Genomic DNA, 57,671 nt, shown 5'->3' on the forward strand with positions numbered 1-57,671 from the left:
TTTCTAGTGGAAATGCGAGTAAATAATCTCGCTTTTTTATTTTAGGGATTGACCAAAAATTATATACAGTTCCCTCTATATTAACTCTTTTTGAGCTTACTTTGCGGAACGGGACCAGGTGTAACGAGTAAAAGTATTGCGCTGGTCGTATGTACTCATTAAGATATACAGTTTTTACATATCTCATTATCATCACCTTGAAAACATTATACGAACAATTGTTCTGGTTGTCCACAACAAGATACTTCACCTTATGATTATAAAATTAAAAAATTAACCACAGAATTTTCCACACTCCGCGGTTAATATGATGTTATTCGAAGCAGAGTAAAATATAAAAATCCTTATTTGACGGCATTTTACATCGTTATAATAGGTTAGGGAATAACTACCAAGAGTAAATAACAACCTTCATTTCCACCACAGACGACGGTCGTGGTGGTTTTTTATGCTTTCAAAAGATAAGTATGACGGCTTTTAGATATGTTTAGTAATGAGTTTACGTTTGTTTAGTTGCTTGTTAAAAAATGTTTTACCATGAAATTTTCGCAGTTGAATAAAAAATTCAAGTGTATCAAAGATTGACAGACAGGTCGTTTGAACGTTGCTTAATTAATTAGTTTGATATATTGCAACCATAGTAAAATAGAGACTATATTTTTGGTAAATGATTTGTTTGTGAAAAAGAAACGACTATTTAAGAGTGGTATTCTTTTTTTGTGGTTGAGCTCTAAAGTTCTTTTAATAAGTGATTTTTTTGAGCTAGGGTCGGTCCAGATAAAACATTAAGTATAGTTAGTAAAAGTTATAAATAAAAACGAACTATCTGTTTTTAGTTCAATATCAACAAATGAAAAAGAATACCAAGAATAGCCACTCCAGCACTAGTCAAAAAGTGGGATATAATCAGATTTTCTCTGACTATGTCCCACTTTCTTTCAATTATTGCATGGTGATTTTGGGTGTTGTATATTCGTTTGTAGCCCCTGGAAACCACCTATTTAAGCGAGTAGAAAGTTCATTTGCACGATCGAGACTTTCAATGTTTATCACATCTAAATAAAATTTCCCGTTACTTTGTTTTCCGTAGGACACTCTAGTAGATAAGAACTTTTGTGCATATTTTTCTCGTAAATTTTTTCTTAGTCTATTACTGATTGCTTGCCAATCTTTGGGCAGGTTGTCAATTTCAATCCAATCGTATTTACCATCAGCTTGTGTTACTTTTCTAACGTTGAATTCTTGATAATTTAATACCTGTCCTCTAGTAAGTCTTAAAGATTCAGACATCATGTAGCTTGTCCATTCATGTTTTATGCCCACAACTTTCATCATTAACCTATCAGGATACTCAATTAGAAACACATTTCCATTTGTTAACATATCCCACGTATTTTGGCGAGTAAACTCAGCCATACCTTTAGCCATCTGTTCATGTGGAATATCGTTTATCGTTACTTTTCTTAAATTTTTACCAGTTTCAATTGGATTATGATTATGGCGTTGATCCATGTAAGGTTCATTTGTAATGAATTTTATTTCATCATTGGGATCTTTTGTATTACTACCAATCCAGTTCTGAATTAAATTATACTTCTCTGTATTGATTCTAACAGCATAATTCATTGGAGAAGAACTGTATGCATTCACACCGACGATACGATTATTGGTGTTATAAATTGCACTACCACTTGAACCACCAGTATTATCCAAAGTATAATAAATTCTTGTAGCACTTAGATTGCCAATACTCCCTGATTCAGTTCGCATTTTATAATCATTAAAGTCACCATGATAGCCTGACAACGTTATAGACCCCATTGTGGATTTTGTTAATCCAAACCATCCAGTTGTAAGTCCAATATTTTTGTTTAATCTAATGATACCAATATCTGAGTCTGCATCTCTCGAGTTAACCCAACCAGATGTAGTACTTAATCCTACGGAGCTAATTTCTCCATAAGGTGCTCTATTATTTATTCCATCATAGCCAGGAAAAACAGAAACCTTTGTTGCCCAACCACCGTCATTTTTTGAGTAAATGACATGTCCAGCAGTAAGTAAAACATTTTGAGAAATTAGATTTCCGCTGCCTCGGTAAGTCAAACCATTTGGAAAAGTAGCTAACACAAGAGCTATCCTTCTGTAAGGGTTTCCTGTGGTATCTGAGACGACTGTTCTATTATCTGGTCCATGTATCAGATATGGATTGGCGTTTTTTTGATCATCTATTTCAAATTCCAAAGCGTTATCTGGAAGTGATGTAAAACTTTCCAGTAGCTCTTTTTTTCCATCGAAAGGTTCTAATTCGGTTGGTATTGATTTTAAAATAGTTTCATAAGGGAGAATAGAACCATCAGAATTTACGGTGTCTAAATCATGAGCAGAGACCTGCTGAGTGTTACTAATCATACCAATTCCTAATAATACTCCTAATGTTAATAATAAATTATTTTTCATAACAATCTCCTTTTTTAAAGTTAGTAATATATTATCATATATATGAAATGTTTTCCAACTTTAGTCATGTGATTATTGATATGAACATTGAAAAAGGGTGTGGGACAAAAGTAAAAATCACTTTTGTCCCACACCCTAAATACGAATAAATGGTGGAAGCAGATGCAATCCTTTCGGAAATAAGCTGAAACTCACAAAAATTTGAAGAGCAAATTTCGTGAATTTCTTCTTATTTCTCGGGATTAAACGCTTCTGTCCCATCCTCGTATTTTCCAGTTGAAAATCACAAGGCCTCAATAAACCGATTCGTTCGAAACAATCGTGCTTCCAAATTAGTTCCCAGCTCAATAGCTGCTTGTTGTCCTTTACCGCCAAACTTATATCGAATAGCATCTGCATTGGTTTTAGCTGCAATATAAGAAACACCAAAATTAGCCTGCATTGTATGAATCAAGCGAACATAAAGGGCACTTTCAGATATGCCAAACTGATTGGACAATTGGGATAAATTCCAGCCTTCCTTTAAAAAACGAAAGAAAACAACATCAGGTACAAGAATCGCGGAAGCACCAATATTTGCTTGGAATTCATGTAAAACTTCATTATAGGAATATTGTAGACTACGATCTGTATCAGTAAAAATAGTGTCACTTTCAGTCATATGGAACAAATAATGAGTAATTTCATGACTGATAGTGAAGTTTTTTCTTTTTTCACTCATGTTTTGATTATAGCCAATCGTTGTCTCTAAAGAGTCTTTAACGATCATACCAGAAATACGATCTCTTGCAACGCCATCGAATGGAAAACTGCGCATTGAAACTCCCTTAGATTTTACGAAATCCCACAGATAGGAACAGTCATAATTTTCATAACCGATATTATTTGCGACCATCAATGCCGAGATATAATCGTTTATTTTATCTGAAAAACTAAGATATTCATCAACTTGCTCTGTCATCCATTAATCACGCCTTGTCGTCTTGTTTTAGTTCTCGCTCACGTTCGATCTCAGATCTTCTAAAACGAAGAAAACGATCTACTTCATCTTTTAATTCATCTACTTCATTTTCAGATAACCCATCAGTATTCATCCGAAACATAATTTGGGAAGATAAATTCTCTTCCTGAGTAACATCTGTAATAGTAGGTATTTCAGATCTTCCTAATAAATAGTCCGTGGAAACATCAAAATAATCCGCTACTTTTTGAATATTTTCTATTTTAGGAGAAGAAGTATCCCAGCGACGAATTTGTCCGTTTGAAATACCTGTATTACGTTCGATTTCAGCAAAAGTAACTTTTTTCTTGTCAGCCAGTTCTTTAATTCTGTAAGTTAAACTCATGTTTTTCAACCTTTCATAAGCTTAATGAAAAAAACATTAGCTTTTAAGCTATTTTTAGTTGACAATTAGCTTTTAAGCTATTAAAATGTTCTTATAAGCTAATTTATCAGTAAATAGTTAGTCAAGCCATTCTAGTAGCCATTTCCAAATAAGGAGAAGCGGCAAAGGTAGAAGAGAGCTTATTTAACTATACTTTCATGATAGCGTAAATGCTAATTTTAGTCAACGATTTTATTATATATTAGCTAATTTACTAAAGAGAAGGTGTAAATAAAAAAAGAGTACCAGCTTACGATTAAAGAATGTACAAAAAAGGAGAGGATGTACAATGCTATTATTTCCAGAAATTGATCGAAAGAAAACAAAGAAAAAAGTCCATGATTTGTTAAATGCTTATCGTACTTTAGTTCGGATTGCAGGTGAAAAACATGCCCCTAAATTAACTACAGCCTATACATTTGAACTAAATAACGATGAAGCAGAAATTACCCGCAGGACAGGTCAGTTAGTTGATCGAAAACAGCTTGCTGAAATGGAACTGATTAAGATAGTAAATGCAATGAATCAATTGGATGCTTATGACCGACAATTATTATATGACAAATATATAGATCGCGATTTTACTACAAATATCGCAATTTATATGAAACATCATATGAGTGAAAGCAAGTTTTACAGAGAGTTAGATAAAGCCATGATTCGTTTTGCAGAAGCTTATGAAAGTGGACAATTATTGATAGAGAAGTGACATTTTTATGGGAGAAATTCGGCAGTTTCGTAACTTAAAAATAGAGTAGACTATAGTTGATCCAGTAGTTAAAGAGTGTTCAACAGAAAAAGAGAAAAGACATGTAGTTTAAACTAGCGGATTTATTATTAATCATTAAGCAATTAAGAAAAAAGAAAAAAGGTGGTAATTATGAAGATGTTTGCGTATTTAGATCGATTTTTAGTGGATGCAGATCATAAAGCAATCTATGTTTTAACATTGATTTGTGTAGCGATGATCATCGACTTTTTAAGTGGGAGCCTAGCTGCAAAAATCAACCCCAATATTGATTTTTTAAGTAAAGTTGGAATCAATGGAATTTTGCGAAAAGTGGCAAGTATGGTGTTATTGATGTTTTTTATTCCTTTAGCGCCGTTGATCCCCGGTGGAGCAGGAGTGGGACTGATTTATGTTCTGTATGTCGGTTATCTATTGATGGAATTGAAATCAATTCTTGAAAACTATAAAAAGATGGGAATTGGAACAGAACTCTTTGAAGAGTTTATAAAAAGTATCAAAAGTGGAAAAGAAGATGAATAGTGAACGTTGACTCATCTACTCTATAAAAAAAATGAAACTGATAGCAGAAGTTCCTGTCACAGTTTCATTTTTTTTAGTTATTTTCTTCTTGTTTTCAATGAACGAAATAAAGTTAAGCTTAACGCTGTAATGCACAAGATAAAAGAGCCCAAGAAGGTAATTCTCATCCCAAAAATAAAAATATCAGGTCGTTCACTGATGAATGTCGTTACACGTTGACCATAAAGGACACTCATTGCGTTGTATAAAATCGTGGTAGCTAAGGAGATCCCTAACACCATCCCTAGATTACGAGCAAAAGAGTTCATACTTCCAGCTACACCGAGATCTTCTTTAGCAACGCTGCTCATAACAGTTGTATTGTTAGGAGACTGGAACAATGCATTGCCTAACCCCATAATACCAGTTGCTAAAATATAGTACCAAAGTGGTGTTCCTTGATTTAAAAATATGTACATCAATGCGGTCACTGACAATAAGAATAATCCAGAAAACGTCAAAAGTTTCGTGCCGATTTTATCTGTTAAAAAACCACTGATTGGCGAACCTATCACCATTAGCAGAGGAAACACCATCATTAATAAACCCGCTTTACTGGCTGGTAAACCTCGAGCATTCTGTAAGTAAAAGGGGATTACAACATTAACAAAAAAGTTTGATGAAAAAATCAAAACAGCGGTGATCAAACTCATGGTAAACATGTTATTTTTAAAAATTGAAAACGTGATCAATGGTTGACTGACATGTTTTTCTACTTTAATAAAAGTAAGGAATGAAGCAAAAGCTAAAATAAATAAAAGGAAAGGCAAAAATGCATTGAAGCCAATTTCTTGACCGATAAAAATTGCTCCGAAAAAAGACATAATAAATACAGCAAATAAACTAAAGCCAACCATATCAACTTTTTTATCGCTTTTAATCCTATCTTTGGGTAAAAATTTTTCCCCAATCAAAATCGTAATGATTCCTACAGGAACATTGATCCAAAAAATATAAGGCCATGAGAACTGTGAAAGAATCAATCCACCAATCCCAGGTCCTGCAATTGAACCAAGGGAAACAAAAGCACCAATTGAGCCTAGCGCACGACCTCGTTCTTTAAAAGGAAAAACTTCTGTAATAATTCCTGAGTTTGTAGCCATTGTCATACTAGAGCCGATGCCTTGAATGATTCTGGCAAATAACAAAAATCCTAATGATTGATTAAACCCACATAGTAACGATCCAACCGTGAAGATGATTGTTCCAATACGATAAACTTTGATTTTGCCGAAACTATCTCCGATTTTGCCAAAAAGTAATAAACAAGCACAAACAATCATCAAATAAATGGAGACGATCCATTCTGACTGATTCATTGGTACATTCATATCTTTTGAAATCGTCGGTAATGCTATATTGACGATGCTGGCATCTAGTGTGGACATAAAAGTAAACATAGCTACGGAAACCAAAATCCACCAGCGATTTTTTTGAACAATAGGATTTTCTTGAAAACTAGTCACTGATTCCATATCTTCATCTCCTTAAAAGTGTAATTAGTCCGCTATCATCATACTCCTTTTTTTTTTAAAGTCAGTGTAAAAAATAAAATTAGCGAGAATCTCTTTTGACTAATCTTTACTTGTTTTTTTAAGTTGAGCATAAATACAAGCTAAATCAGTCATACTTATTTTTAACTTCTGTTACAATAAATTGAGAATAACTGTACTAAAATGTGTCATTTTTTGTTATACTTTTTAAGTAAAGTCAATCAATAGAATCGTTAAATCTGTCTTAGTATTGATTTTTAGTGAATTAAAACAGTTTATTTGTTTTGTAGATATTGTGATCAAGCTTAAACAGAGAAAAAATATAGATACTTAAGAACGTAGGTTGCTAGTCAGTTATACAAATCAATCCTTTCTAAAATAAGAAAGAAACGAAGGGTGAAACATGTTCCTTTTTTTACCTTATTTTTCAAAGAAACCATTGTTTTGTTACGCTTTTAAATCAAGGAGGATATTATGGCTACGAAACATGATCAAATATTAAAGTACATTGAAGGCTTACCAATCGGTGATCGTATCTCAGTTCGAAGCATCGCTAAAAATCTTGGTGTTAGTGAAGGAACAGCTTATCGAGCAATTAAAGATGCAGAAAACATCGGTTTGGTTTCAACGATTCAGCGAGTGGGGACGATTCGAATCGAACGAAAACTCAAAAAACATATTGAAAAACTGACATTTGGAGAAGTGGTTCGTATCATCGAAGGAGATGTGTTAGGCGGATCCGCAGGTTTAGATAAGGTTTTAAATAAGTTTGTGATCGGTGCGATGACAGAAAAAGCGATGACACGTTACATAACCCCAGGTTCATTGATGATTGTCGGAAACCGCCAAGGTGTTCAAAAGTTAGCTTTAGAAAATGGCGCTGCAGTACTGATTACCGGTGGTTTTGATACCGAAAGTGAAATAGCCGAACTAGCGGATGAATTGGAGATGCCAGTCTTAAGAACGACGTATGATACGTTTACAGTGGCAACGATGATCAATCGTGCGCTGAGTGATCAATTGATCAAAAAAGATATCATGTTGGTCAGTGACATCTATACCACATTAGAAAAAACAAATTATCTACTTTCTGCAAACACCATTGCTGATTACCAAAAACTATCTGAAAAAACACACCACTCACGTTTTCCAGTAGTCAATAAAAGTTTGCGCTTAGTTGGAATCGTTACAGCAAAAGATGTTCTAGGCAAATCAGAAACTTTGACGATGGATAAAGTGATGACCAAAGATCCTATCGTTGCCAAGAAAATGATGAGTGTAGCTAGTGTCAGTCATCAAATGATTTGGGATGGTTTGGAAGTAATGCCCGTTGTTGAAGATGATCTATCTCTAGTTGGTTTTGTCTCCAGGCAAGATGTCATGAAGGCAATGCAGTTGGTTCAACGACAGCCGCAAATTGCGGATACAATCTCTGATCAAATTTCAGGCGAAGTAATGCCGATAGAAGTAGATAGTAAAACAACAGATTCTCAGTTTAAATTTACGGTGGCACCTCAAATGGTCAATAGTGTTGGAACGATTTCGTTTGGGGTACTTAGTGAAATTATTGCAAATGTGACACAGCGTACGATGATCACCAATCAAAGAAGAAACGTCTTGATCGAACAAATGAGTTTGCATTATCTGCGTTTGATTCAATTAGAGAGTGAGCTCGATATTCGACCAAGAGTTTTAGAAATCGGTCGTCGTTCAGCTAAATTAGATATTGAAGTCTACTTGGAAAATGCGCTGGTGGCTAAAGCAATCGTTGTTTGTCAAGTAATGGAACGCACTTAGGAGGAGTTACAATGGATGTTATCAAAGAAATTTTAACAAAAATCAAAGCCTACCAAACCGTCATTATTCACCGTCATCAAAGACCCGATCCAGATGCAATCGGCTCACAAGTTGGTTTGGCAGAAATAGTAAGAGCTAGTTTTCCAGATAAAATGATTTACCAAGCTGGTGGACCTGTAGAAGGATTAGAATTTTTAGCTGAAATGGATGAGATATCCGATGAAATGTATCAAGGAGCATTGGTCATTGTGACGGATACTGCTAATTCACCTAGAATCAGTGACGATCGTTATAAATTAGGAGCAGAATTGATTAAAATCGATCACCATCCAAATGATGATCCATATGGCGATTTGGTTTGGGTCAATACCAAGGCAAGCAGCTGTAGTGAAATGATCACTGATTTTTACATGCTTAATCAAGACGAGTTAGTCATGAATGATAAAGCAGCTCGTTTATTATACGCTGGAATCATCGGAGATACGGGGAGATTTTTATATCCTTCTACGACACCGCATACTTTAGAAGTAGCAGCTGAACTGATGACGTATCGTTTTGATGCAGCTGAATTAAATCGTGAACTTGAACAAATTCCAATGAATGTTGCTAAACTGGCTGGGTATGTTTACCAAACGATTGAAGTAGATGAACATGGTGCTGCCAAAGTTATGCTACCTCAATCTTTACTGGATGAATATGGAATTGTAGATTCCGAAACTGCGGCAATCGTATCCTTACCAGGTGTGATTGACGAAGTAATCGCATGGGGAATTTTTGTTGAGCAGCCAGAAGGGTATTATCGAGTTCGTTTGCGCTCGAAAGGACCTGTGATCAATGAGCTAGCTAAAAAGCATCATGGTGGCGGACATCCCTTAGCTAGTGGCGCAAATGCAAAAAATCAAGAAGAAGTGAATGAAATCTACAGTGAGATGCAAGAATTGTGTGAGAAGTATAAAAAATAATCCGTGAAAACCTTTACAAATGGTAAGGCATCCGCTATACTAAAATTAGTTAAATAACGGATAGTGATTGTTTATGACAAGCTAAACCTAATTGTGCCAAATATATTTTATTTGGTATAGTTGGGTTTTTTCTTTTTGTCTGATCCAAAACATCCAGAAATTGTTTAACTAAAAATAAGGAATAGTCCGGAGGATAAAGTGTGATGAAATTGAAAAAAATGGTTGTTGGTGCAGTATTATTATTGATGGTTTTAGCTGGGTGTAGCAATGGAACCACCAAAGAGGAAGAAAAGAAAGCTGATACAAAAGAAAATTCAGAAGTAGTGATTTATCTAGCGCGTCATGGTAAAACGATGTTGAATACCGTTGATCGTTCTCAAGGTTGGATTGATGCTCCCTTGACACCAGCTGGCGTTGAGGTTGCGGAGCAATTAGGTAAAGGCTTATCAGATGTTAAATTTGACAAAGTAGTAACAAGCGATAGCGGACGAGCAATCGAAACAGCTGAATTAGTATTGAAAAATAACGGTCAAGAAAAATTAACGAAAGAAATGACAAAAGATAAACGTCTAAGAGAATATAATTTTGGTACGTATGAAGGTCTTATGAATGAAGAAATGTTAACAGCCGTAGCGAAAGAGCAAGGAAAAACATATGAGCAATACAATGAGTGGATGAAAGAAGTTGGTTTCTATAAAGGAATCATTGAATTTGCTGATGTATTATCAGAATTAGATAAGAAAAATGTTGAAGAAGGTGTGAATTGGCCAGCAGAAGATAGCAAGACAATTGTTGCTCGCTTAACTGATGGACTAGATGATCTTGTCAAAGATGCGGAAAAAGAAGGTGCACATAATGTATTAGTCGTTTCTCATGGCATGAGTATTATTACGTTATTAGGTGAATTAGATGCAGATGCGGATTTACCCGATGGAGGGTTGAAAAATGCGAGTGTGTCAAAAGTAACCTATAAAGACGGTAAATACACGATCGATAGCGTAAATGATCTTTCTTACGTTGAAAAAGGGAAAGAAAGTAAATAAATAAGATTAATTTTACTATTTGTAAACAGAATAATTCTTTTCTTTCGTTTAGAAGTACGCTAAAATGAAGTGATAACACTTTAAACGAGAACGATAACGAAGGAGAATTTAAATGGAAAATTTACCAAGTTGCCCTGAATGTGGCTCAACATATACTTATGAGGATCGTGGCATGATGATTTGTCCTGAATGTGCACATGAATGGTCACAAGCAGATGCTACAGAAGAGACAGCAGCTGTTATTAAGGATTCAAATGGCAATGTGTTAGCTGATGGTGATAACGTTACAGTTATCAAAGACTTAAAAGTCAAAGGAGCAAGTGGTGCAATTAAACAAGGAACGAAAGTCAAAGGCATTCGTTTAGTTGTTGATGCGGCAGATGGCCATAATATTGATTGTAAAGTTGATGGATTTGGTCCAATGAAGTTGAAATCAGAGTTCGTGAAGAAAAACTAAGAATAAAGTATTTATTTTATGCATGATTACCGAGTCGTTAGATTGTACATCTAATAACTCGGTTTTTTGTATGTTTTTGAAAAATAGTATGAATTTTCGCTTTTTTGTCTGATGTTGCTCAGATATCCATATAAGTGTTATGTTAAAAAATTAATTTGATTAGATAAATAAATAAGAAACGGCATTTTATGAAAAGAAAAATAACTTTTGTTTATAAGAAAACGAAATGTAAAACACATTAAAATTAAATAACATTTTTATGTAGATTTTGTTAAAATATTAATATAGAATTAAATTAAATAAAGCGAAATGCATAAGTTTTAAGTATGTGAGAGGAAAATACGAAACTATTTTAGTGTAGTTAATTATTTTTGTGAAATCAAAGTTATTTTAGCTTTGTAAAATTATAAAGGAGTTGCACAAAATGAAATGGAGAAGTAAATTTTGGGTTGGAATAGGTATGATAGGGGGAATACTTGGATTAGGCATTCATTCAGAAGCGAGTCCAGCGGACAATGAAATTGGTAGTTACAAACAACCAACTGGTCAGCAATTTGAGGCTCAAATTATTGGAGATGAATACCTAAGCTACACTTTAGCAAATAAGACAGGCGATTTGATTGAATTATCAAATGATGGATATTGGTATTATAGTTTGTTTGATGAAGAAACGAAACAAACAACACCCTCAAAGAATAAATACCTGATTGATGAGCGCCCTTCTGAGGCTTTAGGCAGTAAAGACATTGGAAAATTAAAACCAAAAAAATCGGAAGAAATAACAGCAAGAAGTGCAAAGACAATTCAAAAATGGAATAAAGAGCAGCCACTTTTAGTTGTTTTGGTTGAATTTAGCGATGTAAAACTGAACTATTCTGATGCTGATTGGGAAAAACGAGTGTTCTCACAAACAGAAAAAAGTTTATCTACTTACTACAAAGAAGCCACAAAAGAGCTAATTGATCTAAAACCCGTGAAAAAGAAGACTGGAAAACAAGACGGTATCGTTCGAATACAATTAGATAGAGAACATCCGAAAGCTGGGAACAAATTTGATTTAGCCAGACCTGCTTTAAAAGAAGCGATAGAGAAATTGAAGGATTATGTAGATATAACAGAATACGACCAAAATAAAAATGGAATGATTGAACAGAATGAAATGCATATAATGAGCATTTTTGCAGGTTACGAAGCGTCAAGTATAAAAATGACTGAAAGTGTTTGGGGGCATAAAGGAAGTTTTCAAGGACGACCAATTGGCTATCCGATAGTTGATGGGATTAAATTAAACAACTATACATTATTTGGCGAAACTATGGTCAAAAAAAATAGTAATCCTGCTAAGCAATATGAGTATCAGTCAGAATTAGGCTTGGTGGCACACGAGTTTGGGCATGATTTAAGACTACCTGATTTGTATAATTCTGAAAGAACGATTATTGAACATGATGGTAAATTTGTAGAGGTTTCCAATGGAGATGGATTAGGACAATATAGTTTGATGGCTAGTGGTTCATGGGGGTATCTTGAAGGTGAAGAAGCTGGGGCAACACCAACACATCTCGATGCCTATTCTAAAGTAATGTTAGGCGTTGTTGAACCTAAAGTTGTTGAGAAAGAACAAACCGTTACGGTCAATCATATTAGCACACCTGATTTTAACGTTTATCGTGTGAATACTGCGAATCCACAAGAATATTTTTTAATTGAAAATCGACAATTAGTAGGGTTTGATGCATCTTTGAAAAGTGTTATTTATTCTAAAGAACATGGCACTAAACCAATTGTTGCTTCAGGTGGAATTGGAGTTTATCATATCAATGAGGCGTTCTCAACCAATACATCGCCTACTTCTCAACTTGTGACTATGAAAGAGGCGGATGAAGGAATTTTAGGTTATTCAAAATTAAATGAAACTAGATATTATGCTACAAATAATTATGATGGTTTCTATTATAAGGGACAAGGTGGCCATGATAAGCCACAACAAAATACAATGTACAAAACAACAGTCCCATCAACTCAAGTAGCGAGTGGAGATTATGCATATTATAATATGGTTGTTGAGTCTAAACCAAGTGAAAACATGCGCGTTTCGTTTGTAGACGATCCAATTTCGGTTACAGGAGTTGTGATCACCCCTGAAAATAAAGAGTTGTTAGTGGGAGAAACCCAACAGTTAAAAGCGGAAGTTGCGCCTGCTAATGCAACGAATAAGAACGTAATTTGGAGTTCTTCGAATGAAGCGATAGCGACAGTTGATCAAAATGGGACCGTCACAGCGAAAGCCAAAGGTGAAGCGATAATCACAGTTGAGACAAAAGATGGTGGAAAAAGCGCTAGCTGTAAAATTGACGTTACCATAGAAAAAACACTTTCTGAGTGGTTTGAAGATCAGAATTTAGCTAAAATGGTTGGGTACAATTTAGATTTGATCCTTACAGATAAGATAACTGAAAAACGTTTAAACAAAGTAAAAAAATTAGATATGAGATATGATCGAGCTATTTCAGCTATTAGTGACTCAGATTACAAATATGACGCTCTTCCTTACTATCCAATTGGTTACAGCAAACGTATAAAAGATCTAAAAGGAATAGAACTATTTAACGGGTTGGAAGAATTGATCCTACCATATGATTTTTCATACGAAACGATTAACAATATCTCTTTAATTACCCAATTGCCAAAACTAAATAGTATAGGAGTTAGTGAAGTTGCTAATACTTTGTCAAAAGTTAATCTAGATTTATCTAAAATTACGACGCTGTATGCCGAATCCCTTGATGAGAAGGATACATCTTATCTAGAAAAAATGACGAACTTAAATGCAATTAAATACTATTCTTCAAATGGACAGGATCATAGTGACACTGGTTGGATTGAAGCATCAGTCATTTCTACCTTAGCAAAAAATACAAAATTAGAAAAAATTGATAGTTTCTATTTTACTGGAACGAAAGCACTGCAACAATTGCAAACAATTCCTAATCTAAAAGAACTAGTGATTTCTGTAAATGAATCCACTGAAGAAAGTGTTACGTATTTGAAGCAGTTGCCTAAAGTTGAGAAGTTAGCGATCAAAGAATGTGATTTGACTAGTTCTGAATCTTTAGATATTTTTAAAAACATGGGAAATCTATATGCTTTGTCTTTTGTGGCTTCGAATAAAAAAATAGATTTTTCCGTTTTATCACAGTTAGAAAATTTGAAAGAACTGACAGTATCAGCTAGTGATGCGAAGTGGGAGACGCTATCTAAGCTATCACACTTGAAGAAACTAACAATTAGGGATAACAACGTTATCAAAGATCTTACTTTTTTACAAACTATGAATACGTTAGAAAAATTAATAGTTGGAAGAGTAGATGATGCGAATAATTATTCAGCAGTGGGGGGATTAACAAACCTAACACAACTTTCTTTAACGATAGATAATTCAGAAGCTAAACTATTAGATGTAAGTGCATTAGCTAAACTTACAAAGCTGAGAGAACTAGAATTACATGGGATTTATTTCTATGATGAAGAAAAACCACAAGATAGTAGTTTTCTAAGGAAATTAACCAATCTTGAGAGACTAAATCTTGAATTTACACTTTTCAATGATATTGACACTATCCGTCTCATGAAGAATTTGAAGTATTTTAACTATGGCTATTGTATTCTTGATGAAAAACAAGTGTTGGAATTATTTGCTGATACAAGAGGTGTTTATTTGCGTCCAGGATATGATTCATCTTTAGAAGCTGAAAATCCAAATCTCTACTTTTTACACTAAAAAGCTAGGTGTTCGTTAATAAGCTTCTTTTATAGAAATGAAAAAACATCTGAAGATTAGCTGACATACTTCCAAATGTATGGGAGTTTTAAGGCTAGTCTTCGGATGTTTATTTTTTATGAGTAGATGTTTCACGAAAGGATTGTATCCTTTTGGTTCCTCTCCAAAGGTTAATAATGACTAAGATACCACCTAAAATAAATGGTGCCCACAATAACTCTGGAGAATAATGGAAATTAGCAAGTTGTTCGGATGACTCAGCATTGTCCAAACTCCAAAGACCTTGTAACACTTGAAAGCTAAATACCATCATAAAGCTTGCAATCAGTAAAAGAACAAATCCAATATAATGTAGCTTACTTTTTTTTCTGATTATAGCAAATACAATATATAAAAATAGTAGAAAGACAGGAACACCAAAAGCAAAGTAGGGATTTAACATAGAAAAGCCTCCGTATGTAAAAATTGAATTCTATAATTCTTTAAAATACTATAATTGATTGCTCGTTAGTTTCATCATACTGCAATTTTTTTAATTTGCAAAATATATTTTTTGTTAAAGTTATAGTTGTTAAAAATGACAAAGCTTTTATTTTCTACTACACTAAGAAAGAAGGAGTGATGTTAGATGTCAGCCTATGCTGCTCCAATCAAAACAGCGTTGATTGTTTTTCCTTTTTTAGCTTTTGCGATTTCGTTTATTCTTGTTATTCGTGAATATCGGAAATACGGTACTTTTTTGTTTAGACGAGCACTAATTTTATATTCATTTGTTTTTTATTTACTCTGCGCTTATTTTTTGGTTATTTTACCATTGCCACCGCGAGCAGAAGTAGCGCAATATACTAGCCAAATTTTAGAATTGCGGCCATTTTATTTTGTTAGTCGCTTTTTACAAGATACGGTATTGACTATCCATGATCCAAGTACGTTTATGCCAGCTTTAAGGCAAGGTGTGGTGTTGGAGCCAGTATTCAATGTTTTGTTGCTCGTGCCATTTGGAGTGTATCTACGCTATTACTACAAATTTTCATTAAAAAAAGTGGTTCTCGCAAGTTTTCTACTGTCGTTTTTCTTTGAGGTAACACAGTTGAGCGGATTATATTTTATTTACCCTAGACCGTATCGGTTAGCGGATGTGAATGATTTGATTAATAATACGCTTGGTGGGATTGTTGGCTATACGATAACACCGATGTTGACATTTTTATTTCCGACTAGAGATGAACTGGATGAAGTTGCGTATAAAAAAGGTCAGTCGGTCAGCTTATTTAGGCGCTTCGTCGCTTTTTTGATCGATTGGTTTGTGATTTCGATCGTTCAAATTATGGGGATGCTTCTACTAAATTTGATTCCAGAATATAAGCAATGGTTTATAGGAACTACTGGATTGGAAGAACGCCTTTGGTTTTTTGCTATGGTATTTTTAGTATTTATGTTGCTGCCGAAACTTACGAATGGAGAAACGCTTGGGAAGAAAGTTGTCAGGATTCGAGTGGTGGAAGAAGGCCGTGAAAAAATTCGTTTTAGAGCGTTAGTTATTCGCTATGGTTACTTGTATATTGTTTATGGTCTAATTAGTTTATATATGACCAATTCGGCTGACTTGCTTAATTCCAATAATCGCATGTTGCAGTTAGTGAGTTTTATGTTATTCCTGTTTTGTTCGTTTCTATTCGTACTATTTTTCATTAATGTTCTGTATGTATTGGTCAGAAAGAACCGTCGTTTATTTTATGAAAAAGCTAGTCGTACTTATACGATCAGCACGATAAAAGAGAAGAAAAATATAGAAAATCAATAAGGAATCGCAGTTTTTATGGTATAATGCATGAGGACTTACACAACAAGTTTGAAAGAGGTGAGGTAAATGAGTTCATTTAAACAATTTCAGTTCAACGATTTTATCATGGAAGCATTGACAGATAAAGGTTTTGAACAACCAACAGAAGTACAAGAAAAATTGATCCCTGTGATTAAAAAAGGCAAAAGTGTGATTGGTCAATCTCAAACAGGAAGTGGAAAGACCCATACATTTTTATTACCATTGATGAATAAAGTAAATCCTCAATTGGATGAAGTACAAATTTTGATTACGGCACCTAGTCGTGAGTTAGCGAATCAAATTTATCAAGAAGCGATCCAAATCGCAAAATTTAGTCAGCCAGAAATTCGTGTGACGAACTTTGTCGGTGGGACAGATAAGCAGCGTCAAATCGCTAAATTGAAAAATCAGCAACCTCATGTGGTGATCGGGACACCAGGTCGTATTTTAGACTTGATGAATGAGCAAGCATTAAAAGCACATACAGCGTTTGCTTTTGTTGTGGATGAAGCTGATATGACATTAGACATGGGCTTTTTAGAAGAGGTCGATCAAATTGCTGGGCGTTTGCCAGATAAGCTACAAATGTTAGTGTTCTCCGCAACAATTCCAGAAAAATTAAAACCTTTCCTGAAAAAGTATATGGAAAATCCCATTATTGAACATATCAAACCTAAAAATATTATCTCAGAGACGATTGATAATTGGTTGATTTCAACAAAAGGAAAAGATAAAAATCGTTTGATTTATCAATTACTGACAATTGGTCATCCTTATCTAGTAATTGTATTTGCGAATACGAAACAACGAGTGGATGAAATCAGTGACTACTTAAAAGATCAAGGATTAAAAGTCGCAAAAATCCATGGAGATATTTCTCCTAGAGAACGTAAACGTGTGATGCGTCAAGTACAAGATCTTGAATTTCAATATGTTGTGGCAACGGATTTAGCGGCTCGTGGTATTGATATTGAGGGTGTTTCTCATGTTATCAATGCGGAAGTGCCAAGTGATTTAGATTTCTTTATTCACCGTGTAGGTAGAACGGGTAGAAATGGGTTAGATGGGACAGCTATTACACTGTATTCTCCAGCGGATGAAGGAGCGATTTCTGAAGTTGAAGAGTTGGGAATCCATTTCCAACCAAAAGAAATCAAAAATGGCGAATTAGTGGACACATATGATCGTAATCGTCGTACGAAACGGGAAAAATCAAAAGATGCTTTAGAAGACCCTACGTTAATTGGTTTGGTTAAAAAGAAAAAGAAAAAAATCAAACCAGGCTACAAAAAGAAAATCGAATGGGCGATTTCAGCAAGCAATAAACAAAAACGTAAAGTTGAACGTCGTCAACAAACACGAACAGCTAAAAAATCTAAGAAGAATAGTTACAAATAAAATCAAGGTTAGGACAGATTTGTGTAACTCTGAGAAATAAACCAGAGTTACTTCTGCTCTCACCCTTTAATCAGATTCCTTGTGGCTGGGATGCGACTCATAGAGTCATGTTCCAGCCACGATTTTTTTGATCATTTCAACGCATAAAATACCATCTTCCACGTATTCCTTAGAGTTTACAGCATAATTTAATGCTTCATAAAAAGATAGTGCAGTTTTTTCTGCTGAAAGAATGCTGAGTGTACAACCATCTTTTACGGCTGTCTGTTCTAATAATAAAAGCAACTGTTTTCCAATGCCTTGATTTCGGTATTCCTTTCTTACACAAAAGCGATCAGGTTGGATTGTATGCTCATTTTTTTTCTGGTAGCGAATTGTAGCAATAGCTAAAGACTGCTCGTAAACAACAAAGTACTTGCGATCTTTAGTATCCAAAAAATCAAATTCGTCCTGCAAGGAAATTCCTTGTTCTAAAACAAACACATCATAGCGCAAAGAAAATGCTGCTGCTTGATGCCAAGGTTCGCAGCCAAAGTGAGTATGCATAGTATCCCTCCAGATAATTTTGTTAATGAAAGATTCATTCAGTGGTATACTTAATCATATCAGATAGTCTAGATATCATCTAGCCAAATAGACTAGTACTGAACATGTCTGTTCTAGTTGTAAAATACGAGGAGGGTTTGACTTGGACCTATTTGAACAATGTGAATGGTCGAATTGGAAGAATTTGAATGATAGTGAAAAAACGTCTTTATTGCAACAATTATTGATGTATTTTGTTCCACCGACGATAGAAGTCAGTACGATAGAATTAGTGAACTTTGAATTGTATGGCATCAAATGTCGCACTTTTGAATTAGAATTTGATGGTGAATTGTTTATTTTTATTCCTGGAAATAGTGAGGCGATTCTTGGCTGGGATTTGGGAGCGGAAGGCTTACGTGCGCATGAATTGTTAGGTTTTGATGTAGAAAGTCTAGATAAAAACACCTTTAAAACAACACTAACAAATGAAATCATTGATTCTGTGGCGGCTTTTAACGAAGCAGAAATGACGTATGATTTGACCTCTTTGGAAGGAATTTCTGATTACATAAATCAACATACGACCTGTTTACGAAAAGTCGCAATACCAGCGATGTTTGTTCAAAAATATGCATTACCTGCGGGAACTAATTTCTTGGGTATCTTTGATACAGTTACAGGAACGTTTGAAGGTGAGATCGAACAGTTTGCGCCATATGAAAGGCAAATCTGTGAAAAGCTTTTTCCAACATTGACGGCCGCTGAAAGTCTTAGCTGGTCTTTTCCTGAAACACTTTTGGAAAAAAACAAGTTTTATCTAGAATTTTTACCTGAATCTGATTACTATTTTGTCTATAACCATTCAGACTACACCCATGATGAATTAACATTAGCGCTAAAAAGAGAGGGATTTGGGTTATTGTCAGAAGATCAATGGGAATTTGCTGTTGGTGCAGGGACACGCCGCTTATTTCGATGGGGGAATGAATTGTTGATCCAAGAGAATGAATCCGGACGTCATGTCCAAAGTAAGATGAATGGGGCGAATATGTTTGGTTTAGTGATTGATACGCAAAAAAATCGCTATGAACTTACAGATGATCCGAAAAAATCAAAATTGATTAAATGTACAGAAACTAAAAATAGTTTAATTGAAGAAATGCTACCATTGTCCACTTATTTTAGCTCAGATCATGCTATTTTACCTGGGCAAAAGGTAAGTCCTTTAGATTATATGTATCGAAAAGTCATTCGAATTGAAAGTTAAATAGAAAACATTGACATTTTTTTGAAGATTCCTTATACTTTATAAGGAATATAAAGGATATGATTCGTTTTTTTAGTGCTTACAGAAAATTCTTCATAGCTGAGAGAAGAATAGGACAAAAATGTAATTGCTCCCTTTAAGTTGCTTTTGGTAGAAATACCAACGCTACTCAGCGTTAACGAGATTAAGAGGTAATGAATAGTTCAAGCGACTTCATTGCAAACAAGGTGGTACCGCGAATTTTCGTCCTTGTGTTGCAGTGAATGCCGCTTTTTTTGTTGCACAAGCTCAACTATTTTAGTGAAGAAAGTAGGAATAAAACAATGAAACAATTATCAAGCAGTCAAGTTCGTCAAATGTATTTAGACTTTTTCAAATCAAAAGGACATTCTATTGAACCAAGTGCCTCTTTAGTACCAGTTAATGATCCAACGTTATTATGGATCAATTCTGGTGTTGCGACATTGAAAAAATATTTTGATGGATCTGTGGTTCCAGAAAATCCAAGAATTACGAATGCTCAGAAATCAATTCGCACCAATGATATCGAAAATGTTGGGAAAACAGCTCGTCATCATACTATGTTTGAAATGTTAGGAAATTTTTCAATCGGTGATTATTTTAAAACAGAAGCAATTCATTGGGCGTGGGAATTTTTAACGTCTCCTGAATGGATGGCTTTTGATCCTGAAAAATTATACGTGACCGTTTATCCAAAAGATACAGAAGCAAAACGAATCTGGCATGAAGAAGTTGGTTTAACAATGGATCATATCATCGATATCGAAGACAACTTCTGGGATATCGGTGCAGGTCCTTGTGGTCCAGATTCAGAAATTTTCTATGATCGTGGTGAGTCATTCAACGATGTTGCCGAAGATGATCCAGAAAATTATCCTGGTGGAGAAAATGAGCGTTATCTAGAAATTTGGAATTTAGTATTTTCTGAATTTAATCATCAAGCTGATGATAGTTATGAACCGTTACCACATAAAAATATTGATACAGGTATGGGCTTAGAGCGGATGGTTTCTATCGTTCAAAATGCTCCAACAAATTTTGAAACTGATTTGTTTTTACCGATCATTCATGCAGTAGAAAAATTAAGTGGACAAGTGACGTATGGACAAACTCCGCAAACAGATATTTCATTTAAAGTGATTGCAGACCATATCCGAGCATTATCATTTGCAATTGGTGATGGCGCGTTACCTTCAAATGAAGGACGCGGTTATGTGTTACGCCGTTTATTACGACGTGCTGTTATGCATGGAAAAAAATTAGGCATCAATGAAGCATTTTTATATAAATTAGTGCCGGTTGTAGGGGAAGTAATGGTTAGTTACTATCCAGAAGTCTTACAACAAAAAGAGTTTATTGAAAAAGTTGTTCGTACAGAGGAAGAACGTTTCCACGAAACAATCAATGAAGGGTTAGACATTTTAAATGAGCTGATTGCTAAAGTGAAAGCTGATCATAACGATACATTAAATGGAAAAGATATCTTCAAATTATATGATACGTATGGTTTTCCTGTTGAATTAACAGAAGAAGTTGCCGAAGATTCTGGCTTAAAAGTTGATCATGCAGGTTTTGAAAAAGAAATGGAAGCCCAAAGAGAACGTGCTCGTTCTGCTCGTAGTAAAGCAACCTCAATGGGTGTTCAATCAGCTGTTTTGACTGACATTAAAGTTGAAAGCAAATTTGTCGGTTATAGTAACTTAAAAGCTTCAAGCAAGCTTTTGATCATTTTAAAAGACGAAGAAATTCTTAGTGAACTTTCAGAAGGAACAGCGCAATTAATTTTTGCTGAAACACCTTTTTATGCTGAGATGGGTGGACAAATTGCGGATAATGGAATTATTAAAGACCAAAATGGCGCGGTTGTGGCGCGTGTGGAAAATGTTTTAAAAGCACCAAATGGGCAATTTTTACACACTGTTCAAGTCACTGGAAAATTAGTTGAAGGTGCGCTTTACGAACTGCATGTAGACGAAACAATGCGTAACCGTATTTTGAAAAATCATACAGCGACACACTTACTGCACCGTGCATTGAAAGATATTTTAGGGGATCACGCAAATCAAGCTGGTTCATTAGTAGCACCAGGTCACTTGCGTTTTGACTTTACTCATTTTGGCCAAGTTACGCCTGAAGAGTTAGTTCAAATGGAGACAATCGTTAATGAAAAAATTTGGGAAGCAATCCCGGTTGAGACTGTTGAGACAGATATCGATACAGCCAAGAATATGGGCGCAATGGCTTTATTTGGTGAAAAATATGGAAAAGAAGTCCGTGTTGTCAATATCGGCGGGTATTCAATTGAACTTTGTGGTGGAACTCATGTAACAAATACAGAAGATATCGGTATTTTCAAAATCGTTTCTGAATCAGGAATCGGTGCAGGTGTGCGCCGAATCGAAGCTGTTACAAGTAAAGAAGCGTATGAGTTAATGAATGAAGAAGAAAAACAATTAAAAACAATTGCGGGAATTGTTAAATCACCTCAATTGAAAGAAGTTGTGTCAAAAACTGAGCAATTGCAACAACAATTGCGTGATCTACAGAAAGAAAATGAACAGCTTGCAGGGAAACTAGCAAACCAACAAGCAGGAGATATTTTTAAAGAGATTAAAGAAGTCGCTGGCACGACTTATATTGCAGCGCAAGTAAACGTAAAAGATATGAATCAGTTACGTCAACTAGCAGATCAATGGAAACAAAAAGAACTTTCTGATGTGTTGGTACTAGCAACAGCCCAAGATGAAAAAGTCAGCTTGTTAGCAGCAATGTCTAAATCAGCTAACGAAAAAGGGTTAAAAGCAGGCGACTTGATTAAAGCAATCGCTCCTAAAGTTGGTGGCGGCGGCGGTGGCCGTCCAGATATGGCACAAGCTGGAGGGAAAAATCCAGCTGGTATTGATGAGGCATTAAGTGAAGTAGAAAAATGGTTAGCGAAATAAATGAGAAAAGGTAGGTTCTAAAATAGGTTGGGGCGGAAGTGTTTAATTTCGAAGGCGTTGCTTTTGCTCCCACTGTTTATTGGGATTCCTTGTGGCTAGGATATGACTCATAGAGTTATATCCTAGCCACTTTTTTAGTGTACTTATTTTCAATAAAGTGACACGCAAAGTAAGCTCACATAATTATCTAAGCACTTTGGCCACCATCTATTACAATGGATGCTCCGTTAATGAATGAGGCATATTGACTACAAAGAAAAAGAATAGGTTGAGCAATTTCATGACTTTTCCCTGCTCTTTTTAATGGAATCATACTGTCGATGATTTGATCCATCGGGCCATTTTCAGGCATCATTTCGGTATGGATCAGACCAGGTAAAACACTGTTGACACGAATGCCACGTCCACCAAATTCTTTAGCCATCGAACGGGTCAATTGTAAAATTGCTCCTTTTGATGCACAATAAGTAGCAATACCAGGTCCACCATTTAATGCGCCAACTGAGGAAATGTTGATAATATTTCCTGAGCCTTGCTCTAGCATATGTTTTAACACCAATTTCGACAAATAGACATAGCTTCTTACATTAACAGTGAAAACCTCTTCATATTCCTTTACCATGTCAATTTGTTCAAAGGCAAATGATTTATAAATGCCAGCGTTATTTACAAGAACATCAATTTTGCCATACAGTTTGATTACTTCCTTTACTAAATGATCCATACTAGTATCATCACTTACATCTGTTTGGATAAATAAAGCTTTCCCACCATTTTTCTTAATTCTATCAACTACGGCAATACCTTTATCTGTTCTACGGCCACATACAATTACATCGGCCCCTTCTTTTGCGAACGCAATTGCCGTTGCTTCACCAATACCAGATGTTGAACCAGTCACAATCACAACTTTATTTTGAAACGAAATATCCATCAATACTCCTCCTTATATATATGTCTTGATAGGATAAATATATCACTAAAAGAATAGAAGTACAAAATAGACGATTAAGAGAAAAAGTGATAGCTCTAAATAGTGAAAATCAATCCTTCTTCCTTCAAAAAGAATGAGTAGTGTTGTTTTTGGCACTCATTTTTATCAGAGGGATATTTCTTTCTTTTTTTTTAGTTTGTTGTTAGATTAAAAGTAACCTTACTCAGATAGTTTTAATGTTGAGTAATCAGAAAATCTTTTTTAAATGTGGCAAGCTCAACTTGATATCTAAGGAGAGGAGTAAAAAGATGTCGAATGAAAAGAATCAACTAACGTTGTTTGAAACAGGAGAAAACTTTTATAGTCAACATTATTTTGGTTCTCATCCCGTTACACGAGGAAATCAAAATGGGTTTATTTTTCGAGTTTGGGCGCCAAATGCGCAAAAAATTTGGTTAGTAGGAGAGTTTAACCAGTGGGATCGTTCACTCCCTATGGAAAAAACTGAGTTTGGTGTTTGGGAATTATTTTCAACATTGCCGCAAGAAGGCGAATTATATAAATATTTGGTGAAGCAAATAGATGGCAGAGAGGTTTATAAAATGGATCCTTTTGCTGTTTTTTTTGAAAAACGCCCCAATAATGCGTCGGTCATATACAGAATACCTCAAAAAAATTGGCAGGATAAAACTTGGAAAAAGCAGAAAAGTCAGCAAACTCATTTCAAACAACCATTGAATATTTTTGAGGTTCATGCAAGTTCTTGGCAATGTGAAGAAGATGGAACGCCTTATACAATGAAAAAGTTAAAAGATACCTTGATTCCTTACGTGAAAAAAATGGGTTTTTCGCATATTGAATTTATGCCTTTGATGGAGCATCCTTTTGGGGCTTCATGGGGCTATCAATTGATTGGCTATTTCGCATTATGCTCCTATTATGGAAAACCAGAAGAGTTTCAAGATTTTGTGGAAGAATGTCATTTAAATAATATTGGTGTCTTGATTGATTGGGTACCAGGTCATTTTTGTATCAACGATGATGCTCTTGCTTATTATGATGGCACACCTCAATTTGAATATAGAGATCCGATTCAGGCTAAAAATGTTCGGTGGGGTTCACTTAATTTTGATTTAAGCAAGCCGCAAATTCAAAGTTTTTTAATTTCTAGCGCGTTGTATTGGATCGATACGTTTCATATTGATGGTATTCGTGTAGATGCTGTTTCCAATATGCTTTATCTTGATTATGATGAAGGCCCTGTAGCTTCTACTTTAGAAAATGAGAATCGAAACTGGGCCGGTTTTTATTTTTTACAAAAATTAAATGCGGTTATCAAGCGTATTTACCCGAATGTGCTGATGATTGCTGAAGAAAGTTCTTCAGAAACTCCAATTACTGGAGCGATTGAAAACGGAGCTTTAGGTTTTGATTATAAATGGGATCTGGGCTGGATGAATGATACTTTGCGGTTTTACGAGATGGATGCTGCATTTCGGAAATATAATTTTCGTCTCATTACATTTTCTTTTATGTATATGTGGAATGAACGATACATTTTACCGTTGTCTCATGATGAGGTCGTTCACGGTAAAAGAAGTTTGATGCATAAAATGTGGGGGGATCGATATAAACAATTTGCTCAGTTGCGTAATTTATATGTTTATATGATGACCCATCCAGGGAAGAAGATGTTGTTTATGGGGAGTGAATGGGGACAGTTTTTAGAGTGGAACTCTGATAAAAGTTTAGAATGGATCGATCTTGAGGATGAACTGAACGCTCGGATGCACTATTTTACACAGACTCTTAATCAGTTTTACAAAAATGAAAAAGCGTTGTGGGAATTGGATCACTCATCAAAATCAATTGAAATGATTGACGCGGATAACCATGAAGAGACTATTTTAAGTTTTATTCGTAAAGGAGAAAATCCCAAAGACTTTTTGATTATTGTTTTGAATTTTTCACCAATTGAAAGACAGAATTTTACAATAGGAGTCCCTTTTCCTGGAACTTATGAAGAGATACTAAATAGTGAGATGCAGGAATTTGGTGGAACGTGGGTCAAACCGAATCAAGTCAGTACAACTAAAATAGAACCATTTAAACAATTTGCTTACCAAATCAAAACAATAGTCCCTTCACTGGGCGCAATTATTTTGAAGCCTAAGGAGATCATTATCTAAATGAAAAAGGAGTAACTGGCACGAAGTAAAAAATACGGTTTTTAAAAGGAGGTAGGGTGGATGTTCACCCGTTGTATATGAGAACAGAAATGCTTGCAATGATTTTAGCTGGAGGACAAGGAACCCGTCTTGGCAAATTGACGAAAAGTATTGCCAAACCTGCTGTACCATTTGGGGGACGTTATCGGATTATTGATTTTACGCTAAGCAATTGTATCAACTCAGGGATTAAAAATGTTGGAGTGGTCACACAATATCAGCCATTGGCTCTAAATAATCATATTGGAAATGGTTCAAGTTGGGGATTAGATGGTATTGATTCAGGTGTGACGATTTTACAACCTTACTCTAGCTCTGATGGAGAAAAATGGTTTGAAGGAACTGCTCATGCGATTTACCAAAATATTGCCTATATCGATCAGATGGATCCGCAGTATGTATTAGTTTTATCTGGTGATCATATTTACAAAATGAATTACGAAGAAATGCTTGAAGAGCACATTGCCAATAACGCTTCTTTAACTGTAGCCGTCATTGAGGTACCACTTAAAGACGCATCACGCTTTGGTATTATGAATACTGATGAGAATGATCGAATTACCGAATTTGACGAAAAACCTGCAGAGCCTAAAAGTAATCTAGCTTCGATGGGGATTTATATTTTTAATTGGGGTCGCTTACGAAATGTTTTATTGAATAGCTATTCAAAAGATGGTCAAATGCTTGATTTTGGCAAGCATGTTATTCCGAATTATCTAGAAGCTGGGGAAAATGTATATGCTTATCATTTTGATGGCTATTGGAAAGATGTAGGGACGATTGATTCTTTATGGGAAGCCAGCATGGAATTTATTGGATTGGAAAACGAACTGAATATACGAGATAAAAGCTGGCGCATGTTTTCTAAGAATACGATCTCACCACCACATTTTATTACTGAAACTGCTTCTATCAGCAATTCATTGATCGTAGATGGGTGCTATGTTGCCGGAACTGTCAAAGACAGTATTCTATCAACGGATGTTCAAGTAAAGGTTGGTTCAAGGATCGAAAGTAGTGTGATCATGCCTGGGGCTACAATTGGTAAAAATGTCACAATCAAAAATGCAATCATCGGTGAGGAAGCAATCATTGGCGACAATGCTGTGATTTATACTGAAAATGAAATCGAAGTGATCGGCTATTCTGAAGTGATAGGGGTGCAAAGTGATGAAGACTAAAAAAATGTGTGCTATTTTGGGGAATGTCACAACATTTCCAAGATTATTACCATTGACTGAAAATCGACCATTAGACACGCTGCCTTTTGATTGTAAATATCGCTTGCTAGACTTTCCACTTTCAAGTATTGCGAATGCGAATATCAACTCAATTTTTATGGTATTTAACGAAGGTGAGACACGATCTGTTTTTGATCATATTGGAGGTGGTAAAGAATGGAATTTAGATTCCTTACAAAATCGCTATTTTGTTTATTTCTACCAAGACATTCTAAAACAAAAGGCACAAGGCCAACCTTATTACGATTCAGTAATTGATTATCTAGAAAAGTCTGAATCAGAATATACCGTTTTTATGGGAAGTAATATGTTATGTAATGTTGATTTGCGAGCGGTATTGAAAAGTCATCGAAAACAAAATAATCAAATGACAATTGTTTATAAACGAATAAAACGTGAAGAAATTTCTTTAAACGAAGGGCTTCTTCGCGTAGATGGCGAGGGTAATGCAGTATGTATTCAGCAATTTAATCCAGAAAACCATACGGAGGAACAGCAGAATCTGTGTATGGATATTTACATCATTCAAACGAAATGGCTGATCCGACAACTTGAACATGGTCAAAAAAGCAATGTTTCACCAAGTATTCACCAGTTTTTACAAAGTAAAATAGCTGAAGAACCAACCACTGCGTATGAGTATACCGGTTATTTAAGTAGTATTCATGATGTTGTTTCTTATTACCAAGCTAATATGGATATGCTGGAACCAAATAAATTTAATTCGCTCCTATATTCAAAACAAAAGGTGTATACAAAACTAAAAAATGAGGTACCAACGTACTATTCCAATGATTCAGTAGTAAAAAATAGTCAATGTGCGACAGGTTGCATCATTGAAGGAGAGCTTGAAAATAGTTTGATTTCAAGAAGAACAGTCATTAAAAATGGAGCAAAAGTAAAACATTCAATTGTGATGTCGAATGCAAAAATAGCTGAAAATGCTGTCATTGAATATGCAATATTAGATAAAAATGTAACGATTGAAGCGGGAATCAAAGTCATTGGCACCAGTGAAGTTCCAATTGTGATCAAAAAAAATCAAGTCGTTTCAGCCAATGTTATAGGAGGAGAATAATCATGAAAGTATTATTCGCATCTGCAGAGTGTGCTCCATTTTTTAAAACAGGTGGTTTAGGGGATGTTGCAGGTGCATTACCAAAAAAAATAGCTGAAAATGGAATAGAGATTTCAGTCGTTTTACCTTATTTCACCAAGATGCCAGATGTCTATAAAGCACAATGTGAAGAGCTGGTTGGGTTTTATGTCGAAGTTGGCTGGCGCCGCCAATACTGTGGAGTCAAGCGTTTATCGTTAAACGGGATCGTCTATTACTTCATCGATAATTTGTATTATTTTGACCGTGAAAATTTATATGGCTATGAGGATGACGCAGAACGTTTTGCTTTCTTTTCTTTAGCAATCATAGAAATGCTAGGAAAAATTGATTTTATGCCTAATCTGATCCACGTCAATGATTTTCATTCGGCAATGGTGCCGTTTTTACTAAAAGAAAAATACCAAGAAAATGAGGCTCTGCGTTCAATCAAGACAGTGCTGACAATCCATAATATTGAATTTCAAGGATCGTATAGTCAGGATTTATTGCCTGATTTGTTTGGAATGGGATCGGAACGGTTTTATGATGGTGCGACACGTTTTCGTGACGGGATTAATTATTTAAAAGCGGGGATTTTATATGCGGATCGGGTAAATACAGTTAGCCCAACTTATGCTGAAGAAATCAAAACATCTGAGTTTGGTTTTGGCTTAGATGGAATTTTACGGTTAGAGCAAGGCAAATTAAGTGGTATTTTAAATGGCATTGATTATGAAATGAATGATCCGGAAACAGATAAGTTGATTCCAGCTAATTTTTCTATCAAAAATTTGTCAGGAAAAATGCAGAACAAGCAAGCATTGCAAAAGAAACTAGGCTTACCTGTGAAAGCAGATGTACCGATGATAGGAATCGTCAGTCGTTTAACGTTTCAAAAAGGGTTTCATTTAGTTTTAGATGAATTGTCGAATCTCTTGGAAAAAGAGGTACAACTTGTTTTACTAGGTACTGGAGATAAGGGGATCGAACAATCATTTCGTTCTTTTGTCAAACGGTATCCAGATAAAATCAGTGTTAATATTACATTTGATGTGTCATTAGCACAGTGGATTTATGCGGGAGCTGACTTGTTTTGGATGCCTTCTGCAACAGAACCTTGTGGCTTATCCCAGATGATTGCGATGCGTTATGGCACCTTACCCATTGTTCATGAAATTGGCGGGTTGAAAGATACGGTGATTTCCTTTGATCCAATTACGAAGACTGGGACAGGCTTTGGTTTTTCTGAATTTAGCTCATATTATTTGATGTATAGTACACTTATAGCAATCGAACTTTATAGAAATGATCAACACACATGGCAGCATCTGGTAAAGACTGCGATGGAGAAAGATTTTAGCTGGGGAAAATCGAGTCAACTTTACCTAAATCTATACAAGGATGTTTCTCAAGCCTAATCAATTAAACTATCTGATTCTATAGATTGACGATGAAGAAAAATCAAGGTATACTTTTAATGAGAAATGAATAGCCAAAGAAAATTATGAGGTGTTTTTGTGAGTGTAAGTATCTAACCTAAGGAAATGAATAGCTGAAGAATTAATGTCCATTTTTAGATGGCTTCTTTAGTATACCTATGTTGATACCTATCTTAACTCATAAAAAATAGCTGATAGATCGTGTATATCTATCTTTATTTATCGATTATTGAGGGATGAAAGGAAGACTTCATCCTTTTTTTGTTATCGTTTTGCAATAAAACTCTTTGACCATTCAAAAAAGATAGGTATCTCTTAAATGAAAAGGAGATACGTATGAATCAAGATACTTATAATAAAACCCAATTTACGACAATCAAAGAAAAACTAATGACGTATGCTATCAGTTTTTACGGAAAAGAACGTATCAAGAATATGCGTCCAAGCAGTCAGTTAGATATAGTAAAAAAACGCCTGCAAGAAACAGCAGAAGCAAAAGCCCTGCTCTTAGCTAATTTGCACGTTCCTTTTATGGGACTGAACAACATTGAGCATCTGACAAATCAAGTGGAAAAAGGGTTTATTTTAGAGCCAAGTGAATTAGTCAGCTATGCGGATTTTCTTAGAAGTAGTCGTTTAATTCAGTCATTTATGCAAAAAAATGAATTTATTGCGCCGCTTTTAGCTAGATACAGTGAATCGCTACAGCTATTTTCTGACATTGAAGATGAAATCTATCAGGTCATTCGGAATAATCAAGTAGAGAATGATGCTAGTCGTGAGCTTCGAAAAATTCGTAGAGCTATTCAAGAATGCGAAAAAGAAATCGAATCAAAACTGAATTCATTTCTTCGAAATACCCAAAATAAGCCAAAAATACAAGAAGCAATTATCGTTAAGAAAAATGATCGTTATACAGTGCCAATCAAAGCAACATATAAAAACCAAATTTCAGGAACGATCGTGGAAGCTTCTTCTAAGGGAACGACTGTTTTTATTGAACCTGCAACAGTAACGAAGTTAAATGATAAATTATATCAATTGAAGATGGAAGAAGCGACGGAAGTCTATCAAATTTTATCTACATTAACAGGGCTGATTGCAGAACAAATGAGTTTGATTCAATCAAACTTAGAAGTGGTTGCGCAATATGATATGATTTTTGCCAAAGCAAAATTCAGCAGAGAAATCAATGGTATCGAGCCTGAAATCAATCAGGAAGGAATTCTTGAGTTTGTCAATGTGAAGCATACTTTATTAGGGGAAGCAGCTGTTCCTTTAAACCTATCGCTAGGAAAAGACTATCGTGGTTTGACTATCACTGGCCCAAATGCTGGTGGAAAGACAGTGGTATTAAAAACAGTTGGTCTGATTTGTTTGCAAACCATGCTTGGTGTACAAATCGTTGCAGATGCAGGTACAAACATTGCTATTTTTGATCAGATTTTCGTTGACATTGGAGATCAGCAAAGTATTGAGAATGCCTTGAGCACCTTTTCAGGTCATATGCATAATATTTCTGAAATTTTAGCGAAAACAAAACAGAATAGTTTGATTTTGCTAGATGAAATCGGCAGTGGGACTGAGCCAAATGAAGGAGCGGCCTTAGCAATTGCGATCATGGAAGCTTTCTATAAAAAAGGCAGTATCATGATTACGACGACTCATTATGGTGAAATTAAACGATTTTCTGAACAACACGAAGATTTTTTAACTGCTGCAATGGCTTTTGATTCAGAACACTTAACGCCAAAATATCAACTGATCTTAGGGGAAACTGGAGAAAGTAATGCGTTTTGGATCGCCAATAAGATGAACTTAGATAAACAAGTCGTTATTCGTGCTCAAAACTATTTACACAACCGCAACTATTCAACAAAAAAAGAAACAACTCTACCAAAACTTAAAAAACAAAAAGAGCAAACTAGCTCTACAACCTATGAAAAAGGGGATAGAGTATTTTGGACGGAGAAAAAGCAAATTGCTTTGGTCTATGAATCGATGGAAATGACAAATGATGTGATTATTTTTGTGGAGAATAAAAAAGTGACAGTGCATAACCGTCAATTAAAACTAGACCGTAGTGCAAAAGAATTATATCCGCCAAATTATGATCTAGATTCGTTATTTGAAGATTACCATGATCGCAAGAAAATTCGAGATCTTGAAAGAGGATCAAAGAAGGCACATAAAAAATTAAGAAAAGAAATGCAGGAAAGACAATCAAAAAATAATCATCACTAAGATATTCCCAAATGTGGCGTAACAACAAGGACATAAAAACAACGTATCGTTCTGCTTTTATGTCCTTGTTTTTTTAGCTGATCAAAAAGTAGTACATATAATTTCCTTCTTTCAACGTTTTCAACCCTATTTTTCAATGGTATAATAACTTCGGAGGAATATGTCAAATGAATGAAAATCAATTATCAAAACGTTTAGCTCGTGTGGGAGAATTAGTCCCTGAACAAAGCCGTTTAGCAGATATCGGTTCTGACCATGCGTATTTACCAGTAGCATTAGTTTTACAAAAGAAACTTGATTTTGCGGTGGCAGGAGAAGTAGTCAAAGGACCTTATGAAGCGGCCCAAAAACAAGTGCGAAAAAATGATTTAACTGATCAAATCACAGTTCGTTTAGCAGATGGCTTAGATGCAATAGAGGAAACAGACAAAATCACAGCAGTCACGATTTGTGGTATGGGTGGTGTTTTGATCCGGGATATTTTGGACGCTGGTTGGACAAACCAACGACTTCAAGGAAATGAGCGCCTCGTTTTACAGCCAAATATTGGCGAAAAGCCGTTACGTGATTGGTTGACTGTTCACGGTTATACAATTATTGAAGAAGATATTTTAGAAGAAAATAACAAAATCTATGAAATCATTGTGGCTGCTAGACAAGAGACAAGAGTTGCCTATTCAGAAAAAGAACGTCTTTTCGGACCGATTTTGCTAAAAAAACAGTCCCCTATTTTTTACAAAAAATGGCATGGAGAAGTAAAACAACGTGAGGCTATTTTAGCGCAGCTAGCCAAAGCTTCAGGTGATCAGCAAGTAAGAATGCAACAATTAGAAAAAGAAATCACTGAAATCCAGGAGGTTTTATCAAATGAGTCTTGAGGGTACAACTTTTATTGAACATTTTGAAGCCTATTGTCCTCAATGGTTGGCTGAAGCGGGCGATTCTGTAGGATTACACATCGGTACACTGAATAAAAAACTAGATCGAGTGTTAGTCACTTTAGATGTTAGACCAGAAGTAGTTGCAGAAGCGATTGAGAAACAAGTGGACTTGATCATCGCAAAACACCCACCTATTTTTAGACCAGTAAAACGTCTGGATACAGATGATTTACAAACTAAGATGTATGCGGATTTACTGAAGCACGATATTGCTGTTTTTGCAGCACATACGAATATGGATATTATTGAAAATGGCTTAAATGATTGGTTTTGTGAACGTTTAGAAATTCAAGATACGACGTACTTAACCAAAACCCATACGGTTGGTTATAAAAAATTAGCTGTTTTCGTTCCTGTCGATTGTGCGGCAAATATGCGCAAAGTATTAGGACAAGCAGGCGCAGGTCTTCAAGGTGATTATTCAAATACAAGTTACTCATTGATTGGGACAGGAAGATTTACGCCTGGTGCTGGTGCTAATCCAACACTTGGTACAATCGGTAAAGAAGAAGCTGTTCAAGAGGCAAAAATCGAAGTGATTTTTCCAGAAACAATCGAGGCAAAAGTAATCAAAGCAATGTTAAAAGCGCATCCTTATGAAGAACCTGCGTATGATGTGTATCAGATAGAAAATATTACCAAAGAATATGGGCTGGGACGAGTAGGTAATTTAAATAAGCCAATTTCTTTAAAGGATTTTGTGAAGACTGTCAAAGATACATTTGATTTAGATGGTTTAAGAATCGTAGCAGAAGATGAGAATAAACTGATTCAGCGTGTTGCAATCTGTGGCGGTAGTGGTGAAAAATTCTTCCGTGATGCGATTAAAAAACAGGCAGATGTTTATATAACAGGAGATGTTTATTATCATACAGGACATGATATGCTGACAGAAGGCTTGTCCGTGATTGATCCTGGGCATTATATCGAGCAATTATGCAAACCGAAGTTGGTGGAACTATTCAATCAATGGAAAAAAGATTATAATTGGGACATAACGTTTATCGAATCAAAGGTAAATACGAATCCGTTTAAATTTAGATAAACTGGAAAGAAGGAACTTAACTATGTATGAAAATTTATTACCACGTTTTTTACGCTATGTAAAAACAGAAACTCGCTCTAACCCGAAAAGTGAAACAACTCCTTCAACTCAAACCCAAGTTGCGTTTGCGCAAACGTTGAAAAAAGAATTGGAAGAAATTGGTATGAGTGATGTGCTTTATAACGAAACAAATGGTTTTGTGATTGCTACTTTGCCAAGTAATGTAGACAAAGAAGTTCGCTCAATCGGATTTATTGCTCATATGGATACTGCAGATTTTAATGCGGTAGATGTCAATCCGCAAATCATTGAAAACTATGATGGGGAATCAACGATCAAATTAGACAAAGAAGGAAAATTCACATTAAATACAACTGATTTTCCTAATCTAAAAAACTATGCAAATCAAACTTTGATTACAACTGATGGCACAACACTTTTAGGTGCGGATGATAAGTCTGGAATCGCTGAAATCATGACAGCAATGGAAATTTTGATCAAAAATCCATCGATCAAACATGGAACGATTCGTGTAGCGTTTGGTCCTGATGAAGAAATCGGTGTAGGTGCTGATAAGTTTGACGTAGAGCAATTTAACGTTGATTTTGCATATACGATGGATGGCGGCCCCGTTGGTGAATTACAATATGAAACATTCAACGCAGCGCAAGCAGAAGTTACGATCCAAGGAAAAAATGTTCATCCTGGAACAGCAAAAGATACAATGATTAATGCGTTACAGTTGGCCATCGATTTCCATAATCAATTACCACAAAACGAAGTACCAGAGAAAACAGACGGTTATGAAGGGTTTTTCCACTTAGCTCAAATGGGTGGAACACCAGAAGAAGCTCAGATGACCTATATCATCCGTGACCATGATCGTGAAAAATTTGAAGCTAGAAAAGCACTGATTCTTAAAATTCAAGAAATAATCAATCAGCCATTTGATCAAGAGCGGGTTCAAATCGATTTATTTGATCAATATTATAATATGGGTGAAGTGATTGAAAAAGATATGAGCATTATAGAATTAGCTAAAAATGCGATGATCGAGCTAGATATCGAACCTCTGATCGAACCTGTCCGTGGCGGAACAGATGGTTCTAAAATTTCTTATCTAGGGATTCCAACGCCGAATATTTTTGCAGGCGGCGAAAATATGCATGGACGCTTTGAATTTGTTTCATTACAAGCGATGGAGAAAGCCACAGATGTTATCGTTAAAATTGCGGAAAATAACGCTAAATAATACGTATCTACTCAAATAATAGCCAAAATTGAAAAGAGGGAGTACAGTTACAAGGAGTGACTTACTTCCTATTTTTCTGGTTAAAGTTAGGTGTTTCACTGAATAATTTAATTGAAAGGAAACGTGATGATAATGGAAAATGTAATGATTCTTTTTAATAAGACGTCAGGTAAAGATAAGGGCAAAGAATTAGCGGAACAGTTTGTAGAGTATGCAAAAAATCATGGTCAAACATCCACGAATTTTTTATTAGAACAAGTTGGCCCTGATTGCGATAGTAGTAAAACGCTTAAAAAGGCGAAAACTAAAAATGTTGATACCTTGATTTTCATCGGTGGAGATGGAACGATCAATCATAATGTGGACGATTTCAAAGAAGAATTACCACACTTAAAAGTAGGCTTATTGCCTGGCGGCACAGTAAATAATATGGCTAAGGTCTTAGGTATTCCTATGAAGTTTGAAGATGCTGCTGATATAATTTTAGGTGGTGTTACAAGAAAAATCGATTATGGAATGATCAATAAAAAAGTCATCATTAGTACAATGACAATTGGTATTTTAGCAGATACTGCTGCGAGAATCAGCCAAGAAGATAAACAAAAATATGGAAAACTTATTTTTGTGAAGAATTTTTTCAAATTACTCGCTAAGAAAAAACGCTATCGTTTAGAGATCAAAACCGATAAAGAGCAATGGCAAGGGAAAACACAATTAGTAACCGTGACGATGACGAATTCTGTTGGAGGTTATACCAATTTTGATGCTTCAGCGTCACCAGATGATGGTTTGTTTCATTTGACGATCTTACCCAAATTAAACTTTTTCAAATTAGCCTTTTATCTACCAAAAATTATTTTAGGCAAGGTTTATGAAATTCCCGGATTAAAATATATGACAGCAGCTGAAATAAGTATTAAAAATACATCCGAAAAGAAAGTAGGGACACGTGTTGATGGAGATCCGAGCGAAGATTTGCCAGTTCAAATGAACGTCGTCAAACATGGTCTTACAGTTTTTGTACCAAAATCTTCGAGCTGATTTTGATTGGATTGTTAAATTTCCTTTACAATTCTTGTTCTTTAAGGGTATCCTAATAAGAGAACGATATTGGAGGAAAAAGTATGACAGAGTTTTTGAAGCATTTACCTTGGGTGTATTTACTTAGTCTAAATGTGATTGAATTTTTTGCAATGTATATAGACAAACAGCGAGCTAGAAGAAGAAAATGGCGGATACCAGAATCCAATTTGCTCTTTATCGGAGTGATTGGCGGTGGAGCTGGTGGTTTACTAGCTCAGCAATTATTTCATCATAAAACAAGAAAGTTACGCTTTTATTTTGCTTTTATTTTTGGTACACTTGTAGCTATTGCAATTATTTATTTTAGTTATAAAAGATAATCGTGAATACAAATTTAGTGGGGAGAAACTATGAAGAGCAATTCCAAAACAAAAGTTTTCCTAAATATCAGTTTGTTGGCTGTTTTTATCGGAGTGATCATCTATGTCATGGACAATTCTCTCAGTGATATTTTTGCTCAGCTAATGAAAACAAGCTGGGTCGTTGTTGGTCTGGTTATTTTATTGGGAGTAGTTTATCAAATTGTAGAAGGTCGATCGATTAAAGAGATTGCTTCTTATTTTCAGAGAGACTTCACGACGAAAGATGGTTTTTTTACTTCATGTTATGTTGCTTTTTATCGGGTGATTTCTTTTGGGACAGGGACACTACTTTCTGAAATTTATTTTTATAAGAAAAAAGGTTTAGCTGTTTCTCAGGGAGTCGGTGTTACTGCGTTGCATATGATCATGTATAAAGTAGCTGTTATTTTTTTATCTATTATAGGATTGATATTTCAGTTTTCTTTATTTTATGAGCATTCGCCAAAAATGATTCCTTTTATTTTAGTAGGTGTTGGGCTGACGTTTGTCATTATTTTTTCGTTACTGATTCTTTCAAGTAGCATCAACCTACAAGTACTTCTAATAAAATGGACCGATAAACACTTTAAACGCAAAAAATTACGTGACTGGGTAGATAAGTGCAATCTACAAATTTATTCTTTGAGAGAAACGGTTCAAACGATTACGAAAGACCGCTCTGCAATGATTCGGATTTTCGGCTGGAATGTAGCAAAATTACTTTTCTGGTATGTGATTCCTTATGTTGTACTTGTTGAAAATCATCCAACAATTGATTTTCTTTTAGTGGTTTCTTTTACAAGCTTTTCTGTTATTTTATCAGGTGTTTTTCCAACCCCGGCAGGTATTGGACCATTTGAATTCGTTTATTTATTGCTGTTTAAACCGATTGTTGGAACAGTTGATGCGGTATCGTCCTTGCTATTGTACCGTTTTGGTAGCTTTGTTTTGCCTTTTTTGATTGGTTTTGTTTATGTGTTGATCCAAAAAAGAAGAGACATCAAAATGGATCTTTCCGCAGCTAGAAAAGAGAAAAAAGAAACATGATGTTTATCAGATGGTGGAGACAGAAGTGTTTATTTCTGCAGGAATTGTTTCTGTTCCCACCGTTATTCAAATTTCTTGTGTCTGGGATTTGACTCATAGAGTTATGTCCCAGACACCTTTTTTTATCGACTTAAAAAAATACTATGGTATACTTTAGATAAGTACTAGGGGAGTCATTTTGACTGAGATGTTCACTTGAACGGACCCTTTGAACCTGTGAGTTGATACTCGCGTAGGGAAGTAGTCTAAGAAATAGAATAACCTGACGAAACTCTATGAAATGGTTCTTTGACATTTCATGGCGTTTTTTTCTGTTTTTAAGATTCTTCTCAAAAATTATGAGGAGGAATTGTATGATATTTACCGAAGAAGTAAGAAAGTCTGCTGAAAGGATTTGGCGAAAAAGTAAGGAACATGCGTTTATTTCAGAATTAAAAGCAGGGACGTTGCCACCTGAAATTTTTCGTTTTTATTTAATCCAAGATCGCTATTATCTGGAACAATTTAGTAAAATCCATTTGAAAGCTGCAGATATAGCAGTAGAAAAAGAGCTTAAAACAATATTTTTAACAGCTGTAGAAAGCTTAGAAGCAGCCGAAATTTCAGTTAGAAATACATTTTTTAAAGAATTAGAAGTAACAGATGAGCAAATTAGTCAAACGCCAATTGCGCCTACCGCTTATCATTACACTTCGCATATGTATCGAGAAGTTGAGAGTAAAAGTTTGGCTAGAATTGTAGCTGCTTTATTACCTTGCTATTGGTTATATCAAGAAATTGGAGATGAATTAATAAAAAGTGGTTCTCCAAATCCGTTATATCAACGATGGATCGAAACCTATAATAGTGATGGTTATCGGGAATCTGTTCTTACACAAAAAAGACTGACAGATTATCTGGCTGAACAAGTTTCAAAAGAAGAGCGTGTACTGATGAAACAAGCATTTATAATCAGTAGTTATGAAGAATTAAGTTTTTGGGAAATGGCGTATACAAAACAACAATGGGGGGGAAAGCATGCTTAATTACAAATTAATCGATAAGTTACGTACAAAAAATCCACTGGTTCACACTATTACTAATATTGTTGTCGCAAATGATTCTGCTAATGGTTTGTTGGCAATTGGCGCTTCACCATTTATGTCTAGTACACTTGCCGAAATGGAAGAAGTTGCAGCAATTGCAGAGGTTGTTGTTTTGAATATGGGGACTTTGGATGATGAACAATTAGCTGCGATGATACTTGTTGGTAAAAAAGCGAATGAATTAGGAAAACCTGTTGTTTTAGATCCAGTAGGAGCTGGTGCCACGAATTATCGTAAACAATCGGTTGAACAACTGCTAAGACAAGTCAAACCAACTTTGATTCGAGGAAATGCTGGAGAAATTGCGGCGTTAAGCGGAATTACTTGGGCATCTAAAGGGGTTGATGCTGGAGAAGGTTCAGGAGACATTAAGAAAATTGCAGAAAAACTAGCACTTGAAACAAACTGTTTTATCGCAGTAAGTGGCAAAATCGATTGTATAACAGATGGTAGTCGAACGTACTTTGTAAAAAATGGTACGCCAGATTTTACGAAAATGACAGGTGCAGGATGTTTACATGGTTGTGTTTGTGGTGCTTTTTTAGGAGTTGATGAGAAGCGTTCATTAGAAAGCGTTGTCGTTGCTAGTACAATGTATGCTTTAGCAGGAGAACTTGTTGCAGAGCAGTTAACAGGTGTTGCGGTTGGATCGTTTAGGACGTATTTATTGGATCAATTATCAGGATTAGATAGTAAGCTCGTTCAGGAAAAAGCTATAATCGAAAGGATAGATGAAAAATGAATGAAACGATTCAAGCGTTGACGATTGCTGGGTTTGATAGTGGTGGTGGTGCTGGAATGCAAGCGGATCTAAAGACATTTCAAGAACGATTTGTTTTTGGTACGTCTGTTTTGACAGCATTACCAATTCAAAATACCCAAGGTGTAAAAAAAGTCTATGATATTTCGTTAGAAGCGATTCAAGACCAATTAGATGTTGTGAATGAAGACTTCTCAATTTCAGCAGTAAAAACAGGTATGCTGTTTAATACTGACATTACACAATTAGTTACAACATTTTTGAAAACGGCTGATTTTGGTCCAGTAGTTGTAGATCCTGTAATGATTGCTAAAAGCGGCCATGCGTTACTAAAAGAATCTGCAGTTAAAGCTTTGATTTCAGAACTTTTACCTCAAGCATATATTGTCACGCCCAATATACCAGAAGCTGAGGTAATTACAAACATGACGATCTCTACCAAAAACGATAGGATTACCGCAGCAAGGAAGATTCAAGCTTTGGGTGCAAAAAATATTGTTATCAAAGGTGGACATCATCTTGAAATGGAACAATCTTCAGATTTGTTGTTGCTTGAAGATGGTCAAATAGAGTGGTTGTCTGCACCAAGAATCAACACTAAAAATACGCATGGTACAGGCTGTACTTTTTCAGCCTGTATCACAGCAGAATTAGCTAAAGGAAATACAGTTAAGTCAGCTGTTCATACCGCTAAAGGATTTATTCAAGCCGCAATCGCAAATGAAATTCAAGTAGGACTTGGTAACGGACCGACAAATCATTGGGCCTATAGAAAAGGTAGCGAATGATGAAAAACAGTAAAGAAATAGTATCTGTTTATTTTATTGCTGGCACTCAAGATATTCAGTCTGGGCATTTGTTGGATGTCTTGGAGCAAGCTTTGAAAGCTGGAATCACTTGCTTTCAATATCGAGAAAAAGGCGAAGGGAGTATCGAGAACCCAAACGCCAAGATGCGGACGGCCAAACAGTGTCAATTACTGTGTCAACAATACAATGTACCGTTTTTGATCAATGATGATGTCGCTTTAGCCCTAGAAATAGGGGCTGATGGAATTCATGTGGGGCAAACAGACCAAGCAATCAAGAATGTGCTAAGTTTGTTCTCTGGTAAAATCGTTGGTTTGTCTTGCCACGATGAAAAAGAAGTGAAAGCAGCTAATAAACTACCAGAAATTACGTACTATGGTATTGGACCTGTATATGGCACACAATCTAAAAAAGATGCCCAACGGCCAATTGGTTTAATGAAGTTGCAAAAATTAGTAGAGCTAGCCGAAAAACCGGTCGTTGCGGTTGGAGGAATCAGTACAGAAAATGTTCATAGCGTATTAAAAACAACTGTAGATGGTGTTTCAGTAATTTCAGCGATTACTCAAGCAAATCAGATTGAAGATGCTGTTAGGACATTAAAACGATAACAGTTATAAAGAAAAATAGAACAATTAAAGAGCAAATGAAATCAGTTCTGTTGATTTTGTTTGCTCTTTAAAAATAGATTGGATTTTTTTTTAGCTGAGGTTGCTTCTGATCCCATCGTTTATCTGCTGTGATTCCAGAACACCAATGGTTGAAATGGAATCCATTTAATATGTTAAACATTGAAAATACAATCATGGAAAATGTGGATGTTCAGAATAGTGACCTATCATACTTGAATTTCTGGTAAATGACTGAAGGGATTATCGTCTATAGTGTGATTATTTATTTAATGATACAACTATTATTTAAGAAGAGAGAGATCTTGTTGAATTGATTCTCCAGTCCCAAGATTGCTCCTTTTCTGAAGGTTAATTACCAAATTTTAATATGGATGAGAAAAAGCAAAAAGAGGATGGCTTTGAAATAGAGGCTGAAACTTTGTACTATAAGGCTTTTGGTCCTTTTTTTTTATAAAGATAGAAAAGATTTATTAGAGAACCTTAGTGTTTGTATTTTTAATCTAATAAATTGCTAATAAAACCGATATTTATGCATGTGAAAGCTTGTTTAAATTCTTAAAAATGATTATGATTAAAAAGATATTTTATACTTAATTATGATTAGGAGTGTTTCGATGGAACAAAAGCAATTGCGATGGTTTACCGTTGGTTTGATTGCCTTCAACATGGTTTGGGGGTTGGGGAATGTCGTGAATAACTATGCACAACAAGGTATTTCAGTTGTGACATCATGGATCTTGATCTTGGTCTTATATTTTATTCCGTATGCTTTGATTGTTGGACAACTTGGCTCAACTTTCAAAGACAGTAGTGGTGGTGTTAGCTCATGGGTTCAAAATACAAGTACAAAACGTTTGGCTTATTATGCTGCATGGACGTATTGGGTTGTACATATCCCTTACTTAGCTCAAAAACCACAATTAGTTTTGATCGCTTTTGGTTGGGCGATCCAAGGGAATGGCGATATCGTCAATAATTTCTCTGTTGTGGGAATTACGTTGATTTCGCTAGCTATTTTCTTGATTTTCTTATTACTATCAACAAAAGGTTTGATGACCCTTAAAGTGATTGGTGGAATGGCAGGAACAGCTATTTTTGTTATGTCAATGTTGTTTATTCTGTTGGCAGTAGGTGCTCCAATGATGAATTCTACTGTTGAATTTGCGACACCTCATATGGATAAAATTAGTACGTATATTCCTAAATTTGATTTTAGTTATTTTACGACGGTCTCCATGTTGGTCTTTGCAGTAGGTGGAGCAGAGAAAATTTCACCATATGTTAATTCAATGAGAAATCCAGCGAAGGAATTTCCAAAAGGAATGATTTTCCTTGCAGCAATGGTTGGTGTTTCTGCGGTATTAGGTTCATTTGCAATGGGGATGTTGTTTGCAAGTAATAATATTCCTGAAGATTTAATGGCAAATGGTGCATACACAGCATTCCAATTGTTGGGTGAGTATTATGGTGTTGGTAACTTACTGATGATCATTTATGCAATCACAAACGGTATTGGACAAATTTCGGCGCTAGCATTTTCGATCGATGCACCGTTACAAATTCTTTTAGCAGATGCAGATCCAGAATATGTTCCAGCAGCATTACGTAAAAGAAGTAAAAAAGGAACATTGGTCAATGGCTACTTGTTAACAGGTATTTTAGTAAGTATCATTATTGTGTTACCGATGTTTGGTATTGACAATATCAAAGAATTAGTAAAATGGTTGACCAACTTGAATTCTGTTGTGATGCCGATGCGATACCTATGGGTCTTCTTTGCCTATATGATGTTGAATAAAGCATACAAAAATTATACCTCTGAATACAAATTCATTAAAAACCCTAAAATCGCGTTTGCCTTTGGCTTATGGTGTTTCCTATTTACAGCATTTGCATGTATCTTAGGAATGGTGCCAAAAGTTGATTTTGCGGCAGATCCTAAAGCATGGTTCTTCCAATTAGCGTCTAATATTGTTACACCGGTTGTACTAATATTGTTAGGAATGATTTTACCAGCGTTAGCTCGTCGTGATAAAAAGAACGCATAAAAAACGAAATCAAAGAGGTTGTAATCGAAGCGTTGATCTCTAAAAGAGTTGCTTTTGATTACACCACTTATTCGGATTCCTTGAGGTTGGGATATGACTCCTAGAGTTATATCCCAACCTCTTTTTTTATACTGGTTTAAAGGGTAAAAAGAAGCAGAATAAGGAATGTTTCGTGAAAATATCCGAGAAGATTTGAGTATTCGTTTTAGGATGATTAAAAGCTGGAACCATTATCGAAGACTTAAAAAGATGGTTAAGTAGACTAGTAATTAAGTCAGCAGTTTTACATTGAGTGACTTTTCGTTTTTGAAAAAAGAATCAGCTGTATATAAAGGAATCATGCTAAAAGCGATAGTACCATAAAAAAATTAAATCTGACAATTTACTTTATTTTTTTCGTATTCAATTGGGGCGATTCTGGCGGGCGATTATTTGGAGTAGTCTGGCTTGAAAGAAGAGGCTCGGTTGTACTATTTGTGTAGTTAAAACTGACTACACTCAAGTTATTATTCGTTTAATTTTTGTGTAATATTTCAAAAAAGGAAAATATAGAACTGTATTTTTTCTTTTAATTTAGTATATTTGTAAAAAAATGAGAACATTTATTCCTTTTTATCGGTATAATGGAGGGGAAGTCTGTTCTTTTTTCTAAAAAAATGATACGATTTATACAGGAAAAAAATTGAGGAAGTGAGAACGATTAGTAAGCGACAACGTCAACCAGAAAAAGAAGAAAGATCAACCTATCTTTGTAAAGAAGTTGATCCCAATTATCTTGGCCGTGAAATTTATGCCGATAATGTAGATACGCCTTATTCATTTTATTTAGTTCGGAAGTTAAGTTTAGCCAAAGATTATCAAAATTTAGCGGAAGGTGAAGCTTTTTTTGATGCAATCTGCGATAGTTGGGATGCAACGGAAGAATTTGAAGAATTAGTAGTTAAAAAGATTTACATGTATGTTGAAACGGAAATCATGTACTATACGTTGATGATGGGAAGTTTTGAACCAACTAGAAGAGTGCTCCGCATGAATCTAAAAAAATGGTTTGAAGAAATTACATTGGAAAAACAAGAACGTTCTCTTGCTTACAAAGGTGATTCTGGGCTAAATGCTGGAGAAATCCAAGGGATGATGAAGCAAATGCTTGAAACATCCAATGAGATTTTCCGCTTACGTAAGATGATCACCGATTTAACAGAGACGATCAATCATGCGAAAATCGATATGTATACAGCTAAAAAAGATCCAATCATCTCTAGAAGTATCCAAACGATTCATCTAAAAAGAGCACAACCATTAGTGATCGAAGAAAATCAAGCCGAGAATCTGACAGGAAAAGTGTCTGATGTAGAGGAATCAGTAGACCTTGAAGCTGAACTAGTTGATTCTGTTGAGCAGGACGAAACAATTGCAACAGAGCAAGTAGACCAACAGGAAGCTGTAGGAGAAGTAGCAGAAAAAAAGTCGGAGAAAGAATTGGCGGAAAAACCAATTCAAGAAGATTTCCAAGTAGAAGAAGAGCGTATAACTTCTCAAACCAAAGAATCAGAAAATAAAGAACGGCCAAAAAAAGAACGCACATCAATCAAATTGAAACGTAAACAAATGGCTGAGGAAGCGGTAAAATCAGTTGTTGAACCTGATGGAACAGAAGAAAGAAATCAGGAAGCGGTAAAAGTTGAACCATTAGATCTTGCACTTTTAGTATTTAAAAAAAGAAGAACAAAGAAAGCTACGCCAAGTAACTGGCCACGTTTTTCTAAACAGTTGAAAGCCAGCAAAACGTTTGAAGCACCAGCAAAGATTCCTAATTTCTCCAAGAGTGAAATGGAAAATCTAGAAGATGAAATCTACTTGTGTTTCATGAACAAGCGCATGCGTTTAGGAACAAAGAAAAATGCAGCACAAAAGAAAAGTGTCTTACGTTCTGATTTGCTTGCTCAAATTAGTCAAGCAGAATATTTAAATTATTCATGGGGACAAGTGCTGAGACAACGCAAAGAAGATGTTCTGATTTGTGGTCGTTTAAGTTGCGGTGGCTTAGTCTCTTCTCTAGATGGCTTTTTACAAGAAATGCGTGGAATAGCTTATAGCCGTTCGTTATTCGGCAAAAAAGTTCGCTGTTCAGTCGACTTATTACGTCGCTTGGAAGGCTATATTTTAATGGATCAGTATATGCAAAATCTAAGTTTGATGCCAGTTGAGAAATAGTTTAAAACATAAAGAGAAGTGAAAAAAGTTAACGAGGTTAGGATAAAAGCATTTAGCTCTGAGAACTAAGTCACTACTTTACAATATCAAGTCGTACCTTGTTGCGATTTACAGCAAATGGAGCTGTTTGTTTACCACCATTTATTCGGATTTTAAGAGGCTGAGACATAACTCAAAGAGTTATGTCTCAGCCTTGTTTGTGTTTTCTTTTATATTGATTTGGAACAGTACTATTAGATTAAAATGGATTAGTGCTAACTTTGAAGTGATCATTATTGGTTAAATAAGCGTTCTACTGTATGATTAGCTTATAGAGAATTAATCATTACATGCCTAGTTTATTTGTTTTTATAGTGATGAATTATGGAGGGAACTACTATGAAGAAATTTTTTAAAAAGGAACCTACAGAAACAAAAAAATCATTTTTTAAAAGAGCAGGACAGAGCCCTAAACAAAAAGAAAAGCAAACGTTAAGAATAAACGACAACGAAGAAAAAGAATTTGACTCTTTTTTTGCTGAAGTAATTAAAAGTTTTCCTGAAAAAACGTCTTCCATTATATTAAATAGTTACGGAAAATCAAAAGAGCGTGCTGAAAAAGTTCTGGCTAAAAGTAAAACACAATTTGATGGTATTTTTGATGAATTTTTACAAGGTGTGGATGCAAAAACACGGAAAAAATGTCACAAAATAGTTCACGCTGCGTCCTTAACTGCTGCTATTATAGGATGTTCTCCAATTCCTTTTTCGGATGCGATTTTACTTGTACCTGTTCAATTAACTATGATGGCTCGTTTACATAAATTATTTGGGCAATCATGGTCCGAAAGTATGGGGAAAAGTTTAGGCAAAGAAATTGTTGTGGTTGGACTGGGGAAAAGTGCTGTCGGAAATATTATAAAATTAATTCCAGCTGTAGGTACCGTTACAGGAGCTGCAATCAATGCGACTGTTGCAAGTACAATTACAGAAACACTGGGCTGGGTTACTGTAAAAATGCTGAATGATGGAGAAGATATTTTTGAGCAAACGATGACCTTTAAAGGTCAATTTCAGACGTTGTTTAAAGCTGTCCAACGTTCTGGTAAAAAATCAAAATAGAGCATAAGACTGGATCAGGTGATAGTTTGGATAGTACAAAACCTCGGTTAACAATTTCTCAGCAAGGTGGAAATTATCCTTCCGATACCTATTATTACAAACAATAACAGTATGACAGATTTCTATAAAAAAACGATTTTAAAAGTTAAGTAATCATTCTACTAGCTGCTAGAGGAGGATTACTTTTTTTACAAAAAAATTAAAGCGTAAATGCTATGAGAACAAGTTAAAAATCAGCTAAAACGCCCTGCCTTTACACCCTTTCAAACTAACACTAAAAAAAACTTCAGTTTTGTAGTATAATTTTCAAGGATAGAGGAAAGGCGGGGAAGGCAATGAAAAAGAAACAGACCTATGCAGTAGTTGATCTAGAAACGACGGGAACCGATCCAAAGGTTGACCGTATCATCCAGTTTGGCTGTGTATTGATCCAAGATGGAAAAATCATTTCCCGTTTTGCTACTGACATCAATCCCAATCAGGCCATCTCTAAGCAGATTCAACAGTTGACAGGAATTAGTAATACCCGTGTTCAAAAGGCTCCTTATTTTGAAGATGTGGCGTTGACGATTTACAATCTACTAGCAGATACCGTATTTGTTGCGCATAATATCTATTTTGATTATTCTTTTTTAACGCAGGAATTACTTCGTTGCGGTACGCCTAAATTAAAGATTCCTGGAATTGATACTGTTGAGTTAGCGCAGATATTTTTACCGACAGAAAAAAGTTTTCGTTTAGGTGACTTGTCTGAAAGTTTAGGACTGATTCATGATAATCCTCACCAAGCAGACAGTGATGCGCAAGTAACTGCTGAACTTTTGTTATTGATCGAAGCGAAAATGCGCCGTTTACCATTGATTACAATGGAAGCAATCGATCGTTTGAGTCAGCAAACAGGAATGGATACGAGCAGTTATATCCATCACATATATGAAGAAATGAAGCAGAACATTCAACCATTAGCAAAAGAACAGCATGTTGTGTCTGGAATTGCTTTGAGAAAAAAAGAAGTGACACTGTATGAAGAAAAGTTATACGGAGAAGCGATTTTCCCACATAAGAAAAAAGCGAAAGAAAAAGCTTTTGCAGACAGAATCGGTTATCGTTCAGAGCAAAGTCGGATGATGAATTTAGTTTATGACCATTTTACGAAGGACGAAAATAAAAATTTATTTATTGAGGCAGCTACAGGAACAGGAAAAACACTCGGATATCTATTCCCACTAAGCTACTTAGCGACACCAGATAACCCGGTCATTATCAGTACTGTCTCGATTGTTTTGCAAAATCAATTAACTGAAAAAGATATTCCGTTAGCAAACCAGATTTGTCCAAAACCAATTCAAGCTGTGATTATTAAGAGTCATCGTCATTATATTGATTTACAACGGTTTAAAGCGACACTTAAACATCCGATACAACAAAAACAATATGCGTTATATCAAATGGGGGTTTTAGTTTGGCTAGTGGAAACAGAGACAGGTGATCTTGATGAATTGCAATTAACAAACTTTAACCATATTTTTTGGCGCGATGTTGCCCATCGTGGGATTGATTTTTTATCTGATCAAGATTCGTTGTACCAAGAAGATTTTGTTCGTTTTCTTTATAAAAAAGTCAGACAAAGCAATGTATTGATCGTCAATCATGCATTTTTGGCACAGGAGACGCTTAGAGAAGTCCCTCTTCTACCTAAAAGTTCGTACCTGATTGTTGATGAGGCGCATCATCTACCTGATATTGCTGGAAAGATTGCGAATCGTCAATTTAATTATGTTTCTTTTAAAAAGCAGGCAAATCTTTACCTAGAAGAAGAACAGCTGTTTGATCAAGTCAATCAAATCTTTAAATCAGAAACCCAAGAACAGCGATTGTTACGTATTTATTCTAAAGCGTTGAGTGATTTAGTGGAAGAGTTCAGTGATTTATTTTACGAAATAAACCAACTGTTTAAAAATGACAAGCAACCGAATTTGGAGGCAATGTTGTTGACTAAGCCACTATTCGATCACTTATCATTGAATGGAGAAACATCGATTCAAAAGATTGAGATTCTTTTAACTGAAATGCAGGAAATTCAAAATAGATTGCAGCAGTCGATTGTTGAGGAATTGGAAAAGTATGCAGTGTCAGAACGAATTATATTTGTAAGCTTGTTACAATTTTTTGAACGGATCGAATTTCTATATGAATGTTTTGATATTTATGTCAATAATTGGCATCCACGCTGGATCAAAGAATATAGCATCTCACCTCAAGGATATGGTCTACTTGCAATAAATGATTTAGAAGCGAGTATTTTGCCGGAGACGACTTGGTATGACCGTTATGAGCATATTTTATACACAGGTGGAACGTTGAAATTTGGTAACGATAAGAAGTATTTGCCCAATAAATTAGGGTTGACAGACGTTTTGTTTAAAACGTTACCTGATCCTTATGATTATGAGAAAAATGCTCGCTTATATATTCCAACAGAAGCTATTGCAATCAGCCAAGCAAATGCTACAGAATTTTCAACGTATATCGCCTCTGTGATCCAAGAATTGACAGAGGAACAAGATGGTTCTATGTTGATCTTATTCACGTCGCATGACATTTTATCCAATGTTTATTATCGGTTGCATCCTCAATTATTGAATGGGGGAAGAGAGCTTTTAGCTCAGGGAATTAGCGGCAGTCGGGAAAAAATTCTAAAACGTTTTGCTCATTCAAAAAATAGTGTCTTATTAGGTGCTGATAGTTTTTGGGAAGGTGTTGATTTACCAGGGGAAGCATTATCTCTGCTGATTGTGACACGTTTACCATTTGAAAATCCCAAACGACCTTTTGTCAAAGCACGCTATGACTACCTTGAAGAAAAAGGAATCAACCCCTTTACACATGATGCTTTGCCAAAATCAGCTTTACGCTTACGACAAGCTTTAGGTCGCCTGATTCGTTCTGATAGTGACAAAGGAGCTTTAGTTGTTTTGGACCGACGTTTAGTGACGGCTAAGTATGGCAAGCGTATGTTAAAAGCATTACCGAAAGATTTATCAGTGAAAGAAGAACCATTAGCGCAAATAGTATCCGAACTAAAAGAATTTTTAAATAAATAAATTTATCTACTATCTATTAAATCAAACCGATTTTCTGCTATAATGATAGCCAGTAAGTTTGGAAAGGGCGAGGCGGTTGCAGGAACAAGAAGAACGAGATGAGACAAGAAAAACCAAGATCCTTTTAAGCATAATCGCAATTTTATTAGCGATTATTGTGATGATTGCTATTTTTTATATTCGCTCAACGCATCCAAGAACACAAGCAAAAAAAGAAGCGACGGAAATTGCAAAAAAATATGCACATTTGGAAACAGTTGATCACTTTTATTGGTTTACTAGAAAAGATACTTATTTTAGTGTAACAGGTAAAGATAATAAAGGGGAAGAATTGGCTGTAATTATCCCGAAATCGGGAGACAAAGTGACTGTTTTAAATCAAAAAGATGGCGTGGAAGAAGGTCATATTCGCCAAATCATTGAAACAGATTACAAAGAAAAAAATATCCAAAAAATTAGCTTGGGATTGTATAACGATAAACCTACTTGGGAAGTCGTTACAAAAAGTGATGATGGTTTACTAAGCTATTATTTACTATCCTTTGCAAATGCTGAAGAAATCATGATCATTAAAAATGTCTGACGAGATAGGTTTAAGAGAATTAGTTGATTTTAAAGTAGCTATAATAATGATTTTATTTACTTGATAAAACAAGGATAAAAAATGAATGGAGTGAAAGTATGGAGATATCAAAACGCGCACAAAAATTAGAGCCTTCTGTTACGCTAGCTGCTTCCGCTAAAGCCAATGCGCTAAAGGCTGCTGGAAAAGATGTTTTAAGTTTAACGGTTGGAGAACCTGATTTCACCACACCTAAAAATATACAACAAGCAGCAATCCGATCTATTGAAAGTGGAAAAGCTAGTTATTATACACCTTCAGCAGGAATCAAAGAACTGAGAGAAGCGGTTGCAGACTATATTAAAACGTACTATCAGTTAGATTATCAAGCAAACAACGTGATCATAACAGATGGCGCAAAATTTGCGTTATACCTTCTTTTTCAAGCAGTATTGAATCCATACGACGAAGTGATCATCCCTGTTCCTTATTGGGTGAGTTATGGAGAGCAAGTTAAATTAGCAGAAGGCGTCCCAGTTTTTATTTCTTGTGCACAGGAGAAAGAATTTAAAGTGACGGTGGAGCAGTTAGAAGAGGCTAAAACGGATAAAACGAAGTTGTTGATTTTAAATTCACCTTCTAATCCGACTGGAATGATTTATTCTGAAGCTGAATTACGTAAAATCGGTGAGTGGGCCGTGGCAAATGACATCTTGATTGTATCGGATGACATCTACGGCAGACTAGTGTACAATGGGGCCAACTTTACGCCCATTGCAACATTGTCACGAGAAATCCAAAAACAGACGATTATCATCAATGGTGTATCCAAAAGTTATGCGATGACTGGGTGGCGCATTGGATACGCAGTTGGGGATGAAACAATTATCTCCGCTATGAACGACATTGCGTCGCAATCAACTAGTAATCCTACTGCAGTTAGTCAATATGCGGCGCTGGAAGCTTTGACTGGTGAACAAGATACAGTGAAAATCATGAGGCAAGCATTTGAAGCTCGTTTAAATGAGATTTATCCTTTATTTGCAGCATTGCCAGGTTTTAAATTAGAAAAGCCTCATGGGGCATTTTATCTGTTTCCGAATATTAAAGAAACGTTAGCGATGTGCGGGTATACTGATGTCACAAAATGGGTAGACGACTTGTTAGCAGAAGCGCAAGTTGCACTTGTAACGGGAGCCGGATTTGGCGCACCTGAAAATGTTCGAATTAGTTATGCAACGGATATTGACACATTAAAAGAAGCGGTTAAACGGATTAGAACATTTATTGAAACAAAATCAACCAAATAAAAACACTTAATTCGGGATAGGTAAAAGACTAAAATGAATGGAGAGACGATCGTGGAACAAATTCAAATTATCGATTCAAAAAATCATGTGGGAGAAACAGTGAAAATAGGGGCTTGGATCGCCAATAAACGTTCAAGTGGAAAAATTGCATTTCTACAATTACGTGATGGAACAGCTTACTTTCAAGGAATTGTTGTAAAAAGTGAGGTTCCAGAAGAGGTCTTTCAGCTAGCGAAAAGTCTAACACAAGAAACATCTGTTTGGATCATTGGTGAGATTAGAGAGGATAGTCGTTCAAAATTCGGTTATGAGATCGGTGTTACAGGCATCGAAGTGATCGGTGAAAGCCATGAATATCCAATCACACCTAAAGAACACGGAACTGATTTTTTAATGGATCACCGTCATTTATGGTTACGTTCTTCACGACAACACGCAATTATGCAAATTCGTAACGAAATTATTCGTGCAACCTATGAATTTTTTAACAACAATAATTTTGTTAAAATTGATCCACCGATTCTAACTGCAAGTACAGCCGAAGGTACGACTGATTTATTTGAAACGAATTATTTTGATCAAAAAGCGTATTTATCTCAAAGTGGACAACTGTACATGGAAGCAGCAGCATTAGCTTTTGGGAAAGTGTTCTCATTTGGACCAACGTTTAGAGCAGAAAAATCAAAAACACGTCGTCACTTAATCGAGTTCTGGATGATCGAACCAGAAATGGCGTTTATGCATCAAGAAGAAAGTTTAGAAGTGCAAGAACAATACGTTGCTTTCTTAGTTCAAAGTGTATTAGACAATTGCGATCATGCATTAGACGTGTTAGAGCGTGATAGAGAGGTCTTGAAAAAATATACACAATTACCATTCCCACGTATTTCATACGATGAAGCAGTTGAGTTATTGAAGAAAAATGGCTTTGATGATATTGAATGGGGCGATGATTTCGGTTCACCACATGAAACATTTATTGCCAATTCATTTGATCGTCCAGTTTTCATTTTAAACTATCCAAAGGCAATCAAAGCGTTCTACATGAAACCACATCCTACTCGTGACGATGTTGTGATTTGTGCAGATATGATCGCACCAGAAGGCTACGGAGAAATCATCGGTGGATCTGAAAGAGCGATCGACCATGATTATTTATTAGAACAAATTCGTAACCATAATCTAGATGAAAAAGAATATTCTTGGTATTTAGATTTACGACGTTATGGATCTGTGCCACATTCTGGATTTGGTTTAGGATTGGAGCGGACTGTTACTTGGTTGGCTGGTATCGAACATGTTCGTGAAGCAAGTCCATTCCCACGCTTATTAAACCGTATCTATCCATAAAAATAGTTATTCAGTAGTCGTTGGAAGAAGCTTTCTGCTTTGTTTCAACGACTATTTTTTATGAAAAATGCGTAACTTAACAAAATAGCTATAAGAAAAAAGGAAAAAGTAAGGCAAATTGTTTAGAATTCCATTTTTTTATGGTAAAATTGACAGAAAGTAGAATAAAGGAATGACTCGAATGGAAAACCCAACACAAGTTAAAAGAAAACATTTTCGTTTTCCAGCCTATGACGATGAATTAGGCGTGAAATTAGTTTCTGAAAATAAACGTACATTATTTCAAGAAGAGCCGATGCTGGCTAAAACAACAATGCAACCACAAGCTAGTGCACCAGTTATAGATCCAATAAGTGTTCAGCCAGTACTTCAGAAACAGCCAACACAAACGAATAATAAGCATGTATCTCATAGTCAAGAACAAGTAGCAGAATTAGCGCGCCACAAATCTAATCTGCCAAATTATATGATGACCCATAATAAAACGGCATCACCAAAGCAAAAAAATAATTTATTTGGTAATATGCCTAAAAGAAGCTCATATGGTTTTGGTTCACAACCTGCTCCTAATAAAAATAAAGCAGCGTTCTCAAAAAATTTTACGTATGATACGCGATCATATTTCGTACCCAAGTATATTCCAGCATCCGTTATTCCCGAAACAACTGCTCCGGTTTTGACAGAGCAAGAACTAGCTGCAGCTATGAAAAAAGAAAAAAGTTCCTATTTACTCTTTGACGATGAACCAGCTGCATTTCAAGCAAAGGGGAATGAAGATCCAACGGTTCAAAAATTTAATATTCCTAAAGAGTCACCTGAAATCCCGGTAACTAGACGACAGTACCAACAAATCAAACCTGAGATGGAGCGATTTGGTAAAGAAGAGGATATTAGTCACACTTTGCCTCGCTCTAGAAAAGAGTTGAAGACGGCAAAAGAAAACGCAAAAAGTCAAACAGCCTATGGACAAAAAGTAGCTGAAGCGGAGCAAGAGAAAAAACGTGGAATTTTAGATAAATCATTAAGTGGCATTATTGAAGATTCTAGTGATGAATTGAAAAATAGTAAGTATTTTGTATAATGTTACACTAAAATTAGGTTAGAAATAGTTAGGTTTGAAAATAATTGCTATTAAATCTAGATTCTGATTTGGATAGTAGAATAATCTTATTTCCAAAGACACTACTTTTTTACTAACGTTTATTTGGAATTTAAGGGACTGAGCCATAACTCTTAGAGTTATGGATCAGTCCCTTGTTTTTATATCAATAATTCATGTATATAAAAGCCTGATATTGCATATCATCATTATAGTGAAGAGGACTTGATCAATAAAATGTATAGTTAATTATTTCTTTCATTATCCTAAGCTGGTTAATAATATGACCACAGATTGATTTTTTCTGAAAACGTTCTTTGAGTATACTATAGTTAAGCGTATTTTAAAAAATAACTATAAGAGGATATGAGGAATTTGAGGAAAAAAATTTTTTGGTCTTTTTTCATTTTTGGGATAGTTAGTATCGTTTTTTTGAAAGATATAAATACTAGTTTAGCAAATGAAACAAATCAAACTGAGAATTATACTATTGTAAAAGATGATGAAACATTGATGAAATACTCACTTTTAAAAGGGGATCAATGGAGTCCCATGTCTGCTAGAAAAAAAATCTCCACAATTCCTGTTTTAACGGAACCACAAGTAATGTATAAAGGGGATGGAGAGAAAAATTCTGCAAAATTTCTATATGATCGTGAAAAGAATACGGTCGCGATTGAACAATCAATAGACGCGAGAGTGAACATGGGAGTAAGACAACAGATAGCAACTGTTAAAGGACGTTCTTATCAATTTTCAGTTAAAACAAAATCTGCAGTCATCAAAACAACTGGCAAAACTTACAAAGCTGTCGATGGATTTGATATTTTAGATGGTGGAATATCTGAGGGAGATCAAACTTCACTTATTCCTGTGGAATATACTCGGGTAAACAATTCTTTTACGGAGAGCGATGCGGCCAAGGGGAAGGATAGAACCGATCGAGTAACATTTAAAGCGAAATCGGATAAAACGACAATTGAACTCTCTGCTCTAAGTAACGATCAGATAAATGCGAATGGGGCTTATTGGTCTGATATATCATTTATTGATTTTGAAAATGGTATCGTTGAATCTAAAAAATTAGTAGAAGATTTATTTACGGATACAACTCATAATTCAATCAAGTTAAGTACTACACAAGCAATAATTGATAAGGCAAAAGCAAGAGTAGAAGAATTATTTGACGAAAAAACGAAAACGGCATTATTAGCAGAAATCACCAAGGCCCAAAATTTGATGGATAAAATACAATTAAAATTAACTGTAGAAGAATTAACAGATGATCGAACAACCTTATCCAGTCAAACTATTAAGGGGACAACTTACCCAGAAGCTTTTCTGTATTTTTCAGGGCATGAGGGAATTACAGAAGGAACGCTTTCATCTGGGGTGGTTGATGATAAAAGAAAATATTTAATTCGAGCTGATAGCAAAGGCTCTTTTGAGTTTAAGCTTACTAAAGGAAACTACTTTAGAGGAGGACAAGTAATTACGATTATAAGTGCTTTGAATGGAAAGGAAGAGACTGTCTCAAAGACAGTAACTGACAAGGTTGCTCCATTTAAACCTACGTTGAATCCGTTGAAAGATACCGATACGGAAATTTCAGGAAGTGCTGAAACCGATGCTACCGTTAAACTCTATGATGCCTCTGATGATAAAGAAATCACTTCCGTGAAAGGAAAAACGGGCGATCAATTCACACTAACCGTACCAGACGGATATAAACCTTACAAGCGGTATTATGTTACTGCAACCGATGCAGGAAAAAATGTGAGCGAAAAATCAGATATACAAGAAGTAAAAGATACACTTCCACCTAAAGCAACACCAGTAAAGCAACGAATTAAACTAGGCGATCCGTTGCCGGAGATTACTGAATTATTGACAGACATTGATGATAATGCTGGAGTCGATCAATTGACAATGACAATTACCAAAGAAGCGGATCTATCAAAGGTAGGGGCAACACAAGTCGAAATCACTCTGACAGATAAAGCCAAAAATAAATTAGTTGTCACTGTACCGATCTTTGTTTATACAGAGGGAATAATCGAAAATGATCAAGATATTTTCTTTGCAGAGGACTTTTCTGTTTTGGCGATTGATTTTCCAAAAGATTTAGAGGATCAAAAAAAATACATTTTAGATAAAAGTAAGGCTACCGTATGGGATAAAGAGGATTGGTCAGTAAAAGAAACGACATTTCAAATTGAAGTTGGATCATTAAAAAGTGAACCGGGGGTTTACTCTGTTACAATTAGCGGAAACCAGTTGAAGAAAACGATCCATGTTGAGTTATTAAAAGGAGAATTAACTCTTGAAAAAATTCCTACACAAGTTTCTTTTGGAGAACCAATCATTAAATCAAATACTCAATATGTAACAAGCAAATTAGGAATTGATTTAACGATGAAGGATAGTCGATTTCAAAGAAGTTCTTGGCGTTTAGTAACGAAACTGAAACGTCCATTTCAGAATAACAAGGATGAATCAACTACTACAGGGTTGGTTTATAAAGATGAAGATCAACTGCTACCGATTACGACGAAAGATACTGTAGTACTTTATGAAGAAAAAAAAATAGACTCAAATAGAGACGTCAAAGTGACGTTGAATCAACAGGAGGGACCACAAATTCTATTGAAAGTTTTACCAGGAAGTGTACGAGCAGATACAGATTACAACAGCGAAATTATGTGGATTATTGAGGATGCGCCATAACATTTTTGGATGGTTCGATCAAATACCATACAGTCAAACATTGGATCGAATCATAGGAAATAATGAAAAGAGAATGGGTGAAACAAGCTTGATTTCCAGAGAGTAAGAAGGAATTCGTTTTGCTTCTACCATTTATTTAAGATAAGAGATAAAAGTAATGTTTACTTTTGGCTCTTATCTTTTTTTCTGTGAATTAAATAGTTAAAAAGTAGGTGAGATAAGAAAAATACTGCGGATAATTTTCTGAATTTTTGATTTTCTTTTTTTTTAAGGATCATTTTTTATATCCTTTAATGTTCGATCATTTTGGGTTGATTATTTTTAGATTTTATACGATAATTGGAAAAGTATGATTTTAATAAAATAGCGAATTAATTGTTTTATATAGGGAATAAGAAAAGAGGATTAGAATGAGCAATTTAGAGAATAAGTTACATCATTTTGTTGGGATAAAAGGTTCAGGAATGAGTTCATTAGCTTTGGTATTATTTGAAAAAGGCTATAAGGTACAGGGCTCAGATGTGAAAGAATACTTTTTTACACAACGTGATTTGGAAAAATCTGGTATTACGATTTTACCTTTCAATGCTGATAACGTTACGAAAGATATGATTATTATTGCAGGCAATGCATTCCCAGACACGCATGAAGAATTAGTTCGTGCCAAAGAATTAGGTGCTGAAATTATTCGTTATCATGATTTTATTAGCCGTTTTATTCAACCGTATACAAGCATTGCAGTAACTGGTTCTCATGGGAAAACAAGTACAACAGGTTTACTTTCTCATATTTTAACAGGGATTGCACCAACTAGTTATTTGATAGGTGATGGTACCGGGCACGGGGATCCCAATGCTGAATTTTTTGCTTTTGAGGCGTGTGAATATCGCCGTCATTTTCTCGCTTATTCTCCTGATTATGCGATTATGACGAATATTGATTTTGATCATCCAGATTATTTTAAGAGCATTGAAGATGTTTTTTCTGCTTTTCAAACAATGGCTGAACAAGTGAAAAAAGCTATCTTTGCTTATGGAGATGATAAATACTTACGCCAATTGAAAACAGAGGTACCTGTTTATTACTACGGATTAGCAGATGACGATGATATCCAGGCTAAAAATATCCAACGAACAACACAAGGCTCGTCATTTGATGTTTATCATGATGAGAACTTGGTGGGGCACTTTGTTTTACCTGCTTTTGGGCAACATAATATTATGAATGCCTTAGGTGTGATTGCGGTAGCTTACTTTGAAAAATTAGATATGAAAAAAGTTGCAGATGAAATGTTGACTTTTGAAGGGG

The 57,671-nt window shown here is 35.3% G+C and carries 43 protein-coding genes and 1 riboswitch (1 of these 44 only partly in view); of the genes, 36 read left to right on the forward strand and 7 right to left on the reverse strand.

The window, feature by feature from the left end; genetic code table 11:
* Positions 1-942 precede the first annotated feature (942 nt).
* From I580_RS16485 to I580_RS09555, 3 genes are all read right to left on the reverse strand, one after another.
* Positions 943-2,460: a trypsin-like serine peptidase gene (locus I580_RS16485; protein ID WP_010771764.1), complete on the reverse strand. Its 1,518-nt coding sequence runs from the start codon at positions 2,458-2,460 to the stop codon at positions 943-945.
* Between the two features lie 283 nt (positions 2,461-2,743).
* Complete coding sequence (locus tag I580_RS09550) at positions 2,744-3,421, reverse strand: ImmA/IrrE family metallo-endopeptidase (protein ID WP_010771765.1); 678 nt, start codon at positions 3,419-3,421, stop codon at positions 2,744-2,746.
* A 7-nt stretch (positions 3,422-3,428) separates the two neighbouring features.
* Complete coding sequence (locus I580_RS09555; protein WP_010771766.1) at positions 3,429-3,806, reverse strand: helix-turn-helix domain-containing protein; 378 nt, start codon at positions 3,804-3,806, stop codon at positions 3,429-3,431.
* A gap of 328 nt (positions 3,807-4,134) precedes the next feature.
* Here I580_RS09555 and I580_RS09560 point away from each other — a divergent pair, with 328 nt between their 5' ends.
* Complete coding sequence (locus tag I580_RS09560; RefSeq protein ID WP_010771767.1) at positions 4,135-4,554, forward strand: ArpU family phage packaging/lysis transcriptional regulator; 420 nt, start codon at positions 4,135-4,137, stop codon at positions 4,552-4,554.
* A gap of 177 nt (positions 4,555-4,731) precedes the next feature.
* Positions 4,732-5,115: a phage holin family protein gene (locus tag I580_RS09565; protein WP_010771768.1), complete on the forward strand. Its 384-nt coding sequence runs from the start codon at positions 4,732-4,734 to the stop codon at positions 5,113-5,115.
* A gap of 77 nt (positions 5,116-5,192) precedes the next feature.
* Here the strand turns inward: I580_RS09565 and I580_RS09570 are convergent, their stop codons facing one another.
* Positions 5,193-6,629, reverse strand: coding sequence for an MFS transporter (locus I580_RS09570; protein ID WP_010771769.1), 1,437 nt, complete (start codon positions 6,627-6,629; stop codon positions 5,193-5,195).
* A gap of 492 nt (positions 6,630-7,121) precedes the next feature.
* On the opposite strand from I580_RS09570, the gene I580_RS09575 reads away from it, so the two are divergent.
* The 5 genes from I580_RS09575 (at position 7,122) to I580_RS09595 (ending at position 14,687) form a co-directional block, all read left to right on the forward strand.
* On the forward strand, positions 7,122-8,444 hold the full coding sequence (locus tag I580_RS09575; protein ID WP_010771770.1) for a DRTGG domain-containing protein: 1,323 nt from the start codon (positions 7,122-7,124) through the stop codon (positions 8,442-8,444).
* Positions 8,445-8,455: 11 nt separating this feature from the next.
* The gene (locus tag I580_RS09580) at positions 8,456-9,406 is read left to right on the forward strand and encodes a DHH family phosphoesterase (RefSeq protein ID WP_010771771.1); all 951 of its coding nucleotides are present in this window, start codon (positions 8,456-8,458) and stop codon (positions 9,404-9,406) included.
* Positions 9,407-9,609: 203 nt separating this feature from the next.
* Positions 9,610-10,449, forward strand: a complete 840-nt coding sequence (locus I580_RS09585) for a histidine phosphatase family protein (RefSeq protein WP_010771772.1) — start codon at positions 9,610-9,612, stop codon at positions 10,447-10,449.
* Positions 10,450-10,561: 112 nt separating this feature from the next.
* The gene (locus I580_RS09590; protein ID WP_010771773.1) at positions 10,562-10,906 is read left to right on the forward strand and encodes a zinc ribbon domain-containing protein YjdM; all 345 of its coding nucleotides are present in this window, start codon (positions 10,562-10,564) and stop codon (positions 10,904-10,906) included.
* A gap of 424 nt (positions 10,907-11,330) precedes the next feature.
* Complete coding sequence (locus I580_RS09595; RefSeq protein ID WP_010771774.1) at positions 11,331-14,687, forward strand: M6 family metalloprotease domain-containing protein; 3,357 nt, start codon at positions 11,331-11,333, stop codon at positions 14,685-14,687.
* Between the two features lie 109 nt (positions 14,688-14,796).
* Here I580_RS09595 and I580_RS09600 read toward each other — a convergent pair whose 3' ends face one another.
* Positions 14,797-15,129 (reverse strand): hypothetical protein, encoded by a 333-nt coding sequence (locus I580_RS09600; protein WP_010771775.1) that lies wholly within the window; start codon positions 15,127-15,129, stop codon positions 14,797-14,799.
* A 186-nt stretch (positions 15,130-15,315) separates the two neighbouring features.
* Here I580_RS09600 and I580_RS09605 point away from each other — a divergent pair, with 186 nt between their 5' ends.
* Both I580_RS09605 and I580_RS09610 read left to right on the forward strand, forming a co-directional pair.
* The gene (locus I580_RS09605) at positions 15,316-16,491 is read left to right on the forward strand and encodes a VanZ family protein (RefSeq protein ID WP_010771776.1); all 1,176 of its coding nucleotides are present in this window, start codon (positions 15,316-15,318) and stop codon (positions 16,489-16,491) included.
* Between the two features lie 66 nt (positions 16,492-16,557).
* The gene (locus tag I580_RS09610) at positions 16,558-17,910 is read left to right on the forward strand and encodes a DEAD/DEAH box helicase (RefSeq protein WP_010771777.1); all 1,353 of its coding nucleotides are present in this window, start codon (positions 16,558-16,560) and stop codon (positions 17,908-17,910) included.
* Positions 17,911-18,015: 105 nt separating this feature from the next.
* On the opposite strand, the gene I580_RS09615 is transcribed toward I580_RS09610, so the two are convergent.
* Complete coding sequence (locus tag I580_RS09615) at positions 18,016-18,456, reverse strand: GNAT family N-acetyltransferase (protein WP_010771778.1); 441 nt, start codon at positions 18,454-18,456, stop codon at positions 18,016-18,018.
* A gap of 142 nt (positions 18,457-18,598) precedes the next feature.
* Between I580_RS09615 and I580_RS09620 the strand changes: the two genes are divergently transcribed.
* Together I580_RS09620 and alaS are read left to right on the forward strand one after the other, a co-directional pair.
* A complete protein-coding gene (locus tag I580_RS09620) occupies positions 18,599-19,705 on the forward strand; it encodes a DUF7278 family profilin-like fold-containing protein (protein WP_010771779.1) in 1,107 nt (368 codons plus the stop codon).
* Between the two features lie 323 nt (positions 19,706-20,028).
* Entirely contained in the window at positions 20,029-22,668 is a 2,640-nt protein-coding gene (gene alaS / locus I580_RS09625; protein WP_010771780.1) for an alanine--tRNA ligase, read from the forward strand.
* A gap of 187 nt (positions 22,669-22,855) precedes the next feature.
* Here the strand turns inward: alaS and I580_RS09630 are convergent, their stop codons facing one another.
* A complete protein-coding gene (locus I580_RS09630; protein ID WP_010771781.1) occupies positions 22,856-23,602 on the reverse strand; it encodes an SDR family NAD(P)-dependent oxidoreductase in 747 nt (248 codons plus the stop codon).
* 308 nt (positions 23,603-23,910) lie between these two features.
* Here I580_RS09630 and glgB point away from each other — a divergent pair, with 308 nt between their 5' ends.
* From glgB to murC, 25 genes are all read left to right on the forward strand, one after another.
* Entirely contained in the window at positions 23,911-25,791 is a 1,881-nt protein-coding gene (glgB, locus tag I580_RS09635) for a 1,4-alpha-glucan branching protein GlgB (protein ID WP_010771782.1), read from the forward strand.
* A gap of 77 nt (positions 25,792-25,868) precedes the next feature.
* Positions 25,869-27,011, forward strand: coding sequence for a glucose-1-phosphate adenylyltransferase (locus tag I580_RS09640; protein ID WP_034860277.1), 1,143 nt, complete (start codon positions 25,869-25,871; stop codon positions 27,009-27,011).
* Positions 27,001-28,149, forward strand: coding sequence for a glucose-1-phosphate adenylyltransferase subunit GlgD (gene glgD, locus I580_RS09645; protein WP_010771784.1), 1,149 nt, complete (start codon positions 27,001-27,003; stop codon positions 28,147-28,149). The genes I580_RS09640 and glgD overlap by 11 nt, the downstream gene beginning before the upstream one ends.
* Positions 28,150-28,151: 2 nt before the next feature.
* Entirely contained in the window at positions 28,152-29,588 is a 1,437-nt protein-coding gene (glgA, locus tag I580_RS09650; protein WP_010771785.1) for a glycogen synthase GlgA, read from the forward strand.
* Positions 29,589-29,945: 357 nt separating this feature from the next.
* Positions 29,946-31,853: an endonuclease MutS2 gene (locus I580_RS09655; protein ID WP_010771786.1), complete on the forward strand. Its 1,908-nt coding sequence runs from the start codon at positions 29,946-29,948 to the stop codon at positions 31,851-31,853.
* A 167-nt stretch (positions 31,854-32,020) separates the two neighbouring features.
* Complete coding sequence (locus tag I580_RS09660; RefSeq protein WP_010771787.1) at positions 32,021-32,731, forward strand: tRNA (adenine(22)-N(1))-methyltransferase; 711 nt, start codon at positions 32,021-32,023, stop codon at positions 32,729-32,731.
* Entirely contained in the window at positions 32,721-33,839 is a 1,119-nt protein-coding gene (locus I580_RS09665; RefSeq protein WP_010771788.1) for a Nif3-like dinuclear metal center hexameric protein, read from the forward strand. Before I580_RS09660 ends, I580_RS09665 begins: the two co-directional genes overlap by 11 nt.
* 22 nt (positions 33,840-33,861) lie before the next feature.
* On the forward strand, positions 33,862-35,091 hold the full coding sequence (gene pepT, locus I580_RS09670) for a peptidase T (protein WP_010771789.1): 1,230 nt from the start codon (positions 33,862-33,864) through the stop codon (positions 35,089-35,091).
* Between the two features lie 132 nt (positions 35,092-35,223).
* Positions 35,224-36,132 (forward strand): diacylglycerol/lipid kinase family protein, encoded by a 909-nt coding sequence (locus I580_RS09675; RefSeq protein ID WP_034860215.1) that lies wholly within the window; start codon positions 35,224-35,226, stop codon positions 36,130-36,132.
* A gap of 83 nt (positions 36,133-36,215) precedes the next feature.
* Positions 36,216-36,494 carry a DUF1294 domain-containing protein gene (locus I580_RS09680; RefSeq protein ID WP_010771791.1) on the forward strand — a complete coding sequence of 93 codons (279 nt, stop codon included), beginning with the start codon at positions 36,216-36,218 and terminating at the stop codon, positions 36,492-36,494.
* A 30-nt stretch (positions 36,495-36,524) separates the two neighbouring features.
* Entirely contained in the window at positions 36,525-37,562 is a 1,038-nt protein-coding gene (locus tag I580_RS09685) for a lysylphosphatidylglycerol synthase transmembrane domain-containing protein (protein WP_010771792.1), read from the forward strand.
* Between the two features lie 156 nt (positions 37,563-37,718).
* A riboswitch (TPP riboswitch) is annotated at positions 37,719-37,818 on the forward strand.
* Between the two features lie 97 nt (positions 37,819-37,915).
* Positions 37,916-38,587, forward strand: coding sequence for a thiaminase II (gene tenA, locus I580_RS09690; RefSeq protein WP_010771793.1), 672 nt, complete (start codon positions 37,916-37,918; stop codon positions 38,585-38,587).
* Positions 38,580-39,389, forward strand: coding sequence for a hydroxyethylthiazole kinase (gene thiM / locus I580_RS09695; RefSeq protein WP_010771794.1), 810 nt, complete (start codon positions 38,580-38,582; stop codon positions 39,387-39,389). Before tenA ends, thiM begins: the two co-directional genes overlap by 8 nt.
* A complete protein-coding gene (gene thiD / locus I580_RS09700; protein WP_010771795.1) occupies positions 39,386-40,195 on the forward strand; it encodes a bifunctional hydroxymethylpyrimidine kinase/phosphomethylpyrimidine kinase in 810 nt (269 codons plus the stop codon). Before thiM ends, thiD begins: the two co-directional genes overlap by 4 nt.
* Complete coding sequence (gene thiE, locus I580_RS09705; RefSeq protein ID WP_010771796.1) at positions 40,192-40,827, forward strand: thiamine phosphate synthase; 636 nt, start codon at positions 40,192-40,194, stop codon at positions 40,825-40,827. Before thiD ends, thiE begins: the two co-directional genes overlap by 4 nt.
* 635 nt (positions 40,828-41,462) lie before the next feature.
* Positions 41,463-42,896 carry an amino acid permease gene (locus I580_RS09710; RefSeq protein WP_010771797.1) on the forward strand — a complete coding sequence of 478 codons (1,434 nt, stop codon included), beginning with the start codon at positions 41,463-41,465 and terminating at the stop codon, positions 42,894-42,896.
* Positions 42,897-43,586: 690 nt separating this feature from the next.
* The gene (locus I580_RS09715) at positions 43,587-45,110 is read left to right on the forward strand and encodes a hypothetical protein (RefSeq protein ID WP_010771798.1); all 1,524 of its coding nucleotides are present in this window, start codon (positions 43,587-43,589) and stop codon (positions 45,108-45,110) included.
* 378 nt (positions 45,111-45,488) lie between these two features.
* Positions 45,489-46,211, forward strand: coding sequence for a YcjF family protein (locus I580_RS09720; protein ID WP_010771799.1), 723 nt, complete (start codon positions 45,489-45,491; stop codon positions 46,209-46,211).
* A 335-nt stretch (positions 46,212-46,546) separates the two neighbouring features.
* A complete protein-coding gene (locus I580_RS09725) occupies positions 46,547-49,315 on the forward strand; it encodes a helicase C-terminal domain-containing protein (protein ID WP_010771800.1) in 2,769 nt (922 codons plus the stop codon).
* 76 nt (positions 49,316-49,391) lie between these two features.
* A complete protein-coding gene (locus tag I580_RS09730; RefSeq protein WP_010771801.1) occupies positions 49,392-49,898 on the forward strand; it encodes a cell wall elongation regulator TseB-like domain-containing protein in 507 nt (168 codons plus the stop codon).
* Positions 49,899-49,996: 98 nt separating this feature from the next.
* The gene (locus I580_RS09735) at positions 49,997-51,187 is read left to right on the forward strand and encodes a pyridoxal phosphate-dependent aminotransferase (RefSeq protein WP_010771802.1); all 1,191 of its coding nucleotides are present in this window, start codon (positions 49,997-49,999) and stop codon (positions 51,185-51,187) included.
* 51 nt (positions 51,188-51,238) lie between these two features.
* Positions 51,239-52,537, forward strand: a complete 1,299-nt coding sequence (gene asnS / locus I580_RS09740) for an asparagine--tRNA ligase (protein WP_034860218.1) — start codon at positions 51,239-51,241, stop codon at positions 52,535-52,537.
* Between the two features lie 181 nt (positions 52,538-52,718).
* Positions 52,719-53,618 carry a hypothetical protein gene (locus I580_RS09745; RefSeq protein WP_010771804.1) on the forward strand — a complete coding sequence of 300 codons (900 nt, stop codon included), beginning with the start codon at positions 52,719-52,721 and terminating at the stop codon, positions 53,616-53,618.
* 450 nt (positions 53,619-54,068) lie between these two features.
* Complete coding sequence (locus I580_RS09750) at positions 54,069-56,363, forward strand: toxin Cry1Ac domain D-VI-related protein (RefSeq protein WP_143141661.1); 2,295 nt, start codon at positions 54,069-54,071, stop codon at positions 56,361-56,363.
* Positions 56,364-56,773: 410 nt separating this feature from the next.
* Positions 56,774-57,671, forward strand: partial view of a UDP-N-acetylmuramate--L-alanine ligase gene (gene murC, locus I580_RS09755; RefSeq protein WP_010771806.1) — the 5' portion only. 440 nt of this gene lie beyond the right edge of the window; only the first 898 of its 1,338 coding nucleotides appear in the window; the start codon lies at positions 56,774-56,776; its stop codon lies beyond the right edge, outside the window.

The organism is Enterococcus caccae ATCC BAA-1240 (assembly GCF_000407145.1).
In the GTDB taxonomy this organism is placed as follows: domain Bacteria; phylum Bacillota; class Bacilli; order Lactobacillales; family Enterococcaceae; genus Enterococcus_L; species Enterococcus_L caccae.

Bases quoted from the DNA above. Each gene is read 5' to 3' on its own strand.
- glgD (WP_010771784.1), top strand. From the start codon at position 27,001: ATGAAGACTAAAAAAATGTGTGCTATTTTGGGGAATGTCACAACATTT.
- I580_RS09720 (WP_010771799.1), top strand. From the start codon at position 45,489: ATGAAGAAATTTTTTAAAAAGGAACCTACAGAAACAAAAAAATCATTT.
- I580_RS09580 (WP_010771771.1), top strand. From the start codon at position 8,456: ATGGATGTTATCAAAGAAATTTTAACAAAAATCAAAGCCTACCAAACC.
- I580_RS09605 (WP_010771776.1), top strand. From the start codon at position 15,316: ATGTCAGCCTATGCTGCTCCAATCAAAACAGCGTTGATTGTTTTTCCT.
- I580_RS09675 (WP_034860215.1), top strand. From the start codon at position 35,224: ATGGAAAATGTAATGATTCTTTTTAATAAGACGTCAGGTAAAGATAAG.
- I580_RS09565 (WP_010771768.1), top strand. From the start codon at position 4,732: ATGTTTGCGTATTTAGATCGATTTTTAGTGGATGCAGATCATAAAGCA.
- I580_RS09725 (WP_010771800.1), top strand. From the start codon at position 46,547: ATGAAAAAGAAACAGACCTATGCAGTAGTTGATCTAGAAACGACGGGA.
- I580_RS09610 (WP_010771777.1), top strand. From the start codon at position 16,558: ATGAGTTCATTTAAACAATTTCAGTTCAACGATTTTATCATGGAAGCA.
- I580_RS09590 (WP_010771773.1), top strand. From the start codon at position 10,562: ATGGAAAATTTACCAAGTTGCCCTGAATGTGGCTCAACATATACTTAT.
- I580_RS09615 (WP_010771778.1), bottom strand. From the start codon at position 18,456: ATGCATACTCACTTTGGCTGCGAACCTTGGCATCAAGCAGCAGCATTT.
- I580_RS16485 (WP_010771764.1), bottom strand. From the start codon at position 2,460: ATGAAAAATAATTTATTATTAACATTAGGAGTATTATTAGGAATTGGT.
- I580_RS09655 (WP_010771786.1), top strand. From the start codon at position 29,946: ATGAATCAAGATACTTATAATAAAACCCAATTTACGACAATCAAAGAA.
- I580_RS09735 (WP_010771802.1), top strand. From the start codon at position 49,997: ATGGAGATATCAAAACGCGCACAAAAATTAGAGCCTTCTGTTACGCTA.
- I580_RS09550 (WP_010771765.1), bottom strand. From the start codon at position 3,421: ATGACAGAGCAAGTTGATGAATATCTTAGTTTTTCAGATAAAATAAAC.
- I580_RS09595 (WP_010771774.1), top strand. From the start codon at position 11,331: ATGAAATGGAGAAGTAAATTTTGGGTTGGAATAGGTATGATAGGGGGA.
- I580_RS09710 (WP_010771797.1), top strand. From the start codon at position 41,463: ATGGAACAAAAGCAATTGCGATGGTTTACCGTTGGTTTGATTGCCTTC.
- I580_RS09575 (WP_010771770.1), top strand. From the start codon at position 7,122: ATGGCTACGAAACATGATCAAATATTAAAGTACATTGAAGGCTTACCA.
- tenA (WP_010771793.1), top strand. From the start codon at position 37,916: ATGATATTTACCGAAGAAGTAAGAAAGTCTGCTGAAAGGATTTGGCGA.
- thiM (WP_010771794.1), top strand. From the start codon at position 38,580: ATGCTTAATTACAAATTAATCGATAAGTTACGTACAAAAAATCCACTG.
- I580_RS09660 (WP_010771787.1), top strand. From the start codon at position 32,021: ATGAATGAAAATCAATTATCAAAACGTTTAGCTCGTGTGGGAGAATTA.
- I580_RS09685 (WP_010771792.1), top strand. From the start codon at position 36,525: ATGAAGAGCAATTCCAAAACAAAAGTTTTCCTAAATATCAGTTTGTTG.
- I580_RS09665 (WP_010771788.1), top strand. From the start codon at position 32,721: ATGAGTCTTGAGGGTACAACTTTTATTGAACATTTTGAAGCCTATTGT.
- I580_RS09555 (WP_010771766.1), bottom strand. From the start codon at position 3,806: ATGAGTTTAACTTACAGAATTAAAGAACTGGCTGACAAGAAAAAAGTT.
- thiD (WP_010771795.1), top strand. From the start codon at position 39,386: ATGAATGAAACGATTCAAGCGTTGACGATTGCTGGGTTTGATAGTGGT.
- I580_RS09570 (WP_010771769.1), bottom strand. From the start codon at position 6,629: ATGGAATCAGTGACTAGTTTTCAAGAAAATCCTATTGTTCAAAAAAAT.
- glgB (WP_010771782.1), top strand. From the start codon at position 23,911: ATGTCGAATGAAAAGAATCAACTAACGTTGTTTGAAACAGGAGAAAAC.
- glgA (WP_010771785.1), top strand. From the start codon at position 28,152: ATGAAAGTATTATTCGCATCTGCAGAGTGTGCTCCATTTTTTAAAACA.
- pepT (WP_010771789.1), top strand. From the start codon at position 33,862: ATGTATGAAAATTTATTACCACGTTTTTTACGCTATGTAAAAACAGAA.
- I580_RS09600 (WP_010771775.1), bottom strand. From the start codon at position 15,129: ATGTTAAATCCCTACTTTGCTTTTGGTGTTCCTGTCTTTCTACTATTT.
- I580_RS09585 (WP_010771772.1), top strand. From the start codon at position 9,610: ATGAAATTGAAAAAAATGGTTGTTGGTGCAGTATTATTATTGATGGTT.
- I580_RS09640 (WP_034860277.1), top strand. From the start codon at position 25,869: ATGAGAACAGAAATGCTTGCAATGATTTTAGCTGGAGGACAAGGAACC.
- I580_RS09630 (WP_010771781.1), bottom strand. From the start codon at position 23,602: ATGGATATTTCGTTTCAAAATAAAGTTGTGATTGTGACTGGTTCAACA.
- I580_RS09680 (WP_010771791.1), top strand. From the start codon at position 36,216: ATGACAGAGTTTTTGAAGCATTTACCTTGGGTGTATTTACTTAGTCTA.
- I580_RS09745 (WP_010771804.1), top strand. From the start codon at position 52,719: ATGGAAAACCCAACACAAGTTAAAAGAAAACATTTTCGTTTTCCAGCC.
- I580_RS09560 (WP_010771767.1), top strand. From the start codon at position 4,135: ATGCTATTATTTCCAGAAATTGATCGAAAGAAAACAAAGAAAAAAGTC.
- thiE (WP_010771796.1), top strand. From the start codon at position 40,192: ATGATGAAAAACAGTAAAGAAATAGTATCTGTTTATTTTATTGCTGGC.
- alaS (WP_010771780.1), top strand. From the start codon at position 20,029: ATGAAACAATTATCAAGCAGTCAAGTTCGTCAAATGTATTTAGACTTT.